Origin of the sequence: Helicobacter saguini, assembly GCF_000762875.2 — a bacterium.
GTDB classification, from domain to species: Bacteria; Campylobacterota; Campylobacteria; order Campylobacterales; family Helicobacteraceae; genus Helicobacter_A; species Helicobacter_A saguini.
In genome coordinates this window covers 173,015-230,685 of record NZ_JRMP02000002.1, presented here as the reverse complement: position 1 = coordinate 230,685, position 57,671 = coordinate 173,015, and the positions used below count along the sequence as shown (strand labels likewise).

The window sequence follows — 57,671 nt, the reverse complement described above, 5'->3', positions numbered from 1 at the left end:
TGATTGCGAACGTGACTACTATATGAGCGCAGAAGAAGCGGCAAAATACGGGCTAATTGATAGCATTATGAAACGTTCTAGTGAAGTGAAGAAATAAGGGGATAAATTTATATAATATATTTTGAATTGTGTAATTTTTACATATTTCATATAAAAAATGTTTAGAATCTAAACGCTTTTAAAAAAATTCTTAAAATTGTTGTGTTTTAAGATTCTAATAATGTAAAGCGTTGTATAATTGCGTTTATTAATCTAATATTTTTTGATAATATTAGATTCTATAAAATTGCGTAAAAATGTGAAAGAATGATTTGTGAATGTTTCATTTTGAAACATACAAACTTACAAGGAGAACAAAATGTCAGATGTGATAATGCCCGAAAACACACCTGTATGGGTAAATGAGAGTAGGTGTAAAGCGTGTGATATATGCGTGTCGCGATGCCCTTCAGGCGTCTTGGCGATGAATTTGGACCCGCACAAAGTGCTAGGCAAAATCGTCAAAGTGATGTATCCGCAAAGCTGCATAGGCTGCATGGAGTGCGAGTTGCACTGCCCTGATTTCGCCATTGTGGTCGCGGATAGAAAGAAATTTAAGTTTGCAAAATCGAGCAAAGAGGCGCAAGAGCGCGCTGAAAAAATCAAAGCAAATAAATTTATGGCACTGCAGGAGGCGTAAATGCGAGAGGTTATAACAGGTGGAAATGAGTTGGTCGCGATGGGCGCGATTGACGCTGGATGTAGATTCTATGGGGGCTATCCTATCACGCCTAGCTCGGACGTGATGCATGAGATGGCGCATTTACTGCCACACCACGGCGGTAATTTTATACAAATGGAAGATGAGATTAGCGGTATTTCTGTGGCTTTGGGCGCGTCAATGAGTGGTGTTAAGGCTATGACGGGGAGTTCAGGTCCTGGAATCTCGCTTAAAGCGGAGCAAATAGGCTTAGGCTACATGGCGGAAATCCCGCTAGTGATTGTAAATGTAATGCGTTTAGGACCTTCAACTGGTATGCCAACACGCGTAGGGCAGGGCGATATAGCTTTCGCTCGTTACCCAACTCATGGCGATTATAAATCCATTGCTTTAGCACCGGGGACTTTGGAGGAGGCTTATACTGAATCTGTTCGTGCATTTAACCTGGCTGAAGAGTTTATGCAGCCTGTATTCTTGCTACTTGATGAGACCTTAGGACACATGTATGGCAGGACGGAAATCCCCGATTTAGAGGAGATTCAACGCACAAATAAGCATAGAAAAGAGTTTAAAGGCGACCCAAAAGACTACAAACCTTATGGCGTAGGACCAAATGAACCAGCCGTGCTAAATCCCTTTTTCAAAGGCTATCGATACCATATCACAGGTTTGCACCACGGGGCTATCGGCTTTCCAACGGAAAATGCGGTGGAAGGTCAGGCGTTGATTGATAGGCTATTTAATAAGGTGGAATCAAGGGCTGATTATCTAAGTAAAAATGAGGAATTGTATTTAGATGACGCGGAAATCGCTATCATTGCGTATGGTAGCACGACTTTGAGTGTGAAAGAGGCACTCCATGAACTGAAAAAAAGTGGCGAGGTAAAGGCAGGATTGTTTCGTCCGGTAACACTTTGGCCAAGCCCAGAGAAAGAAATCGCAGAAATAGGAAAGCGATTTAAAAAGATTCTAGTAGTCGAGCTAAATAAGGGGCAGTATAGGGATGAAATCGAGCGGATTTTAGGTCGCAAGGTCGAGTTTTTCGGTCGGGCAAATGGTCGCACAATCACGCCACATGAAATAGTCGCAAGGCTTAAGGAGATGAAGTAGATTCTAAGTTTTTGGAATTATATATGATGGGAAATATTCTTACTGGCGGCATTGCGTGTGGCAAAAGCACTGTCGCTAATTTACTGAAATTGGAAGGCTTTGGAGTTATTGATGCTGATAGTATTTCGCATAAGATTTTAGATGAAAATTCTTTATTGATTGCTAGTCATTTTGGTGACTCTATCTTGCAAGATTCTAAAATTAATAGGGCGGCCTTAGGTAAGATTATTTTTAATGATAGTAATCAAAAAGAGCTATTAGAATCTATATTGCATCCATTAATTTACGAAAGAATTTCTAAAGAATGTAGCATTTTGGAATCTAAAAATAAGCCGTATTTTATAGATATTCCTTTATATTTTGAAAGTAAATACAATTATAAAGCAAGATTTGTAGTTTGTGTTTATGCTAGTAAAGAAATTCAACTTCAACGACTTATGATTAGAAATAATCTTAGCAAAGATGAAGCATTAAAGCGTGTAGAATCACAAATTGACATTGAGTTAAAAAGACAAAAAAGTGACTTTGTGATAGAAAATGTAAGTGACTTAAAAACCTTGCAAAAAAATGTAGAATCTTTTTTAAAAGAATTTTATAAAGCATATCAATTAAATTTTAAATAACAATATTATGTATATAATACAAATAATATTAGAAATAAATCATTATGTATTTATTATTTTAGATTCTATATTTTGATAGTTTTTTGTTAGAATCTTGCTTTTAGTTTATAAAATTTAAGGGAAAAATATGGATAGCAAGAAAGATTCTAAAGAAATTGATTATAAAGATACATTGATTTTGCCAAAGACTGCTTTTCCTATGAAGGCGAATTTGCCGCAAAATGAGCCTTTGCGTTATGCTAAATGGCGTGAATTTGCTTATAAAATTATGTCTGTATACACAATAAAGATTCTAATCACGCAAATTATACGCAAGATTTAAAACATATAGAATCTAATCACGCACCACGTAACGATTCTAAACATTCATAGAATCTAGATTCTAATAAAGATTCTAAAAACCCGCCCTATAAGCAAATCCTTAAGGGAGAGAGAATAGATTGCTACGAATTTGCTATGGTAACATCTCGCAATGACGTTGTTATAGAATCTAATCTGCTAAATTCTAAAAAATCTAAAGATTTTAAAAATTTACAAAATCTAGATTCCAAACATTTGCACAAAATACAGAATCTAAGATAGATTCTATAACACAATAGATTATCACATAATAATTATAGAATCTAAACTCCTAAAAGTTGATAGTATATCCAAAGCCCAAGGAAAGATTTTTAAATGTAAAAGATTCTGCACTATAAGTAGTAGCTAAAATGTGAGATTTGCTATATTCTGCTAGTGTTGGGTCTTTTAGTGGTATTAGCCATTGCATAAGCATTTCTAGCCTGTGTCTTGCTGCGATATGAAAATTTACACCTAGATTTACACCGATATTAAAGCCCCAAGGCAGATTATACACGCTATCATAATAATTAGCCGCACCTAGCGCAACGCCGATAATAACGCCAAAACCACTACTAGGCTTAGTAAAATTAAAAGGTAAATCAAATAAAATATCTCCATTTAATGTAATATTTGTCTGCCCTAGCTTGTGCGTATCATCATTTAATGAAGCCCTCATATACTTAAACGCCACATAAGTGCGAGTCCCTATCACAGGCATAAAAAATCTTTGATACCCAGCCCTTAAGCCAAAGCCATTCATATTTCCTTTTACATTATAAGAAGTGCCAAGATTCCCTTTCAGTGTAGAATCTACATCGAGCATAACATACTCAATACCTAGCAGTGCCCCCGTTTTTTTCGCTCCATAAGCCAAAAGTGCATCGCTATATTTATGCGTATCATCATAATTTTTCGGAGCATATCTTTGTGGATATGAATATTCTTGTGGATACATCGCGTGTATTCTTGTGCTTATCCGCTTGTAATAAATGCTAAAAAACATAAACTTCTCTTAAATTTCCCCATTTTTTTCATTTTCTCTCCTTTAAATTCTAAATAAGGCAAATGATACAAAAAAAAAAAAAAAAGCTAAGTCAAGAGTTTTATTAAAAAATGTGTATATATTTTTATGTAGTGTTTAGATTTGAAACATTTTAGATTCTATATTCTTAGATTCTATATTTTGATAGTTTTTTGTTAGAATCTTGCTTTTTATGATTTTTAATTTTGATAAGGGGCGAGTATGGATTCTAAAAATTCTCAAAAAGATGGACAAATTGATTATAAAGATACATTGATTTTGCCAAAGACTGCTTTTCCTATGAAGGCGAATTTGCCGCAAAATGAACCTTTGCGTTATGCTAAATGGCGTGAGTTTGCTTATAAAATTATGTCTTCGCCACGCAAAAATCACAAAAATATAGAATCTAATCAATTTAACCTGCATGATGGACCGCCGTATGCCAACGGACATTTGCATGTAGGACATGCCCTAAATAAGATTTTGAAAGATTTTATTGTGAAACTTAATTTTTTCAATGGAAAGCAGGTCTTTTTTACGCCCGGCTGGGACTGCCATGGACTTCCTATCGAGCAGCAAGTAAGCAATGCCTTTGAAGAAAAAAAAATAAAACCTACCAAAATAGAGACGCGAGAAGCTTGTCGCGAACACGCTAAAAAGTTTGTAGAGATTCAAAAAAGCGAGTTTGAATCAATGGGCATAATCGCTGATTTTGATAATCCATATTTGACGATGAAGTATCGCTTTGAAGCCGACATTTTTAAGGCACTCACAAAAATCGCTGAAAATGGACTTTTGACACAAAGAAGCAAGCCTATTTTTTGGAGCTGGGCTGCTAAAAGCGCACTAGCCGAAGCCGAAGTTGAATATAAGGATAAAAAATCAGATTCTATATTTGTGAAATTTCCTTTGAGTGAGAGCACGATAAAAGCCCTAAATATCAAGACTTCAAAGCCTTTTGCAATTATTTGGACGACAACGCCTTGGACCCTGCCTAGCAATGTGGCGATTGCTTTTAAGCCTGATGAGACTTATGTGCTGTGCGAGAGTGGCGGCATCGTGGCTGAAAAGCTGTATGAAAAAATGCTAGAAAAAGGTATTATAAGTGGTAAGATTTTACAGAAATTCAATTCAAAAGATTTTGAGAATCTAACCGCGATAAATCCTTTGAATAATCGTGAATCTAAGCTAATTTTGGCTGATTATGTAAGCCTTGAAGATGGCTCTGGCTCCGTGCATAATGCCCCAGGGCATGGCGAGGATGACTACTTTGCGTGTTTGCGTTATAATTTGCCTGTGATTATGCCTGTGGATGATGGTGGGTGCTATGATTCTAGCGTTTTGCGGCTAGGACTTCTCCCGGCAAATGTGGCAGATGAGTTTGTTGGGATGCACATTTTCAAAGCGCAAAAACGCATTTTAGAGATGTTAAAAGAAAGTGGTGCGTTGCTAAAACACGAAGAGATAACGCACTCATATCCGCATTGTTGGCGGACAAATAAGCCTGTGATTTTCCGCGCGACTAAGCAGTGGTTTATTTTGATGGATAAGCCCTTTTTTGATGGGAAAACTTTGCGTGAAATCGCCCTAAGCGAGATTGAAAAAACGCGTTTTTACCCCGCAAATGGCATAAATCGCATTAAGGCAATGGTTGAAAATCGCCCTGACTGGTGCATTTCTCGCCAAAGGGAATGGGGTGTGCCGATTGCATTTTTTATTGATAAAAATAGCGGTGAGCCTTTGCTTGATTCTATCGTTACATCGCATATTGCGGATTTGTTTGAGAAAAATGGGTGTGATATTTGGTGGTCTCTGAGCGTGGCGGAGTTGTTGCCGCAATCTTACAAGGGGAAAGCGGAAAATTACACAAAAAATATGCACATTTTGGATGTGTGGTTTGATAGTGGTAGCACGTGGTTTGCGGTGTTAAAAGATTCTATAGAATCTCAAAATTACCTAGATTCTAATAACGAATATAACGCCGGGACTTACCCTGCAAATGTGTATTTAGAAGGTAGCGACCAGCATCGTGGCTGGTTTCAAAGCTCCTTGCTTGTAAGTTGCGCGATTAATAAAAAAGCGCCCTTTAAAACTATCATAACGCATGGCTTTACGATTGACGAAAAAAGCGAAAAAATGAGCAAAAGTAAGGGAAATGTCCTTGCCCCAAGCAGCATTATTAGTCAGCAAGGAAGCGAGATTTTGCGGCTTTGGGTCGCACTAAGTGATTATCAAAATGATGTGAAAATTAGTCAAAATATCTTAAAACAAGTGAGCGAAAACTATCTTAAACTGCGTAATACACTGCGTTTCTTACTTGCAAATACAAGTGGTTTGAAAACTTTGGAATTTTGCCATTTAAGTGAAATTGATAAATGGGTCTTGCATGAGTTTGTGGCAATGGAGCGCGAAGTGCGTGAGCTATTTAGTGCGTATGATTTTAGCAAGGGCTTTCAGTTGCTAAATGGCTTTATTACCGCGACTTTGAGCGGGATTTACCTTGATATTTGCAAGGATAGCTTGTATTGTGACGCTCTTTCATCGCCTAAACGCGTGGCGATTCAAAGCACTTTTGGGCTAATTGCTAATCATTTGTTGCATATTTTAGCACCGTTTCTTACTTATACAATCGATGAGGCGCTAGAATATGCGGAAAATTGCGTAAAAAATAACGCTTTAAATGTGTTTGAGTTAGAGCGTTTGCCTTTGCCAAAAGAAGTTATAGAATCTAAAAGGGAGGATTTTAGTAAGATTCTAAATTTACGAAGTTTATTTAATGAAAATATCGATAAATTGAAGAAAGAAAAAATCATAAAATCAAGCCTTGAGTTAGAAATTGTGATAGAATCTAATCTTAAAGATTCTAAAACCGCTAGTTCCCCCACCATTGCGAAGGATAGCCATATTCAAAGCCCCCCTCCCTTGCGGAGGGGGGTTGGGGGGTGGGTAAATTCCATCGCTACCGCCTTTAATATAGAATCTAAACATTTCACAAAGCTAGTAGAAGACTTTTTAATGGTAAGCTCTTGTCTTATAGAATCTAACGCCCTAGATTCTAAAGACGCCAAAAAAGATTCCGTAATCTTAGATTCTAAAAACGTAGATTCTAATTTAGATTCCAACCAAAAAGGCGAAATATTATTTAGCATAGAATCTAATGGCTTTACTTTCCACGCATTAAAAAGCAAAAAAGAAAAATGCCCGCGCTGCTGGCAATACAAGCTAGATTCTAAAGATTCTAAAAACACAGAATCTAAAGATTCCAAACTAGATTCTAAACACACAGAATCTAAAGATTCTAAAATAGATTCTAAAAACGCAGAATCTAACCAACTATGCCCCCGCTGCCTTGAAGTTATAAAACAACATTCACATTAGTTGAAATAAGATTCTAAAATCTTTTCAATTTTCAAAGAGAATCTTAAAATTCGAAAATTATGTCCTAAACAAGTCCAAAATGTGAACTTTAAAGGGCAGCTTGAGTAGGATTTGATTTATGTGATATAAAAAAGTGGCTTTTATGTGGATATTGCCAATCACTGAGAGTGGCGAATTAGAGATGCTAAAGGGCATTGATTTTAGCAAATACAGCTTTGGTGTAATAACAATGGAGCATAATAATGTGGAAAGTGTAAAGCTAGAAATCATTTCGCTTTTGCAACATAATGGATATAGAATCTTATTTCAAAATAGCTTTGATATTATGTTTGTGCGTGATGAGCGGATAAGCTTGGTAGGTGTGGTTTAGATTTATGACAATCTTTGTAAGATTAGGTATGCTTTGCTAATGCTCATATTATTAGATTTTATAGAATCTTTTTTTTATTAAATTTATCGTATTTATAGCGAAGTGAATCAATGCTTACCAGCTTATCATTTTTATAAATATAGAAATAATCCCAGCCGTTGTGATTTACCTTGTTTAAATGCTTTGCAGCCATTTTATGAATGCTTAAAGTTTCATCTTTATCAACGACTTTGTTAGAATCTATCTCGCTTAATTCGCAAATATAGCGTCCATTTTTATCATAAAATTTCTGCTTAGATTCTATCAACTTAGAATCTAAAAGCATTTTTAGGCTTACTTTTGGCGGCTTAGATTCTAAAGTGCCATCGATAATATCTAATTTCATAGAATCTAAATTCACAGAATCTAGCCTCTTTTGTGCCGCTTTAATGTAGCTAATCTCACGCTCAATACCTAAGAAATGCCGCCCAAGACGCTTTGCTACTGCCCCAGTCGTGCCTGTGCCAAAAAAGGGGTCAAGGACTAAATCGCCCTTTTTGCTAGTCGCAAGTATCACTTTTTCAAGTAAGCTTTCAGGCTTTTGGGTTGGATGAATTTTATCACCTTTAGAATCTTTTAAGCGTTCATTGCCGATACATATACTAAGATTCCACACGCTTTTTTCCTGCTTCCCGCCATTTAGAAATTTCATCGTTTTGTAGTTAAAAGTGTATTTGCTTTCACGCGATTTAGCACACCAAAGCAGGCTTTCATGGGCATTGCAAAGCCGCGTCCCTTTAAAATTTGGCACAGGATTAGGCTTAGCCCAAATCACATCATTTATTATCCAAAAGCCCAGATTCTGCATAATGTAGCCCAGCCGAAAGATATTTTGAAAGCTACCGATAACCCAAATACTGCCGTTTTTCTTTAAAATGCGCCGACACTCAACTAGCCACGCCGTGCAAAATGCGTCATAATCTTTCAAATCGGCGAATTTATCCCAAGATTCTGTAACGCCCTTAAATGCACTGCCCTCCACGCGCAATAATTCGCCATCTGTTTGCATAAAATACGGCGGGTCCGCAAAGATTAAATCAATACTAGAATCTGGCAAAGTTTTTAGAATCTCCACGCACTCGCCTTGTAAAATAGTATCTTTATATACTTTCATTGTTTGTGCCTTTTTTTTCGAATATCAAATCTAACTATATAATAATTTTGCATATTATAGAATCTAGATTCTAATTGATACTTTGTGGTTAATTTATTTTGATTTAGGGTTTTTTTAATATTTTCTTTTCTTATTTAATAAGCATAAAAGTATTGTAAATATTTATGTTATGCAAAGTTAGATTCTAACTTTTCGTATTGTTATAGAATCTAAATAGATAGATTATCCCTAATAATTTTCCTGCAAATAAAATAAAAAACAAGGGCGAAAAATACGGGCGGTATAATAGAAACGAGAGCCAAATGCCACACAAGGTCAGTTGGCTCACTAAGCCACATATAAAAGCTATCAGGCAGGTTGATAGCCACTAGCGAAGTGATGATGCTAAGGGCGATTTTCAGGGCGAAATAATACATAATGCCCCACACGAACACATAAGTTTTTTTTCTATGCACGAGCGTGGCAATCATAAAAATATACATAATCTCAGCGAGCAAACAGCTAAGCCAAAAGCACACAAGATAGCTATACATCGCCGTGCTGCTGGCAACTCCTATCACTTCATAAGTCTCAACAACCGAAATTAGCACACGCCCACCAGTCGCAACATCAAGGAAAACCAGCTCAAGAAAAAAAACAAGTGCCCACAGCACGAAAATAAGCGTCTTACCAAGCAGCATCGCATCAAGGCTAATGGGCAAAGAGTGCGTAAGATAGGCAGTTCGCCCAAAAATGCCCTGATAAAAACTAATGGCAATACTCAAAAAATAGCTAACAAGAAAAATCAAAAAAGAAAAAAAAATGAGCGCACCTATCGTGGTTTTGATAGCGGTTTGCGTGTTTTCATTCATCATAAAACAAAGCGAAATAAATAGAGTTAAAACCGCAGTGATAATCACCAAGATTCTAGACATTGAAAACTCGTATTTGCAGATTTTCGCGCCATCTTTTAGCGATTGAATAAAGCCGCTTTTGTAACCAAAATTATCTTGTGAAATATTAGATTCCATAACTTTCCTTTAAAAATATTCTAAATATCGTATTTTTTAGAATCTTCTTTAGATTCTATATTTTGAGCCGAATTTATAGAATCTTGCAAGTTACTATTATTAGAATTTTGAGTGTTTTTAATACTAGATTCTGTAATATTAGAATCTTGAGAGTTAGATTCTATATTTTCTTGCAAATTCTTAGAATCTTGCGAAATTTTCACTGAATCTTGCAGGGTAGATTCCATAACTTTAGAATCTTGCAAGTTATTATTTTCATAACTTTTTGTATTATTTCCACTAGATTCTATAATATCTTTAGAATCTAAAAGTGGCTTAATATCTTTCCCACCAGCATAATATCTAAAGCTATCTTCAAGGCTAGGAAAGCCCGTCAGTAACGCAGTTTTACTACCATAAGCCATCGCCTTTTTATTCAAAAATAACGCAGTATCTAAAATCGGCTCGACACTAGAAATCAAATGCGTAGCAATGATGCTTGCCCCATGCGTGCAGTGCGCACGAATAATGCGAAAAATCTCATCGCGGCTAATCACATCAGCCCCAGCCAAAGGCTCATCAAACAAGTAAAGCCTAGCATTTCGCGCCAAAGTTAAAGCTATACCGACCTTTTCGCCCTGCCCCTTTGACATTGTGCCGATTTTTTGCTGTGGAATCACATCAAGTTCTTTCAAAATCTCCAACGCCTTATTTTCGCTAAAATCAGGGAAAAAATCGCTAAAAAATTTAATCATTTGTAGCGCATTCATCGATGGATAAAGGAAGTCCTTATCGGGCAGATACGCCATATTCGCCTTAAAAAACACAAGGTGCTGCCGCTCTCGCAGGTCATAATTTAGAAATTTCACACTGCCAGAATAATCGCGAATCATTGAAGTAAGAATTTTTATCAAAGTCGTTTTGCCCCCACCATTTCGCCCCAAAAGCCCAAAAATCTCGCCCTTTTTGAGATTGAAACTCACATTTTCTAACGCGGTAAAATATGTATTGTAACTTTTTGAAACATTATTCACACGCAAAATTATTTCATTATCATTTGTAGAATCTTGCGATAGATTCAAGCTTTGCTCTGCGTTTTGTGTGCTAAAATTTTGGCTCATTTTTGGCTTTTTCCTTAAAGTTTTCTAAAATTTTAAAATTAATTGTAAAATAATATCAATTTTTATTAAATATTAAGGTTTAATTTTTGGATTTTTAAAAATATTTTTAAGTTAAAATTAAGTCATATTAAAGTAATATTTAAGTTTTAGCTTTGTTTTGTGGGCTGTTTTAAGGTAACTTTAAGGGTTTGAAAATGATTGAAAATGTATTAAATGGCAAAAAAGTTCTAATATTTGTAAGTGGCTCGATTGCTATTTATAAGACTTTGGAAGTGATTAGAATCTTGCGTAAAAATGGCGCATTTGTGCGGATTATTGCCACTAAAAACGCCCTAAAATTTATCAATCCTATAACCTTTGAAGCACTAAGCGGCACGACACTTTTGCATGATGATAATGAAAGTTGGAGTTTAGATTCTATAAATTTTAGTCATATTAAACATTGCGAAACATCTACCTTAAAAAATTCTAAAAATAATAACTTTATAGAATCTAGCTTTAAAGATTCTAATATTCCTAATTTTATAGAATCTAATATTCAAGATTCTATAACTATTCCGCCAAATCATATAAGCTATGCTAAATGGGCTGACATCGCCCTATTTGCGCCCATAACCGCGAATAGTATTAGCAAACTCGCAAACGCAATAGCCGATAATATCTATCTTAGCGCCGCCCTTGCTCTAAGAAACATCCCAAAATTGCTCGCACCAGCGGCAAATACATTTATGTTACATAATAAAATCACACAAGAAAAGTTAGATAAATTGAAAGTTTTAGACTATAAAGTTATAGAATCTAAAAGCGATATTCTAGCCTGTGGAGACATGGGCGATGGAGCGATGGCTAGTATTGATGAAATTATTTTTCATATAAAAAAGGCAATTTATAATTTTTATCCTATTCCTATTTTTGAGAGTTCTAAAATTCCTAACTTTTTTAGTCATATAAATTTATTTGGTCATGTTGAGTGTAGCGAAAAATCTACTTTAAAAAATTCTAAAAATCATAACTTTATAGAATCTAATCCTAAAGATTCTATCCAAAAAAATTCTAATATTAATAATTTTATAGATTATAATATTCTAAATTCCAAAACTTTATCGCAATTTTATAAAGACAAAAATGTAATAATTACCGCCGGGGGCAGTAGCGAAGACATCGATGATATTCGCTGCATTTCTAATCATTCAAGCGGTCTGCAGGGAGCAAATCTAGCCCTTGCCCTATTTTTTTTAGGAGCAAAAGTTACATTAATCACAAGTAATATTCCTTTTACACTACCTTTAAATATCAAAACTATTTTGGTAAAAACTTCTAAAAATTATAAAGATTCTATAAATGAAGTTCTAGATTCTATAGATTCTAGTCATATTAAGCAATGCAAAATATCCAACATAGAATCTAATAACAAAATCTTTCTTTTTATGGTCGCGGCAATTAGCGATTATATTCCACAAAAAGTAAGCGGAAAAATAAAAAAAGATTCCGTAGGTAGCGAATTAAATCTAACTTTAACACAAAATATTGATATTTTAAAAAGCCTAGATTTGCGAAAAGATTCTAAAAACCTAGTCAAAATCGCCTTTAAGGCCGAGACAGATAACAAAAACGCCCTGCAACACGCACAAAACGCCCTAATCGCCAAAAACTGCCGCGCCATCTGCCTAAACATTATAAATAAAAAAAACAAAGCCTTTGGCGAAGCCACAAACGAAATCTACTTTATCACAAAAAACACAGAATCTAACCCACAAGATTTCAAAAATATAGAATCTAAAACCAACAAAGATTCTAAAGATTTTAATAATCCTAAAACCTTAGATTCCAAACCCCAAACCTTTACCCAAACCAAACTAACAGCCAGCAAATTCACCATTTCAATGCAAATCTTAAGCTTATTACAAATAAGCTTGGAATTTTAACGCAAGGATTTTTTGTGAAAAAAAATATTAATAAAAATAACTTAGATTCTAAAAACCATCCTTCCCTTTTTAAAACCAGGCTGAAAACTTTCTATGAGCATAAACGTGCGAGATACTGCCTGTTTTTTTTTATTTTTTGCCTTATCATTAGCCTTTTTGCGCCCTTTATTGCTAATGAAAAGCCGCTTTTAATTTACAAAGATTCTAAGCTTTATTTTCCCATTTTCAAGGATTATAGCGAAAAGGAGTTTGGCGGCGATTTTGAGACTACGCCAGACTACAAGGATGCCTTTGTGCAGGGCTTGTTTAAGGATGCCCTTGTGATTTATCCACTCATTACCTACGCCCCTGATAGCATTGATTGGGAGATGGGTAAAATCCCGCCAAGCCCGCCAGATAGCCGCCATATTTTAGGCACGGACGACCAGGGTCGCGATGTGGCGTCTCGCTTGCTTTATGGGCTTCGCACGTCGCTACTTTTTGGGATTTTTCTTAGCGTTTTTAGCGTTGTGATTGGCGTGTTTGTGGGCGGTTTGCAGGGCTATTATGGCGGAGCAATCGACCTTTTTGGGCAGCGTGTGATTGAGATTTGGAGTAGCACGCCTACGCTTTTTTTGATTATCATTATATCGAGCTTTATAGTTCCTACTTTTTGGATTATTTTAGGAATCGTGCTGCTTTTTAGCTGGATGGGTATCGTAAATGTCGTGCGTGCCGAGTTTCTACGCACGCGAAATATGGACTATGTCAAGGCGAGTAAGATTTTGGGCTTTAGCGATACGCGAATTATGTTCGTGCATATTTTGCCAAATGCCCTAATTGCCACGATTACATACATTCCATTTATTATGATAAGCAGTATCACTACTTTGGCTAGCCTTGATTTTCTTGGCTTTGGGATGCCGCTAGGTAGCGCTAGTCTAGGAGAGCTTTTGCAGCAGGGTAAGAATAATATTTCAGCCCCGCACCTTGCGTTGATAGGCTTTCTAAGCATTTCTTTAATTCTAACGTCTTTAGTTTTTATCGGTGAAGGTGTGCGCGAAGCCTTTGGGAAAAACCAGCGCCTTTAGAATCTAAATCTTTTTAACGACTTAAACTTCGCGTAAAAGGGAGTTTCAGCGCGAAGTAGAGGAGCGATAAAAGGGCGATGGCACTCCCTACAAGTCCTATGTAACCAAGTCCAAAGTGATTTACCACAAAGCCACCAAGTGCTGCGCCACCGCCGATACCGACATTGAAAATGCCTGAATATATCGACATTGCTATCATGCTGGCTTCTTTTGAGATTTTGATGACTTGCGATTGAAAAACTAGCCCAAAAGTCATAATGCAAAGCCCCCAAAAGCAGCAAAGTAGCACGATTAGCACGCTTGAAAATGAGACAAAATAAATCAAAAATAAGCTTAAAAATAGCCCAAAAAGGCAGCCAAAAGTAAAGATTTTATAGAATCTTTCGTAATATTTTGAGAAAAGCCAGCTTGCCACCACGCCCATAATACCAAAAAGCCCCAAAGTCGATGTAATTGCAAAGCTAGAAAATTTGGATATTTTTTCCAAAAAAGGTTCGATATATGTATATGCGGTGAAATGTGCGGTTATAAAAATCGTAGTTAAAACGCAAATTTGTATAAATCTAGAATCTTTTAGCAAAATAGGCAAGGTTTTCACGCTCACGCCCTTTGCAGCGGGCAATTTTGGGAATACGACCCAGAATAAAACGCCGATAAGAAGCGAGATTACGCCGATTAGCCCGAAGGTGCTTCGCCAGTCAAGATACAGCCCGATACTGCGACCTAGCGGGATGCCTACAATCATTGCTAGTGAGCTGCCTGTAATGATAAAGCCTAACGCCACCGCACTTTTGCCTTTTGGCGCGACTTTGACTGCCATAGGACTTGCAATCGACCAAAATAGCGAGTGCGCGAACGCCACGCCGATTCGCGATAGCATTAGCATGTAGTAGCCTGTGGCGATGGCTGAAAGGAAGTGGGCGAGTGTGAAAAGGGCGATTACGCAAAGCATTAGTTTTTTTAGCTCCGTGCGTGAAAAATATAGCATAAGTGGCAGGCTAGCGACTGCGACAACCCACGCGTATATCGTTAAAAGCAGCCCGACTTTTGCTTCGCTCATATTGAAATCAGCCGCAATCGCGCTAAGTAGCCCGATAGGGACAAATTCGCTAGTGTTAAAAACAAAAGTCCCACAAGCGATACAAAGCACAGGAAGCCATATTTTAAAGCCTTTTTGTTTTTTTATTTGTGGTTTAGATTCTGTGGAATCTTTAGAATCTTTAAAATTAGATTCTATATTTATGGAATCTTTTGCCATTTTTTACCTTTATAAATTCCTAATTTAGCCTAAAATTATACTAATTTATATAGAATCTTAAAACTTAGATTCTATAATTTCGCTAAAAAATAAGGCTTTATTTTGCAAGATTCTATAATTATTTGTGTGGGTTTGCTTTTGAGTTTTACTCTGTTTGCGAGTGTGGTTTATCATTTTGCTATTAAAAATGCGATTAAGGTCTCGCTTTGTGGCGTTTTTATTTTGCTAAGTGTCTTGGTGAGCGTGCATGCGTTTAGGCAGAGTGCGGTAAATGCGCACATTAGCGAGTATGAGAGCGCGTTTAAAAATAAGGAGATTCTAATCTGCAAAGCGGGCGAGCGTGAGTATCGTGTGAGCCGCAGTGGCTTTATTTATTTCCCTGATATTTTGCAATTTATGGGTAAAAATGATAATAAGGGCGTGGATATTGACATTAAAAATTGCTTTAATCATATTGATTTAAAAGAGCTTGAAATGCAGGACTAGCCGCTATTTGAGCGTGTTAAAAAGGGTAAAAAATGAATGAATTTGAGCTAAGTGTTAAGCTATCAATTTTGCCATTTTTGAAAAAATTTGCGAGTTATTTTTCGCGTGAAATTTTTAATGCGGATGTTTCACAGAATCTAGATTCTAAAATATTGTCTCACATCTTAAATATTAATGATATAAAAAAAACAAAAAGTATGATAAATACGCTAGATTCTATGGATAATCTGCCGAGTTTGCCGCGTGTGAAAAATTTGGATAATGATTTAAAACGGCTTAAAAAAGGCTTTTTTTTGCATTTAAAAGATATTGCTGAATTTGTGAAAATTATCCTTTTTTTTAATGAATTTTTATGCTATGGTGAGAATTTAAAAAGTTCTAAAAATGCTAACTTTTTAAAAGAATATTGCTCTTTGATTAAGATTCCAAATGAAGTGTTGAATCTAGCAAATTTATTTGATTTAAAAAATAAAAAGTATTTGAAACACGGGGCTTGTGAGAGTTTAGATAGTTTGGAGCAAATCTTAGAATCTAAATTAAAACAAAAAAATGAAGAGCTATATTTGTGCCTTAAAAGAGAAAATTTGCAAGAATTTTTGGTAGATTCTAACATTCATTTTATTGAAAATGAGAGTGCGATTTTGCTTAGGGCTGGGTTTTCAAATGTGCTGAAAGCAAAGGTTATAGGGCGCTCCCACGCTGGATTTTTTTATGTGATTCCATTAAGTTTAAGCAATTTGCAAGAGCAAATTTATGCCCTGCAGGATAAAATAGAGTTACAAATTTTAGAACTTTCAAAGGATTTTAGTTCAATTTTAAGTCAGCATTTTTTGTTTTTAAAATTCATAAATAATGAGTTTGACTTTTTAGATTCTATCTTTTCTAGGCTAAATTTTGCAAAAGAGCATAATTTTGAGTTTATTTTCCCTAAAAATATAGAATCTAGTGAAACTTTTTTGCCTAAAAGTTCTAAAAATCATAATAAAGATTCTATAATTTTACGCGATTTTATCCACCCGATTTTGCATTCTAGCACAAAAGCCATTCCAACTAACATTGATTTTAATAAAAATTTGCTAATGATAACAGGCGTGAATGCGGGCGGAAAAACGATGCTACTTAAAAGCATTTTGACTGCTAGTTTTTGCACTAAAAAGCTTTTGCCACAGCGGATGAATGCTGCTAAATCAAGCATTCCTTTTTTTAAAAATATCGCCATAATCGCCCAAGACCCGCAAGATAGCAGCAGCGATATTTCGACATTTTCTGGGCGTATTAAGGAGATTTCGCAAATTTTGCATAAAAACGACTTGCTGCTTGGCATTGATGAGATTGAAATCGGCACTGATAGTAGCGAGGCAGCGGCGCTTTACAAGGCAATTTTGGAGTATTTGCTAGATTCTAAGAAGCAAGATTCTAACTATAATGAGAATAAAGATTTTATAGAATCTAAGAATTTTGAGAATAAAAACAAAATTATCGTTACAACGCACCATAAAAATCTGGCGTCATTAATGGCGCAAAACCCCGCTACACAGCTACTTGCAGCCACTTATGACTATAAAAATAGTAAGCCTACTTTTAGCTTTTTTGATGGCATAGGCAAAAGTTATGCTTTTGAGTGTGCTACGCATTATGGAATCCCTAACTTTTTAATACAAAAAGCTAGGGAATTTTATGGTAATGAAGCCAATAAGTTAGAAAATTTGATACAAAATTCAAATGAAATTATTACAAAAAATAGAATTTTACAGCAAGAATTAGAATCTAAAATAAAGCAAAATGAAGAAAAATTTCTGCAATTAGATTCTAAAAAACGTGCCTTAGAATCTCAATATAAAGAGCAAGAAATAGAGCTAAAAAGACGATATAATGAAGCAATAAAAGAGCTAAAAATGCTAGCTAAAAAAGGAAAAAGTTTTGAAAATCCTAACTTTACTCCCTTTGATAATAAGTCGCAAGATTTTACAAAGCAAATCCATAAGACGTTAAATAAGGCGCATAAATTTGTAGATTCTAAGAACTTAGATTCTAAAAATATGGAATCTAAAAGTGCCTTAAAGTGCGGTAGTAGCGTGAAATACAAAGGCAATTTGGCTAAGATTTTGTCGGTAAAAAATGGCGTTTATGATATTGAATTTTTGGAAAATAATATGCGTTTAAAAGGCGTAAGTGAGGGCGATTTGCAGGCATTTAGCGGCATTTTATCGCGCAAAAAAGATTCTAAAAAAGGCATAAATTTAGATATGGAAATTAAGGGAAGTTTAAGCTTAGACTTGCACGGAATGACACAGCAAGAAGCCCTTGAAGCCTTAGAATCTTTTTTTAGCAACGCCCTAGCAGCGCGCTTTAGCGAGGTAGAAATCGTGCATGGCATAGGCTCTGGCGCGCTTAGAAAGTTAGTAGAAAACTACCTAGATAACAGCCCCTTTATCCGCGGCTACCGCGGAAACCTTGCAAAAAAAATTGTATTTTTGGAGTAAATTATCACATAATTCACAAAATCCATTTTCCCTAACTAAACCTTGCAAAAAATTCTAAATATAAATGCTATAATCTACCCACGTTATTAATAAAGGTAAAAAAATGTTTGATGAAATCACATTTGGGAAAATAAAGCGGTTGCCGAAGTATCTTTTTAGCACGATTAATGAAATCAAGCTAGAAATGCGGCAAAAAGGCATTGATGTTATCGATTTTTCAATGGGTAATCCTGATGGGATGCCCCCAAAAGCTGTAATTGACAAGCTGTGTGAGAGTGCAAGGAAGCCTAAAACGCAAGGCTACTCGGTTAGTCGTGGTATCTACAAGCTGCGTGTAGCCTTGGCTGAGTGGTATAAACGTCGCTTTAATGTCACGCTTGACCCGAACTTAGAGGTGTGCGTGAGTATGGGCAGTAAGGAGGGCTTTGTGCATTTAGTCCAAGCTATCACGAACCCAGGCGACCTTGCGATTGTCCCTGAGCCTGCCTATCCTATCCACTACCACGCTTTTATCATTAATGGCGCGAATGTTAGCACTTTTCCGCTTAGCTATACTGAAAACTACGAGCTAAACGAGGATGTTTTTTTTGAATCGTTGCAAAAGTCGCTTTATGAGAGCTTTCCAAAGCCTAAGTTTGTCGTGGTGAATTTCCCGCATAACCCAACGAGTGTGATTGTCAATAAGGGCTTTTATGAGCGGCTTGTCGCCTTGGCAAAAAAGGAAAGATTCTATATCATTAGCGATATTGCGTATGCGGAGCTGTATTTTGGCGATTTTAGGACGCCAAGCATTTTTGAGGTAAAGGGCGCAAAGGATGTCGCGGTTGAGACTTACACGCTTAGTAAGAGCTATAATATGGCGGGCTGGCGTATCGGCTTTGTGAGTGGTAATCGGCGCATTATCGAGGCACTCCAAAAGATAAAGGGCTGGATAGATTATGGAATCTATACGCCGCTGCAGGTGGCTGCTACGATTGCTTTGAATGAATGCGATGCCGCCACAGCCGATATTCGCGCCACTTATGAAAAGCGAATGAAAGTGATGATAGAATCTTTTGGCAAGGCTGGATGGGATATGGTGATGCCAAAGGCTAGTATGTTTATATGGGCTGCTTTACCATCGAAGTGTTCTAAAATGGGAAGTTTGGAGTTTAGTAAAAGGCTATTAGAGGAGGCAAAAGTGGCAGTTAGCCCTGGCGTTGGCTTTGGTATTGCTGGGGAAAATTATGTGCGGATAGCATTAATTGAAAATGAAAAGCGCATCCGCCAAGCTGCCCGAAACATAAAGGAATTTTTGAAAGGTTTGTAGAATCTGTTGTTTTAGATTCTGTGTTTAAAAATCTAGCCTTTTATTCAAATATTTCCATATTTTTACATTTTTTCACATATATATTAAGAAAAATAGTCAATATTTTTCTACAAAGTCTAAGTATTGTTATATAATGTAGATTCTAAAAGATTCTAAAAATATAGAATCTAAAAAGCTAGAGATTCTAAACAATGCTAAAATATAGAATCTAAGATTTAAAGATTCTAAGCAAAGGCAAAATATAGAATCTAAAGCCAAAGATTCTAAACAACAAAGATTCTAAGAAAATATAGAATCTAAAATCGTAGAATCTAAACAAAACAAAGGTGACAAAATGTTCAATCTTAGCAATTTAAAAATTAGGGTGAAAATGGTGCTATTTAGCCTGTTGCCGCTGATTACGACTATTGTGTTAAGCTCAATTTTGATAGCAAATCGTTATAGCAATCTTAAGGAATCAAACATCCTTGATAATGGCATTAAGCTTTCAACGCAAATTAGCCTTGTGATACACGAGCTGCAAAAGGAGCGTGGGACATCTGCTGGCTATATCGGTTCTAAAGGCACTAAATTTGGCGATAATTTGCAAAATGTAAGACGCGATACTGATAAGCAAATAGCCGAGTTAAAGGCATTTCTAAACACATTTGATAAAGATTCTATGCCTTTAATCGTGCAAAATGCGATGAATACGGCACTGCAAGATATTGACAAGCTAAGCGACATCCGCAGTCGCATTAGTAGCCTAAATATTTCAGTCCAAGATACGATTGCATATTATACTAGCACGATTGCTACTAGCATTGAAGTGGTCATTGACATTGCAAAAGTTAGCACAAATGATGATATTACGCGTTCGCTCATTGCATATATCAACTTTTTAAATGCTAAAGAGCGCGCCGGGCAAGAGAGAGCCGTGCTAAATAATACCTTTAGTGCGAATCATTTCGCAGAGGGAATGTTCCTTAAATTCATTTCACTTATGGTCGCCCAAAATGTGTATATTGAGAGTTTCAAGCGATATAGCATAGAGCAGGATGCGAGTGCGTATGATGAGATTACTAAAGATTCTAGCTTTAGTGAAGTGGATAGAATGCGTAAAGTAGCCCTTGATAACGCGACTGCTGGGGGGTATAATATTGAGCCAACTTACTGGTTTGACACGATTACAAAAAAGATAAATTTGATGAAAGATGTAGAAGATAAACTCGCCACAAAGCTAAATGATAGAATCTTGGATATAAATGCCACGTCGCGATTTTACTTTTGGACTGCGTTGATTGCTGTAACCTGTGCGATTATCTTAACGATGGTGATAGGATATATTATCGCGGCAAATATTGCCAAACGTATTAGGGCTATGCAGGCGTATTTTGTTACATTAAGTAACACTAAGGATATGAGCGATACATCCGCCTTGACTCGTTATAAAGCCGAAGATGAAATCGGCACGATTACCACAACAATAAATAACTTTTTAGAATCTATAAAGGACGTTTTCAGTTCGCTAAATACGCAAATAAAACAAAACGTGCAAATCTCAAATAACCTAATAAAATCCGCAAACGAAGTCCTGCACCATACGCAAGAAGGCAGCACCCTATCGCATAATACCGCAAAAGTGGGAACGCAAGTTGAAGCAGCCCTAAGCACAAGTATGGAAAAAACAAACGATACGATGCAAGATATTATAGAATCTAAAGATGAGCTAGATAAGACGCTAGATTCTATAACGCATTTTGCTGAATCTGTCGCAAGGGATGCGGGACTACAAAGCGAGCTATCAAGCAATGTTTCATCACTAAATGAAAATGCGCAAAATATTAAGGGAATCTTAACAACCATCGCTGATATTGCGTCACAAACAAATCTACTAGCCTTAAATGCGGCAATAGAAGCGGCAAGAGCGGGCGAACATGGTCGTGGCTTTGCCGTGGTCGCTGATGAAGTGCGAAAATTAGCCGAGCGAACGCAAAAGGCATTAAGCGAAATTGACGCGACTATCCAGCTAATAACGCAAAGCATAAATGAAATAAGCGAACGAATTATGCAAAGCACGGAGAATTTCAACAATTTCGCCGAAGAGAGCCAAAAAATACAAGAGACAATACAGGCTGTGGCAGGTAAGATTAGCATTGTAGGCGACTTGGCAAAAGATACGATGAATAGTAGCGAAGTATTAAGCGAAGATACCAAAACGCTTTTAGGCAATAATAAAATCCTAGATAAAAACCTACAAGACATCGCAAAAGAAATGGATAACATATCAAATGAAGCCAAAACCCTAGATTCCAAAGCAACGCAAATCGAAGCGAAAATCAATGAGTTTAAATTTTAAGGTTTTAGAATCTGCAAAATTAAACTCAATATATTCACACAATCATCCCATATTTGTAATAAGCGGCGCACGCCCCTTCGCTGCTAACCATACAACTACCCATAGGCTTGCTTGGCGTGCAGGCTTTGCCAAAAACCTTGCAATCTTTTGGCTCTGCTAATCCTTTTAGAATCTCGCCACAAAGGCAGTTCTTGCTCTCTTTAGATTCTATCTTTGGAATCTTAAATACTTTCTCTGCGTCAAACCCGCTAAATTCATCACGCAAACGCAAACTAGAATGCTTAATCTCGCCTAGCCCTCGCCACACAAAGCTAGGCGCGATTTCAAAATATTTTGCCACCATTTCTTGTGCCTTAAGATTGCCATCAAAATTTACCACACGCGAGTATTGATTCTCCACACAGGCGCGATTTTCAAGGCGTTGCGTGATGATTTTTAAAATGCTCTCAAGCATATCCACAGGCTCAAATCCGCTCACCACGATAGGAATTTGATAGTCACGCGCCAGCGGCTCATAGATTTTAGAACCGCTAATCACGCTTACGTGAGAAGGCGCAATTAGCGCATTGACCTTAGCGCGTTTATCATCCAAAATGGCGCGAACAGGCGGGGGGACTAGCACATGATTTATATGCAAGAAAAGATTAGTGATATTAGAATCTATTGCGCGCTGCAAAAGTGCCGCGCTCATGGGCGTTGTCGTCTCAAAGCCTATGGCAAAATACACGATTTTTTTGTGCGGATTTTCCCTTGCAATCGCAAGGCAATCAAAGGGCGAATAAATAAAACGCACATCAGCACCACGCGCCCTCGCATCCGCAAGGCTGCCCTTTTGCCCAGGCACCTTTATCATATCACCAAGCGTTACAAGTATCGTATCTGACATCATTGAAAGCTCGTAAGCCTCGCTAATACGCCCCTTTGGCATAATGCAAACAGGGCAGCCAGGACCATGGATAAAGTGCAGGTTTTTAGAATCTATTAGCCCTTTTAGCCCAAATTTCATAAGCGTATGCGTGTGTCCGCCACAAACCTCCATCATAAAAATAGGCTCTTTTAGCTCATTTGCAAGGGCGTTTATTTTTTTGCTTAGGGCTTGTATGCTATTTTTGTCGCGATATGGATTGATAAAATCGTTGATGTTTCCCATTTTGTGCTTCTTTGTGGTTTTGTAAGATTCTATAATATTTTTGCAATTTATGATTATCTTATGTTAATCTACTCAACTTTCATCTGCAAGTTTATAAGGGCTTGGTGGGGGAGTTTTTCCTTGAATTTTTCTACATCAAAGCGGATGCCTTGCGTTGCTGCTTCTTGAATAAGAGCTACTGCCTCGTGCATATTGTAAGGATTCCCACCCTCATAAGGCTCAAATACACGATTTGCAATAGCCAAAGCATACGAATTTTTTTTCACATGGTCACTTGCCGCGTGCGGAGCGGTAATATATGCCAAAGATTCTATCAAATCCTCATCAAACTTCCAATAATTAAACAAAAAGCCAGAAAAACTAAGATGGTCTGTGCCAAAAAATTCATTCTCAACAAAGCTAATATTTTTATAATTATTTTGCTTAATAAGCTCCAAAAATTCCTTATCCTTTTTTTGCTGGATAAGCATACTCGAAAATAAAATCATCCCAAGCCGCATAAGCATCGCACACGGCACAAGCTCCTGACTTAGCTTTTTATCCTCCTCGCCTAGCCACTCGGTAATAAAATTGACCTCTTCGCTAGATTTCCGCAGGAATGTCGGCGTATCAAGCCCATAAGGCGCGACATTCACATTTAGCTTGCCCTTTAGCGAATTTGCAATGGCGATATTTTTGATATTTGTCACGCCAAGCAGGGCAACGACCTGATTTATCGTGGAAATCTCGCGGGAGAAACCATAATAAGGAGAGTTTGCCAAACGCAGTAAATCCGCCGTCAAAAGCGGGTCTTGCGAGATGATATTAACCACTTCTTGTATCCGCACCTCGCTACCTGCGCCATCGATGTAGCTGCGAAGTTTAATCACGGTCTCAGGCAATGGCGGCAGATTCTCAATGGTCTTATCCAAAAGCTCATTCATCATGGTCAATCCCTCTTAAGTTCTAATATTTTTAAATCTTTTATTATAACATAAAATTACGCGCGTTTTGCAATTACAAATCGTAATGATATATTTAAAAAATTAATGTTACGAAAACAAATTTATTTTTTTTATTTTGTAATATTCGCGTTGTGGTAAATAAGCGTTTCTTTCAACAAATTTTCCAAGTTTATTTCCTTGCCAAAGAGTTTCTCATAAATGATAAAATTTGCTAGTACACGTTGCCCATAAAGACGCGATTCCTCATTTGGCACTAGCTCCATACTAAGCCATGGCTCATAATCGCGATTTTTTAAAAAAAGCTCGTTTTTATCTAGCAATCTTTTCAAAAATCCGGGACCGCCATTGTATGAATACGCCACAAATAGCGGATGTTTAAATTGCCGCTTTAGCACATTTAAAAAATGCCGCCCCATCTCTAGCGAAGTTTTCGGGTCAAAAAGGTCGTTATACTCAATATCGCTTCGCCCCATTTCTTTAGCAAAAGGCTTCACATTTGCTGGCATAATCTGCATGATTCCTAGTGCGAAAGAGCGCGAAATCAAAGTCGGTATAAAGTAGCTCTCCTGGCGCGCTATCGCAAATGTGAAGCTTTGCTCCTCCACACTATTCCACTTTATTAGCCCCTCATAAGGCGTAATGTAATAATTAGTCGCATATTTATCAATCTTTTGCATCAAATACGCAAGATGCGGCATCGTGTCTTTATACGAAAAGTAAGGCACGACTTTGGCAAGCTTTATAGGGTCGCTAGAATTTATCATCGTATTTGAAATATTTTGCCACACATAAGGGTCTTTTGTATCAAAGGGCGGATTATCAAGTGCAAGGCTAGGAAGCGTGCTAATTATCGTGTATCCCGGGCTTTTCCCCGTTTTTTGAGACGCAAAAATGCTAAAAATATTCGCATTTTTACTCTTTAGCAAAGCGTCCAAATACTTAGAATCTTTGCTTAGCATATACTGCCAAAAAGTCGCCCTATCAATAAAAAAGCCCAAACTTGTCGCCTTTTTAGCCCTTTCAAAATAATTCATCGCTTTTGTTTTATCGCCAAAACGCAACTCATTAATGCCAAGCAAAAATAGCGTATTATGCGGAGCTTCCTTAATATCCGCCTTTAAAAGTAGGGTTTTTATATTTTTCAAATTGCTACTTAAAATGGCGTTATTTAGCAAAATATAGAATCCATTTGTTTTATACTCGCTCAAACGTTTAAAATCTTCGGCTGGATTCTGTGTTGTGATTTTATGCTTTTCATCGCTACTTAGGGCGTGATAAACCATATTAAACACGATTGAGTTTTCTTTAAAAAGGGCGGTGGTGCGGTTTGCATTTTGCAAAATCTCAATGGCGCGCGCGGTATCCTTGTGGGTGTTTTTTATTTTTTTAAGCACTGAATCAGTTGTTGCTTTATCCAGCGTTTTAAAAGCAGCCAAGTGATTTTTTACCGAGATTATAAGGCAGCTATCTTCGGCTTTCAAAGCCGTTTTTACCGCCATTTTAGCACACTCCATATCACGCGGTAGCTTCTCAGTCTTGCCAAGATTATTTAGCACTTTTCGCAAATACGGATTTTTGGCATTTAGCATTTTATAAACTTCGTTAATTTGCTTGCTATCTAGCTTATTTTCACTCAAATACTGCCAGATGTAAAAGTCGCGAACGATGCCCTTTGGCTTATCTTTTATGTAGTAATTGAAAAAGTCACGTCCTTTTAGATCCTGCACGTTAGTTGGCTTTGGCATAGATTTAAAGCTTTGGGGCTCTTGTTTAGAATCTGTTTTGTTAGAATCTAGATTCTGTGATGTGGTTTTGGAAATTGTGTTTTTAGAGTTTGTATTTTGTGAATTTTGTGTGTTTTTAGAATCTTGCGTGTTTTTAGGATTTGTATTCTTAGAATCTTGCACGTTTTTAGAATCTTGCGTGTTTTTAGGATTTTGTATTTTAGAATCTATGGCGTTTTTAGAATTTGCGTTTTTAGAATCTATTGTATTTTTAGAATCTAGATTCCATGAATTTGTATTTTTATTAGAATTTATAGAATCTAGATTCTGTGTCTGTTTTGATTTTTCTAACTTTATGCCACTTTTAGTATTAGATTCTATAATATTATCTTCATTCTTACTTTCACGCAAGGCAGCATCCAAATCACTCTTACGCGTAACATTTGAGCTACCAAAATCAATAATACTATCCGCAAAAACCCCCCCAACCACGCAAAAAACCAACACAAAAAATTTCATTTTTCTCCTTTGACAAAAGCGTATTATATCTAAAATGATTTTAAGATGTTAAAAGCATTGATAAATAAATAGATTGAAAATAAAAAAAATATCACGCCACACACTTTATCTATGATAAAAAAGATTCTATCATTTATGAATTTGCGAAAAAACGCACATAAAATAATCACGCCTAAAAACCCGCTAGCAAGGGAAAAAAATAGCACGATAAGGCTTAGTAAAATATCGCCACCTTGCATATATGGGGCGATTATGACGCTAAAAAATAATATTGCTTTTGGATTTGAGATATTGACTATAAATCCGCGAATATAAAAATTAGGATTATTGATATTTTTAGAATTTAAAATGCTAGATTCTATAGTTTTTTTAGAATCTAAATTTTGCATAGAATCTAAAGTTACAGATTCTATAACTTTTTCTTGTTTTGACTTTGCTAAAAGAATAGAAATATAAAGCAAATAAGCCCCACCAACAAGGCTTAAAATAACCTGCATAATTTCCCCGCTAAAAATAAAACTAAGCCCAAAATAAATCACACTTAAAAATATAAGCCACCCTGTGGCAATCCCAGCCAACGCTTTTAACCCAGCCAAAACCCCACTTTTTAACGTGCTATTTATCACAAGCAAAATATCAGGTCCAGGCGTCACCGCCCCAACAAAAGCCACCAAAAACAAATACGTAAAATCCACCTTACAAACCTTATTGAAAACATTTTTTGGAATTTTATATTGCAGTATTATAACTTTTATATACTATTTAAAGCAAAGGGAAAATACTTTATCTTAAGGAGTAAGCACGCTTTAATGCTTACCCTATTTTATTAGCAATTTTGTAACTTGCAAAATGCAAAAAATTAAGATTTTAATACATTCTTGTCGCAAATATACAAATAATTGCTATAATAACAAAGTATTTGAACATTTTCATAGCCTCCTTTCTGTGAGACTATTCCCTTTTGTGAAGCCGCTTTACTCCACAAAAGGGTCGCGATTGCCTCACAATCGCAATTATAACACAAATCTTACAAAAAATACTAAAATTTAGAATCTAGATTCTATAAAAATTCTAAAAAATATAATTTTTACCATTACACAAAATACGCAAAAAAGATTCTATAAAACACAATTTTTCAATATAATAAAGCCTTTGAAATAAAGGAGAGAAAATGAATGCAAAAGATTCTAACACGTTAATATTTACCCCCCCCCCCCCGTTAGAGCAAGATTCTAAAAATATAGAATCTAATTTTAAAGTTTCTATCAATCCCACGCATTTACAAGACACGCAAAAAGCCCAAGAAATCACCATAATCACAGCCTTTTATGAGCTAACACATGAGTTTAAAGGGCGTAGCAGTCAAAAATATATCGATTATTTCGCCTTTAATGCGGCTCTTAAAAACACTTTTATAATCTATTGTGAAAACGCAAAAATTGCCGAGCAAATAAAGCAAATTAGGGCTAAAAAAGCCCCAGATTCTATAACAATTATCATTCAAAAAAGCCTAGATTCTATTGCGCCAAATGAATATGCAAAAATTGCTAACATTTTCCACGCTCAAAATAGCCTTAAAGATTCTAAAAATCATAATAATATAGAATCTAAAGTTATAGAATCTAGTATTTTAGAATCTAATACAAACAAAGATTCTAACGCAAACATAGAATCTAAACGCAATAAAATCCCCCTTAACGCCCTTTATAGCTATCTAATGTATTGCAAAAGCTGCTTTATTCTAGATTCTATCACTAATCCACTTAGCAAAAATCACATTACACGCAATCTTCTTTGGTTTGACTTTGGATTTAATCACGGCGGAGATGGCACTTTTTATAAGGCAAATGAGTTTAATTTCACGCTCACACCGCAAGATGTCCTACAAGATTCTAAGATGAATATTTTTGCAAATGGTATAATCGATGGGTATAATCCACATATTTTAATCGGTGGGCTGCTTTATGGCAACACTGCGGCGTGGCGGCACTTTAACGCACAAATGACAAAGGTTTATAATGAATGTTTGTCGCACGCTATTTTTCCAGATGACCAGGGGCTACAAATGTCGTTGTATAGGGAGTTTCCACAGGATTTTAATGTCCTTTGGGATACGACTTGGTTTGATGCACTTTTTTATTTTATGCCAGAATCTATTCGCAAAAATATTAGCACACGCAAATTCACAATCGTTAAAAAGACCCTAAACCAAAAGCAGATTCTAAAATATATGCAAGATACGCACATTAGCGGCAGTGCCTTAAGAAAACTCATCCGCCGATTTAAACGTAGCACCCAAAAACGCTATTACGAGATTAAAATTTTGTTTGAAAAAATATTTCAAAAAAGATTCTAATAAATCTAGTATTGTAATATAAAAATTTGTATTTTTGTGTTACTAAAGGCTTTTGTTATAAGGCTTTGGATAAGTTTAGATTCAAAGATTTTGCCTTGTAAGATTAGGGCGCTCTTAGAATCTTTGTTAGATTCTATGTTGTTAGAATTTTGTAAGTTTTTAGAATCTAAAGTTATAGATTCTGTAATATTTTTGGAATCTAAATTGCTATTTTTAGAATCTGCGGTGTTTTGCGTGCTAGATTCTATATTCGCATTTTGCATTGAATCTAAAATGCCTTGCAAGGTCTCGCAAAGGGCGTTAAAAGTGTCGCACATTATGCTATAGCACACGCCAAAGCTATCAAGCCCGCCGATAGTGTAAGCCATAGCTAAACTAAGGCTTTTGTTTGTGTCGATATTTATGGAATCTGCGCCCTTAAACTTGCTACTTAGCTCGCTAATATATGGAAACTTAAAGTGGTGTGCGTGGCGGAAAAACTGCTCTAAAATCGCAGGGTTAAAAAGCATTTTAGATTCTATAAAGTTAGAATTTTCGCAAGTTTTAGAATCTTGCAAGTTAGAATCTGTATTCTTAGAATCTATTGAATCTTGAGACTTAGATTCTATAAAATTGGTATTTTTAGAATTTTCATTATTAGAATCTTTGGAATTTTCTAACTTATATTCTATAAAGTTAGGATTTTTAGAATCTTTCAACATAGATTCTAACCCCACGACATTATCACACAAAATCACATAAAACAAGCAGAAAATATCAAATAAATTTGAACTAATCTTAGAATCTTCGCTTAGATTCTGCAAAAAACTATAATTATTTGCTAACACACGTTTGTAGTTTTCATATAACTTTTTGCCTTGTTTATTCTTAGATTCATAATTTTTTAGGACTAATTTTGGATTGATTTCAAAGGAGAAATTTGATAATTTTGTAATAGAATCTCCTGCTTGTCGAAGAATTAAACTTTTAGATTCACTAAAATCAAGCAAAATGCTATTTTCCACATTATGCAAATCCACAAAAGATAAATAATCTTTAGAATCTAAAATACTAGATTCTATAACTTTTATCCCATTAATATTATGAAAATCGCCACCAAAATCACAAGATGCCTTGCCTGTGCTAAGCACCTTAGAATCTTCAAAATCCTTACTCCAAATCGAGCCTGAAATTGTCGTCTTAAACTCCCTAATATGCGGGATTCTATCATTTCGCCCCAAAAACGCCGTATTCAAAATAAAAAAACTATCATTGCTTAGCGGCTTTTCAATATTGCCAAAATTATCCCAAAAGTTCGGCTCACTGCACCCGATACAGCCATGCCCGCCTTGCACAGGCCAGCTAGTTTTTGCGTTAAATTTCACTTTCGGGCAGTTATTATAGGTATATGGACCCTTGCAGCCCACTTTATAAAGGCAGTAGCCCTTTGCCAAATTCTTGTCATCAAAGCTTTCCACAAAATCGCCGCTCATAAAAAAACTCTTGCGTTCGCACAAATCATGCACGCTCTTATTATACGCCCACAGCGGACGTTTCAGGCTATCAAGACGCGGCGCACACTCAAACAAAAAATAATACATCAAAGTCGCCATCACATTTTTATCACTCGGCGGACAGCCCGGAATATTGACAATCTCGCGATTAAAAAGCTCGGTTAGGGCGTGTCCGTTCGTAGGATTTGGGTAAGCGGTTTGAATGCCCCCAAAGCTAGAGCAAGTGCCTACTGCAAAGACAATCTCCGCATTTTTAATCAAATGGCTAACCTCCTCAAAGCCATTGCGATTTCCCAAAGTGATGTAGTTTGCGGCGTAGTCCATCGGCACGCTGCCTTCAACTAGCAGGACATACTTTTCGCTTTTAGCGGCAGATTCAAGGTCTAGCACCGCGCCATGACCGCTTGGCGCCATCACTAAATCGTGATAGACAATCTTAAAAAGGTCAAAAATCAGCACCTCAAAGCTAGGAGATTCCGTGCGTAAAAAGCTCTCACTGCAGCCTGTGCATTCTTGCAAATGCAGCCAAATCACTTTCATATCCGCCATTTTTTCTAGGATTTCGATGCAGGATTCTAGGATGTCTTTTTGTGTGGTTGTGTTGTTGGGATTTATAGAATCTATTTTGGCGGTTGCGTTGCTTGTAGATTCTATTGCGTGGTTATCGGCGTTTTGGGCGTTTGTTTTTATAGAATCTGTATTTGGAATCTTGTCGTTTGTGTTGGTATTTTTGGCGTTTGGAATCTTGTCGGTTTTGTTTATGGAATCTATGTTTGGAGTTTTCTCGCTCGTGTTTATAGAATCTATTTTTGTATTTTCAATGTTTTGAAGCGTAATTGTCCCGCTTGTAGGCACGCCGATTAAACTTAAATTTTGCTTAATCCATTGTATAGAATCTTGGCTTGACAAATCGCTAAATTTGGGCTTATCTCTTAGCATTTGCAGCCGCAGGGCAATCTTTTCAGCCACACTAATATTAGAATCTCGCATAATATTTTTGATAGAATCTGTATTAATCTCACTAACAATCATCACCATCCCCTTTCATTACGCACTAATAATAAGAAAGTATAGCTAATTTCTAACATTTTTGGGTAAAATGTTATTTATTTTAAAGTAATAAAATTATAAAAATAAGATTTTAATTATATTTATTAGTGAATAAAATTAGTCAATATTTTGTTAGAATTTTGTAAATTTTGTTAGTCCAAAAATGATATTTTTGCAAGGGAAAAATATGCACGATAAAAAATACAAAAAAGCGGTGATTTTGCTAAATATGGGCGGTCCAAATAGCCTAAATGAAGTGGAATCTTTTTTAAAAAATATGTTTGCTGACCCTTGCATTTTGAGTGTGAAAAATGGCGTTATGCGTGGGGTTATAGGCTCTATGATTGTTAATTCTCGTGCAAATAAAAGTAAAAAAATCTATGAAAAGCTAGGTGGTTCTAGCCCTTTAACGCCAAAGACTTTTTCTCTAACTCAAAAGCTGCAAAGCCGCAATAGTGAAGTTTTCTACACTTATGCTATGCGATATGTCCCGCCATTTGCAACTGACGTGCTTCGTGATATTATGGATAAAGGGATTAAGGAAATCTGCCTTTTTAGCATGTATCCGCAGTATAGTAGCACGACTACTTTTTCGTCATTTAAGGATGCCGCGGACGCGCTTAAAGCCCTAAAATACACGCCAAAAGTGCAGATAATTGATAGATATTCCCATCATAGCGGCTTTATAAATATCATAATAAGCGAGATTCTAAGAAAAATGCAAGGCTTTAAGGCGAGTGAATTTATATTGATTTTATCAGCACATTCAATCCCGCTTAGCCGCGTAAAAAAGGGCGACCCATACCAGAGTGAATGTGAGAAAACGCGCGAATTGATTGTCACTGCTTTACGTGACAAAGGCGTGGTTTTTAAAGATGTGATTTTAAGCTATCAAAGCAAGGTTGGTCCTGTAAAATGGCTAGGTCCAAACACAGATTCTATAATCCGCGCGAATGCAGATTCTAACATTATCGTGTATCCTTTGAGTTTTACCATTGATAATAGTGAGACGCTTTTTGAGCTTGATATGCTTTATCGCGACTTGCACCTTGAGTATGAAACAACGCATGGCAAACGCGAATTTATCGTATGTCAATGCCCAAATGACAGCGACCTCTTCATTGAGTTTATTGAATCTTTGCATGTAGGGTAGGGTTATAGTGTTTTGACAAATACAAACATATTCTATTTTACACGCAGTGTTTGCAAAGATTCTATCTCCTTAGCCGTGTAGCCAGCCTTAAGACGCGCTAGTGTGTTTGGCACTTTGCCGATTAGATTAAACTCGCTGAAATTCGCCAAAATAGTAGCGATGTCACGCGTATCATTTTCGCATTCTTGCGCGTATTTTAGCCACTTTACGCCCTTACTTACGTGCTTTATTTCATCATTTAAAATGGTTTCTAGCGTGTTTAGAATCTGCGGCTTTAGAGCGTGATTTATGTGCGCGATTTTGCGTGCCACAAAGGGATTGCTATCTAGCCCTAACGCCTCCAAGCCCTTATGCACGAGTGCCATCCTATCAATCAAAGTCGTTGATTTTTGCATCGCATTAAACAAATTATCATGCACAGCAAACTCGCCATAATGCGAAGAAAGCTCGTGTAGCAGGGACTCTAAAAGGCTAAAATGAGCCACCTCCTCACACGCCAAAATCGCAAAATCTAGGTAATATTCACGCGGCAAATGCCGAAAACGATACGCTGCATCAAGCCCTAAATCAATCGCACTATACTCGATGTGAGCGATACTATGGAGCAGTTTTGCGAGACTTTTATCGCTATTTGGCTCTTTTATCCGCGTGATACGCGTAGGGTGGATAACCTTGCAAAATGCCGTGTAGCTGGGCTTTTTAAGCGTTTTAATCTCACTATCGTGGTTAAATGAGAAATTATCAAAATCGCTTAGAATCTTCTTTGTCAAAAGCTTTTTAGATTCTATATCTTGCGAAGTTAGCGCATTAAAAACGGCGGTGAAAAATTCCATTTATTTTCCTTTAGATTCTATAATTTTCGTTATTTTTTAGAATCTTTTATTACAAATTTCATAATAATTATAGCTAAAAATGCTAATATTAGAAACACAATAGATTCTAAAATTACCCCTTGCAAATCTATCAAAATAAAGCCTTTAAAAACGAATTATGCTATAATTATACCGATAAATAAAGGAGAAAGAATGCCAAATGAAACCACGCAAAATAGCACTATTACGACAGATTCTAACAATAATTTATATAAAAATATCACTTCAATCGTTAAAAAAAGCTTTATAGAAATAGTGCAGGGTAGTATTAATCAAACGCCAAAAGACTCCGAGCACCACATAAAACGTGGCTACACAACGCAAATTGACATCACTTTTAATAATGAAAAAACTATTAAATTTTTGTTTGTTTTTAATAAGGAATTTTTGAAAATAATGTGCGTTGAGTTTTTGTTTGAAAATAAGCCGAGTTTGGGCTCTATGATTGATATGTCAAAGGAACTCGCAAACCTTACCATAGGGCATGCAAAGGTGCTAGCACAAGAAGAAAATATCCATTTTAAGATTTCCACGCCTTATTTTTCCAACCTTAAAAAGTGTAAAAATTATAATCTTTCATTTATTTTGTCAAGCAGTGGGTATTGTAATATCGCTATGTTTGACTGAAAATTGTTACATTATGTGAATCTAGATTCAAAAAATAAAATTAAGTGTGGAAAAATTTAACATTTTGTTGTTTTAAAAGATTAAAATTAATACTTATTTATCTTTGAATATGGGAAGATTTAAGGAGTGTGGTTATGAAGGACATTATGGGTTTTGGCGTGGCGGGGAATTTTGCTAATCATTTGGAGCAAGCAGGTGAGAGTGGCGACTTTGCCGATGTGGCAAGTGACGAAGAGGGCGCGCCAAAGGGCATTTTCCCTTTTTATATCCCGCAAAATAGCGACTATTTGGGCAGATTCTGTATTGATAGGCAAAGAATTATGCTGCCACAGGACAAGAGTTTGCATGTGCAAGCCGAGCCTGAAATCGCGCTTTTGTGTAATGTCGAGTATGAAAATGGGCTTGTGAAAACCCTGCAACCTACGCATTTTATGGCGTTTGATGATACTTCGGTGCGAAATGATTCTAATGCTAGTAAGATTAGTCAAAAAAAGAATTTTTCGCACGCTTCAAAGGGCTATGGCAAGCAAATTGAGCTTGATAAGTTTGAAAAAGGGGGGATTTGCGATGATTTTTCGCTTACTTCGTTTCTACTTTTTGATGGCGAGATACATCAATATGGTGATAATGCAAAGTTAGTAAATTACAGCTTTTTTTACCAAAAACTTATGAAATGGATAATTAAGAAATTTAATACGCAGGAGGATTTTGCAGTTTTGGAGAATTTGCGCGAGCTGATAGCTAAGGCAGGTTTTCCGCGTCAGTTTTTGATTGCAATCGGGGCTACTAGCTATACGCATTTTGCTGAAACGCGTTTCTTGCGTCCGGGTGATGAAGTCTGCATTGTGGCGTATAATCATAAAATTTATGATAATAAAAAAATAAAAGAGCTTATAAGTGCGGGTGTTACAGGACTAAAACACGCTTCAATTGTAAGGCAAATGGTGGAGTAGGGCGTTTTTTAATTTTTTATATAAAATTACATTTAAAATTAGGATAAAAAATGAGTAGAAAACTACTAACATTAGGCTATATTTACGAGATGATGGGCAAGAGTGGCGAGGCAATTATGTGCTTTGAGCAGGTCTTAGAAAAAGATTCTAAAAAGCTTGATGCAAGCGTGCTAAAAGAAGCTAGAATCGGCATTAAAGCAAATCAAATGATGGTAAAACATCGCAAAAATCGTGAGCTAATCACGCGAAATATGAATATGCGAAGTGTCGAGCAAAAATTAGAAATTTTTAGCGAAAATCCACGAAAATTAATAGGATGGTTTAGCAAATGGAATTAAAAGATGTCGTGCTGCAGACGCTAAATGAGATTGAAAATAGTGTCGATGAGAAGGGCTCAAAGGATATAAATATCGGGATAAATACAGGCGAGGTCGAGTTCTTGCAAAGCTTTAAGGAGCGCATTTTCGTGCTGTTTGAGGGCTTGAAAAATAATGATTTGTGGATTGATAATTTGAGTGCGGATGATTTATTGAAAGATAGCAAGGAAGTGCAGGCAAGTGCTAAGTTAGACTTGATTTTGGGCTTTTTGCAATTTCAACTAGCCCTAATTGACTCACGCCTTGAGGCACTTGATAAACGGAATGGATAAATAATACCATAGACTTTAAAGGTCAATACAATGCAAAAAGTTTTTATTTTTTTTATTTTATCATTAGCTTTTTTAACGCAGAATCTGCACGCTTTGGAGCTTGAAAAGGCGATTGAACTTGCGTTAAAAAACAGCTATCAGCTTGAAAGTAGAGAGCATTTGGTAGAATCTAGCAAGTTTGCAAGAGCCGCAAATCACACGCTTTTTATGCCGAGTGTTACTTTTGGTTACACTTACAACTATCGCGCCCCGGCAAATCGCACTGCCTTTTCGTCAAATACGCTAAATATCACCGGTCAAATGAACCTTTTTAATGGTATGCAGGACTTTTACACCTACAAAAAATCGGGCGTGAATGTTGCCATAAATGAGAACAATTTGGAGCAAAATAAAAACGACATCGTCCTAAACACCAAGCTTACCTACATCAAAATCCTGCAAAATAAACAGGCATTAAAAATTGCAAATGAGTCCATAAAACTGCTTGAGAGCCAGCTAAAACAGGCGACTCAGTTTTATATTCACGGCATTAGCGATAAGAGTGCGGCTTTGAGTGTGGAGGTAAATTTAGCAAATGCTAAGATTGAGCTAACGCGCGTGCAGGTTGATTTGGCGTATAATATTGACATTTTGCAAAAGCTTAGTGGTGTAACTATTGATTCTAATGAGTTACAAGATATAGAAGTAAAAGAAGAGATAAGTTATGAAAAAGATAAGTTACTAGATTCTATATATTCTAACAATCCGCAGGTGAAAGCTATAACTTTATCGCTAAAAAGTAACGAATATGATAACAAAATCGCACAAGGAAGATTCTATTCGCAGCTAAATCTAAACGCGTCAAAATACTGGTATCTAACGGGCGCAAGCACCGCTGTAGTCAATTCTACGCTGCAGTCTCAAGTGCGTCTTGATGTCGCGTGGAATCTCATAGATAGCTACTCATCGTTTTTTAATATGCAAAGTAGGCGCGCAAACGCACTCGCCCTAAATTCGCAAATGAGCGACTTAAAAAAGGATATAAATAACGAGGTTTCTAACCTGCTAAATAGCCTAAATGTCGCAAAAGAGCAGCTAAACTATGCCAAACTCGCACTAACGCAGGCTGAGGAAAATTACCGCATTGTTAGCAATCGCTATCAGCAAAATATTGCGAATTATATTGAGCTTTTGAATGCGGAACTGCTGCTTACAAATGCCCGCAGTGCGCTTGTTAATGCGCGATATGACATCGCTACAAATGTCGCCCGCATTCAATATTTAGAAAATCTTAGGTTTTAGATTCTATAACTTTATGTAATCTAAGATTAGATAAGATGCTCTTAAGAATGTATGAGTTTGGTTTTATTAACAGATATAGAACTTATAGAATCTAGATTCTAAAATTTCTATTTTTATGTAATCCTTAGAATCTATTTTTGCTTTTTTTATTGCTTAAGCAAATTTACTTCAGTTATGAGCGGAGATATATCATAGTTTTTTATTTTTTCTTGCATAGTTTGCAAATAAGATTCTATATTTTTAGAATCTAAAATGTGCGTTTGGTTGGCGATTGCTTTTAATTGCATAAGATTCATATTGACATTATAGTGCCTTGAATCTTTGTAGTTTGCGATATTATCAGCATAGTCTAAATCATCAAAGCCATAGATTCTAACATTTTGCAAATTCTCACATTCGCTAACAACATATCTAATATTTTGCTGCCAAGATTTTAAAAATACATCTCCTTTTAGCTTATAATAAAGCCTAGAAGTCGTAGGAATAAGAAGGTAAAACTGCGTTTGTGGGTTATTTTTCATAATATTTAGCACATATTTATCGACTAATTTTTTGCCTATCTTTTTAGATTCTATGATATTTATTTTTTCTTTTGGTTTTTTTAATTCCTTTATATTTTCAGGGTTTTGTAAATAATTTTTAATGCTGCCAAAATATTTTTTATAATCATTCATCCAAAAATTCATAGAATCTGCGTAAATATCATATTTTTTACCTACACATTTAAAATCTAGATTCCAACTTAATGCACAAGTTATAAAATGCGGATTAAAATAGATTCTAATATTTTTTATAGAATCATCAATATACAAAAAATCAAAACTATCAATAACATTTTCATCGCTAAATCCAAACCAATCAAGCGAATAAATTACATTATTTATAACTTTTTCTTTTAGTAAATATTTTAATACAACTGCTCTTTCATTAAAGCTAGAGCCACTCATTGATAAATTTACCCAAAGATTTTTTTGTGAATTATTAGAATCTAAATTTTGTGTTTTGTTAGAATCTTTATGATGATTTTTAGAATCTCGTTTTAAATTAGATTCTATATTTCCTAACTTTTTAGGGATAAAGTTATGATTTACCCCCCCCCCCCGTATGTGTTATATGCTAGTATTTCATTTGCATCTTTTGGCAGAGTATTTTCTAGCATTGATGTGCCTAAAATGACGCTATTAAAGTCATAGTTTTTTATTATTCCGCGATTTTGCACGCGCATATCGCTTAAAAAAGTTGTTTCTCTAAAAAATGGCTTGTGGAAAACTTGCAGTGGGTCATAAATATATAGCAATAATATTAGCAATAATAAATTTACACAAGGGACCAAAATGCCTAAAATTACAAACTTTTTATAGCTTAATTTCATTTTTACTCTCACTAGATTCTAAACCACTTGCGTGTTTGGTGGTTTTAGGGCGAAGATTAGTAGCGAGGGAATTACAAATATGCTAATAATTGTAGAGATTAGAATGCCCCCGGCAATTACAGCGCCTAAACCTCGATAGATTTCACTACCTGCGCCACTTGAAAAAATCAAAGGAGCTAGGGCTAGGATGCTAGTTAGCATACTCATATAAATGGGGCGGATACGCGAAGTAGTCGCATTAAAGACGCTATCATACACATTCATTTTATATTCACGCAGATTAATTAAACTTTGATACACAATCAAAATCGCGTTATTGACAACGCTTCCAACCAAAATGATAAAGCCTAGCATAGTCAGCACATCCAAATTTTGATGCGCAATAAAAGTATCCACAAACGCCAAGCCTAAAAAGCCACCAGTCAGTGCAAAAGGAATGGTAAAAATGATAATAATAGGATAAAAAAAGTTCGCATATAACGCGGTTAAAAGCAAATATGTGATAATTAAGGCAAGTAAAAACCCACCGCTTAAATGCTTTGCTAGTTTATGCAGCTTATTTGCGTTTCCACTAATGGCGATTTTATTTTCCCCTAGCGTGTTTAGCTCCTGCATTTTTGGCACAATCACATTATTTATCGTAGCAATCACTTCTTGCAAACTCATAGAATCTTGCGGATTTATATAAAATAAAATGTTTCTATCCTGCTCGTAATGGCGAATCTGCGATAAGCCTATATCCTGGCGAATATCAGCTAGACTTGAGAGTGGCACGATTTGCCCGCTTGGTGCATAGATTTGGCTATACAACACATCTTCAGGGCTTTGCGTTGTATTATCACTACTTAGCATTAAGTCGATTATTTTCCCATCTGCGTTTCTAAAATCGCCAACTTTCTTACCACCGATAATAACATCCACGATATTGCCAAAGCTTTTGACATTTAGCCCATTTACCGCTAAGGAACGCATATCTGGGTAAAGATTTATCTCTCTATTATTTACATCTAAAGACGGAAACGCACGAATGCGCGCTCCCTTAAGATTTTCTTTTGCTAGTTCCATAAATGAGTTTGCTGATATTAGCATAGAATCTAGGTCCGCGCCTATGATATTTACTTCCACATTTTCGCTTATTCCGCTACTTGAGAAAATGCCCTGTTCTACGACACTCCCGCTAATATTTGGCACAGAATCAATGCTAGCTTGCATTAGTTTCATTAGCTCTTTTACTCGCTTTGGGTCGGCACTAATTTCATAAAAATAAATGCTAGTAGTTCCGCCAGATATGTAAAAGTCGCGGATGGCTGGGTATTCTTTATCACCTTTAAAGCCGTTGGCTAGCATATATGGTGCGTTGTAGTCGTATATTGCGTTTATGATGTTTGAGCGTTCTTCATAGCTTAAGCCATTTGGGGCTTGGATGTAGGCGACTAGGAAGTTTTGACTGCCCTTTGGCAAGTAGTCTAGCTTTGGGATAAAGGGCAGCGTGATAAGTAAGCTAACCACGACAAAGCCTAAAACGCATAAGATTCTATTTTTAGCGGATTTTAAGCAGATAGTTAGAATCTTAACGATTTTATTATAAAAATATACGCCGATATTTATAAATGTGGTATCTACTAAAATTTTAAACTTTTTTAGATAAAACTTAGTGAATCTAGTATATCGTTTTATTTTTGGTATTAGATTTTGTAATTTTTTATTATTTGTGATTTTAGATTCTATGGTTTGTTTTATATTGTGAAATTTTGTCGTCATTGTGTTAAAAAGGGAATTTATTTTGTGGGTTATAGAATCTTTAGAATCTTCATTATTAATAGGGTGGTCTGCGGTATTCTCATCGATAGGGCGGTGGGTGGCATTCTCATTAATAGGGTGGTGGGCGGGCGATAGGTTGTTAGAATCTTTGACATTGTTAGAATCTAGATTCTGTAAATTATTAGATTCTTCTTTAGAATCTAGATTCTCTAAATTCTTAGAATCTATTTTAGAATCTTGCAAATTAGATTCCATAGAATCTTTAGAATCTTTTCTCCTAGCCAAAAATTTAGCCAAAGAATAATATAGCGATGGCACGACCAAAAGACAAATAATTAAAGCAATCGATAAAGCCGAGCTAGACGCCAAAGCAATATCGCTAAAAAGCTGCCCTATTTCATCCTTAAGCCCGATAATAGGGATAAAAATGCCAATGGTAGTAATCGTGCTAGCAAAGAGCGCACCCAGCACTTCCTTTGTCCCATCAATGCAAGATTCAAACATTCGCTTACCCATAGAGTGATGGCGATGGATATTCTCCACGACTACAATGCTAGAATCTATTATCATACTTACCGCAAAACTCACCCCAGCAAGTAAAATCACATTCAAAGTGCGCCCCATCCCTTGCAATAAAATAAAAGAGCTTAAAATCGAAATAGGGATAATCACACTCACCACAAACACACTTGAAAAGTTACGCAAAAACGCATACAAAACAATCGCCGCAAGTAAGATTCCCAAAATTATATCATGCTTTACAAGAGCAATCGCATCTTGTATAAACCCAGCAGAATCGCGCCCCCAGTCAATATGCAAATGATGTTCTTTCAGTTGTTTCGCATTCAATTCATTAGTAAGATTCCGCACTTTATCGATTAGCTCAAGCACATTTGCTTCAGCCGTAGGGCGAATTTGCAGCGAAATCGTCTCATCATTATTATGGATATTAGGCACTTTTGGCAGCTCATAAGTGTTTATCACATTTGCAATGTCGCGTAAATACACCACTTGGCTATTATCCGTTTTTACAATCGTGTTATACACATCTTCGCTACTCTCATATAGCCCGATAGTTCGCACTCTATACGCCCTTTGCCCATAGTCAAGGCTACCAGCGGAGACATTTACATTGTGTGCTTGCATAGCAGAAATCACATCATCAAGTGTAATATTGTAGAAAGCTAGTTGCTTTGTGTTTAATATCACTTCGACTTGCTTTGCCACACCACCCAAAATATCGACCATTCCTACGCCATCGATTCGTTCATAAAGTTTCACAATATCTTCATAAAGGTAAGTGTAGCTCCATCGCACAGATTGTTTAGAATCTGATTTGACAAAAAGATACACCACAGGCGCGATTGTCTCACCAGTGGAGCGTATCACAGGATTATCAATATTGCTAGGATAGCCACGCACTTCGCTAAGTTTAGAGCTAGTATCTAGCATTGCCTTTTTCATATCAGTGCCTACTTCAAACTCTAAGGAGACAACGCCCACGCCCTCGCGACTGCTTGAAGTCATAGAAATTAGATTTGGTAGATTTTTTAGGAATTTTTCTTGACGTTGCACGATTTCTTTTTCTACTTCATAAGGCGTAGCCCCAGCCCAAGTCGTATTTATACTAATCGTAGGACGCGAAATATTAGGCGTAAGCGAGTAAGGCATCTGCATAATCGCCAAATACCCAAAAAGCAGCAAAAATATCACGCCAACAAAGACCACAACGGGATTTTTCACACTATATTCAATTAATTTCACGTTCTAAAACCTTTTAAATCTAACATTATAATGAAAATTATAGAATCTAATTTTAATATTATCAATAAATTATTAGCAGATTCTAATGATTTAACACCTTATCTAGAAATTCTTTTAGGCGGGGGTTTGGTGGCTGGTTGGTTGCGGTTGTATTAGGTGCAACAGAAGGGCTAGAATCCGTTGTGTCAAATGCAACAACATGGTTAGAATCCGCTATATTAGATACAACAGCAGGGCTAGAATCTACTACATTAAATGAAGCAGTAGAGCTAGAATCTGCTGTATTAGATGCAACAGCAGAGTTAGTAGAATGCGTGTTAAAGGCGATAGCAGGGGTAGAATCTACCAAAATCTCGCCCTTTTCCATAAAGATAATGCGGCTAGCGACATTTTTGGCAAAGCCCATTTCATGCGTTACGACCACCATTGTCATACCTTCTTTTGCCAAATCTTTCATTAGATTCAGCACTTCGCCAACCATTTCAGGGTCTAGCGCACTTGTAGGCTCATCAAAAAGTATCACTTTTGGATTCATACAAAGGCTACGCGCTATAGCAATGCGTTGCTTTTGCCCACCACTTAGACGGCTAGGCTTTACGCTTTCTTTATCGCTTAAACCAACTTTTTTTAACAATTCACGCGCCCTAGCCACTGCAGCATCGCGACTTAGTAGTCCCGTTTTTATCGGCGCTAAGGTAAGATTCTCTAATACATTTTTATTATTAAACAAATTAAAATGCTGGAAAACCATACTAACTTTCGCACGCACTTTATTAATATCACAATTACGCGACATAATATCATCTCCATCGATTAGAATCTGCCCGCTGCTAGGCGTCTCAAGGAGATTCAAACAACGCAAAAAAGTGCTTTTCCCACTGCCGCTAGGACCGATGATTGCGACTACTTCGCCTTGCTTTATCTCCAAATTTAGATTCTGCAATACACGCAAATTGCCATAGTTTTTACATAAATTTACAACCTTAATCATGCTTTTTTAGCTCCCATTCTAGCAATTGTGCTAGCCACGAAAACACCTTCACACACGCATAATAAATCACCGCAGCAAAGATTATCGGCGTAGGATTATATAGCAGTGCCTGAAGCGACTTACTTTGCAAGGTCAAGTCATTCACACTTATTAAGCCCACAACTGACGTCTCCTTAAAAAGCACGATAAATTCATTAGCAAGGCTTGGCAGGATATTTTTTATCGCCTGTGGAAATACGACTTCTTGCATGCTCGTGCGGAAATTTAAGCCCATAGCACGCGCGGCTTCTAGCTGCCCTTTATCCACGCTATTAATACCAGCGCGGATAATCTCAGCGATGTAGGCAGATGAGTTTAGCCCAAGCGCGACAAGGGCAGCCAAAAAATTATCACTCAAAGTCGCAAACACCACATACGCGAAAATGAAAAGCTGTATCATAATGGGCGTCCCACGCATAATATCGATGTATTCATCAATGATAAAGGTTAGAATCTTGATATTAAGTAGCCGCAAAAACGCCAACGCAAAGCCCACGACAATGCCGATAGAAACGCCCCCGATAGTAAGGATAAAAGTCGTGCCGATACTCTTAAAGGTCGCGTCCAAATCCCCCTTGCTAATCTCATAAGGAAAGGTAAAATAAAGCCCAAGCCCAACGATAAGGAAAAATACTAGAAGTTTGAAGATGTTTTGCAAAGTTCAAGTCCTTTTGGGTGAGATTCTAAGAAAGAATCTAAAATTTAAAGAAATTTTAGCAGAATAAACAAAATCTTTGACTTCAATTTTTCTAAAGAATCTTTGTGCGACTAAATAAGATTCCATAAATCATATAACCTTATTTTAGAATCTTAGTTTTTACCCCATTTATATATATTTCGTGCCGCTTTAGTTTCTTAATTGTTTTGCCTATGCTCTCATCCCACACAACGCTAGTGTATATCCATTCACCATTTCTTTCACCCTTGTTATTAAAGCCACCAGTAAGCCAAGTTTTAACATGCTCATATTCCATTTCATCAATCTCTATTTCATAAGCTATCTTAAATTTAGATACTTTGCTATCCTTAATCTGTGCGAAATAATAATCAGATTCTATAACACCATCAAATGTACCATTAGCATTAAAGTGAGTTAGTTTAAATCGTGAATTAAAGCATTCATCAATGCAATGCATTAATTGCGAAAATATAATATTCCCATTATTAACTTCCGCCACAAACGTTCTGCTCTCACCACCATCACAGCAAAAAAACACACCATTGATATGTATTTTCCCATTTAATTTACCATTTTTGATTTCTGCTTTGTATATTTTTTTATTATTATAAGATTGTATCGTGCCATTTGGTTTGCCATTATTATAATCTATTTGTAAGAATAGCATTCCTTGCCAATTATATAATCTTTGCGGTCCATTATTTACCCCAGATACGCAGTTTGCCTCATATTGCAGATTACCATCGCTATTGTAAGCCTTTTTAGTGCAGTTTTGCTCTTTACATTCTAATGATACTTGTAGTCCGTCATCATAAAAAGATAATCCATATAACACATCTTTACCATCAATCTCTAACGTTTCTTGTTTAAAAAATACCTCCCTATTAGTGTGCGTTGTTTCTTTATCATAATCACTTTTCATATTAACATAACTAGTGTATTCAAGCGGATTTATGCTTGATGTTATCATTTTTTGAAAATCGCCATAAACACCTTGTTGCTTTTTACATTCTAGACTATCATTATTGCAAGATATCATGGGTAAATAGCATTCATTTTCGCTTACTTTTGCTACTAAATCCATGCTAAAAAAAATCAAAATACATATTACATAAATTAACTTTAATGTATTTTTCAATTCCATTCCTTTTAGATTCTATGCTTTTATAAACTCACCTTTAAGATTTTAAAGAGCTGTTTTTAGAATCTACTTCCCGGCGCCGTAGGTGATTTTAGCAGTATCGCGCATTTTTCTAAGCTTTTCTTGCAAGATTCCTTGCATTTTTTCTTGTCTTAAAGCCTCGATTAACTGCGGCTTAACCTTATCAAAAGTAAGCGTGGTAGGCGCATCAAGCTTTTTTAAATAAATAATATGATAGCCAAACTGCGTTTTTACCGGGGTCTTGCTATATGTACCAGCAGTCATCCCTTTGACCGCTGCTGCAAACTCAGGCGCGGTCTGTCCTATCGGCAAATTTTCCATTAAGCCACCATTTGCCTTTGAAGCCTCATCTAGCGAAAACTTCTTAGCAAGTTCAGCCACTTTATCCTCTGTCTTTGTCTTTGGCACTTTCGCGATTTCAGCGATGATATTTTTCGCCTGGTCCTCTTTTGCTACCAAAATATGCCGCACGCTCGCATTTTGGCTTACAAACATCTGCTTATTTTGCGGATTGTCATAAAACGCTTTTGCCTCCTGCTCGGTCACATTTATGGTTTTGCCGATGCTCTCACCTTGCTTTTTAAGCCATAGCTGCGATAAAAGCTGCAGATTCGCCATTTTATACTCTTCGCTCTTGTCTAAACCCTCGCGTTTTGCGGCATTTGCCATCAATGCTCCAGCGATTAATTCATCCAAAAGTGCGTCTTTTTGCTGCTGTGGGAGCGCGTCATAATTAAAGCTAGGATTTTGCTGCTTAATGGGTGCAAATACAGAATCTGAAATCTCGGTCCCATCGACATTTACAAGCACTTTCGCACTTAAAATCGAGCTAAAAGCAAACCCAGCGCATAAAAAAATCTTCCCAAAAATAGCCTTTTTAGAATTTCCCATTTTTTCTCCTTTGTTGTTGAAATTTTTGAAATAAAGATTAGATTATATCTTTTGAAAGTTAATTTATGTTAATCATAATCTTATTACAACCAATAGCTTTATTTCTTCTTAAATCTTGCCTTGTCCTCCGCGCTCATGTGTGGATTTAGCATATTTGCTGGTTTAAATATCTCATCTAGTTGCTCCTTAGTCAAAAGCCCACGGGACAAGGCAATATCACGCACAGACTTCCCACTTTGCAAGGCTTCCTTTGCGATAGACGCGGAGTTTTCATAGCCGATATATGGATTTAACGCGGTGACAATCCCTATGCTATTAAACACAAAATCGCTACACACTTTTTCATTAGCCGTAATGCCATCCACGCACTTACTAGCTAGGGTCAAAAGGGCGTTTCGCAGCATATTTATCGAGTTAAAAAGCCCAAAAGCAATCACAGGCTCAAACACATTCAGCTGCAGCTGCCCGCCCTCACTTGCAAAGCTAACGGTCACATCATTGCCGATAACCGCGTAGCACACTTGATTTACCACTTCTGGTATTACTGGATTTACCTTTCCGGGCATAATGGAGCTTCCGGGCTGCATTTTTGGCAAATTTATCTCATTTAAACCAGCGCGCGGACCGCTACTAAGTAGCCGCAAGTCGTTGCAAACTTTAGATAGTTTTACCGCCACGCGTTTTAACACACCGCTAACTTGCACATACGCACCTGTATCCTGCGTAGCCTCGATTAAGTCATCGGCGGTTACAAATGGATGCCCAGTTACCTCGCATAGCTTTTTTTGCACGATTTTAGGGTATCGCGGGTCGGAGTTTATCCCTGTGCCAATCGCCGTGCCGCCCATATTTATCTCAGTGATAAGCTCTCTTGCCTCTTTCACACGCTCAATATCCTCGCCCATCATCACGCTAAATGTGTGAAACTCCTGCCCTAAGGTCATCGGCACGGCATCTTGAAGCTGCGTTCGCCCCATTTTTAGCACATCTTTAAACTCTTTAGCCTTTTTTTCAAAGGACGCCTTTAGCACCTCCATATCTTTTGCAAGGCTAGATAGCTCATCATAAAGTGCTACGTGGATAGCCGTAGGGTAAGAATCATTCGTGCTTTGGGATAGATTTACGTGGTCGTTTGGATGGCAGTATTGATACTCGCCCTTTTTATGCCCTAGAATCTCAAGGGCGATATTTGCGATGACCTCATTTGCATTCATATTTGTGCTTGTGCCTGCGCCCCCTTGTATCATATCGACTACAAATTGCTCTCTAAACTCGCCATTTATGATTCTATCACACGCCTTGCAAATCGCATTTGCGATGTTAGAATCTAGCAAATTTAGCTCATTATTCGCCTCTGCTGCCGCCTTTTTAACCTGCGCAAACGCCTTAATAAAACTAGGATAGCTTTTCAGTGTGCGACCCGTGATATTAAAATTTTGCACCGCACGAAAGGTCTGCACCCCATAATACACGCTATCATCAATCTCTAACTCACCGATAAAATCATGCTCAACTCGCTTTGGCATTCTTACTCCTTTTGTTGCTTTATTTGTGATATTCGCAAGAATTTAAAAGCTATTATTATATACATAATATTGCTTTTTTGATATATTTTTTGTGAAAATAGTTGAAATATTAGGGAAAGTTTTTGAATTTTGGGAAGTTTGTAAAGAAAATAAATGATATATGTTAAAATTTAAAAGTTAATGAAACTTAATAAATTCAGCATATAATTCTTTTTTTTATTGATTTTACTCTTATAAGGATATACATGAAAATTGTTCTTGTAAATAGTTTATTTAAACGCAGCTTAATTTTAATACTTGTTGCTTGTTCTTTGTTTAACATTGTGTTTGCAAAAGTTGGAGCAAAAGATGCTTCTAAAAGCTTTATTCAAGGCTTTTTAGAATCTACGCATACTCAAGATGTGAGATACAACTGCGATGGTGATGATAGAAAGGCTACGTGTAGTATACCTAGCATTGATATTAATGGCTTGAAATTTAAGGATGTGAAAGTTACGAGTGTAATAGATTCTAAAAATGCTAACTTTGTCTTTAGTGCAAATATAGCAAGTTTTCCAACTAACGATGTAGATTTAAAAGATTTTGCTATTAAAAAGGTAAATTGCAAAACAGATTCTAAACTTCAAGGGACTAGCATTTCTAGTAAAACAAATTGCGTTGTGAATGCTGATGCTTATACGCTAAAAGTTGATTTATTGGCAGATATTATATCAAATACGTTTTTGAACAAAGAGATAGGTGACATATTAGATTCTAATAAAGATAAGAATGCCACAAGTAATTATAAAATTTTAGCTAAAGAGAGTGCGATACATTTATATGGTCCTAAGCTTGGAGATAAAATATATACATATATGAAAAAAACTACGCCAGAGCTTACAAAAGAGCAGTTTAACACACAAGTAAATGTAGCTGTAACTTCTTTACCCATGATGTTAGCACAAAATGGAAATGCAACTCCTGATACGTTAGCAAATATCTCAAGTCTTTCAATAGCACTAGGCTCGGTAATCACAGGTAAAAAACAAGGTGTAAGTTTAACATTAAGACGTAAAAATACTACGCCTGTAGAATTTGATACATTCATAAAGAATTTGGGTGATTTAAATGGTTTAACACAGATTCTAAAAGATTATGATGTGATTGTTAGCACAAGGTAATTTTTAGAATCTATATATAATAATAATAATTTTATCCTATAAATTACCATAACTACAATAAGATTCTATGTTTTTAATAAACGCATGAATTTTTCAAAAAACCTATTGACACATTTTTTTTTTTTTTGTAGCATTAGTATTTTAAGATTCTGCAAAAAGGAAAAATATGAAAAATCATGCAATTTTAGAGAGAAATTCAGGTATGGAGAGAGAAGAAAGAGAATTTATACTAGAAATAATAGAAAAATATAAACCAAAGAAAATATTAAGCGTAGGTATCGCAAGTGGTGCTAATGAAGCTATAATACTTGATTATTTAGAGAAACATAATTTGCTAGATTCTATAAAATTAATTAGTGCGGATTATTCTGTGCTAAATTTTTATGGTGGAGAGGCAAAAACAGGTTTTTTAGTAAAAGAATGTGTGCCGCACTTAGAGAAATATTGGGAGTTTTATGTTCCCGGACTCGTAGCTAATCATTTAGAAAAAATCGGTAAAGGTATTGATTTATGTATTATTGACACGATGCACTATGCACCGGGTGAAGCACTTGATTTCTTAATGATTTTGCCTTTTTTATCTAAAAATGCAGTGCTTGTATTGCATGATTTAATCACGCATCATTTTGATAATCGTAGGGTTGATTGGTGCTATAATGCTGAGTTTCGCGATATGAATATTTGTTCGGTTTTATTTAATACTTGGAATGGCAAGAAGTTTTATCCTAAACCATATTTATACGCCAAGTTAACAACATTTGATTTAAGCTACAAAGATATGATGCAAAACATTGGTGCTTGTGTGCTAAGTGATAATCAGCTAGAAGATTCTAACCTTGAAAGCTACTTTAGAATCTTAAATCTGCCGTGGTATTATATGCCAAGTGATACGGACTTAAAAGTAGCTAGTGCACATTTTAAAAAATACTATGGTGAAAAATATGCAACATATTTTCACGAAATAGTAGAAATACAAAAAGGCTGGGTAAAAAATTATCAAAATCGTGGTAGTGCAGAAGAAATGATAAAAATCAAAAATAGAATCTCATATAAAATAGATAGAGCATTAAGCAAGGTGTATAAAAAAAGCGGAGCTAGAGCAATGCTAAAAAGCATATCTAAAGGCTTTAAAAAAACTAAAAATTAGGATAGATTCTAAAATTTATGTATTTTAGCTACATTTTTGTAAAAAACTATCCATTTTTATAAATAAAGTTTTACAAGATTTTAACATTTACAAATTATTACTATAATAACGAAATTATAGAATCTAGATTCTATAACTGGTAGCGTAGCTCAGTTGGTAGAGCACTACCTTGACATGGTAGGGGTCGCTGGTTCGAGTCCAGTCGCAACCACCACTGGTATACTTTAACACTAATGCAACTTCAATATTTTAAGATTCATAGACATTTAATGCAAATTGTTTGTAAGATAGACTTTCTATTAAGCCATTTTATCTTATTAAAATGGCATTAATGAGATTGAGTAAGGTTTTTGAAAGTTTATGTTGTCCTTAGATTTTAGAATAAAAACTTATAGCTAATTTGTGCTTTAAGTGGTGAATATATGCTAAATTCATCAGTTATTCTATTATCTAGATTCCATCCTGTGATAGGTAGTTTTACACCTACATCAATTCTGCTGTGCTCTAAAACCTTAAATGTTAGTCCCAAGCGAGCAAATAATGGCAAATTATTGCTATTTATTTGCACTACATTCAAGTCATACATAAGTCTTTGGTAACCAATACCAATACCTGCATATAACCCCAAGCCAAAAGCATCACTGTTTACAAAGTTAATTAAAGCATCGACATTAAAGTCTACATCAAAAGCATGGAATCTACTGACATCCAACATCTGTGAATAATCAAATTGCAAATATCCCCTAACACCAAAAAATCCTAAGCCAAGTTCATAACCAGCATTAGCACCTACGCTCCAACCGCTATTGTTTGTTCTGCCATCATAAAGTGGTGCATTAAACTTACCACCACTAGCATAACCAGCAGCCACATCATAGCCACCTTGCACACCTACAAACACTCCAGCTTGAGCAAATGCTATACTGAGTGCTCCTATCGCTAATAACTTTTTCATAAAAAGCTCCTTACAATAAAATAAAATGCAATAAGTTACTTACCGCACGCGACTTTTAAGTCAGCACAAATTTAATGCAATATTTATTCCTTTGTTAAATATTTCTCACACATAAAATCTTACACACAAGCCTTCTTTTTTATTTTGGCGGGAGAAAAATTCCACCTTTGTATTGTGGATTTTGGCGATTTCTTTTACGATAAAAAGTCCTAAGCCAAGTGAATGCTCGTTTTTTTTCGCGCCCTCTCCTTGATAAAATTTTTTGGTTAAAAGCCCTAGTTCTTGCTTATCCACGCCATTTCCATCATCGATTACTTCAAAATATTGCGGCTTTATTCGCACAATCACAAGGCTTTTTGCATATTTCAATGCGTTATAAATTAGATTATTTAGCACCTGTTCAATTAAGATTCTATCCGCAAATACTTCACGATTTTCCCCCTCCAAAATCACTCTTTTATCCACATACACGCTTTTTAAAAGATAGTTTTTAAAGCCTTCAATCACCTCTTCACAAAGATTTTTAAGATAGAAATTCTCCATTTTTACCGCAATAACGCTATGCTCTAAACTCTGGCTCAAAGTAAGTTTATTCAAAAGTGCATTAATTTTTTTGCTATACATAAGGATTCTATTTAGCAGTTTATCGCGCATTGTAGAATCTAGGTTTGGCTGGATTAAAATCGTCTCAATACTTGCCTGAATTACGCTTAATGGATTTTTTATTTCATGCGAAATAGTTGATAAAAGCTGCACATTTTGCATATTTTTTTCATGCAGTTTTTTTGTGCGTTTTTGGATTCTATTTTGCTGCTTTTGCATCGCTTCACTTAGGGCTTTTAACTCGCTTGTGTAAGGGTTATTTTCCTTTTCTAGAATCTTAAAATTTATATCATCAAAGTTTTTTCGCGTTAGAGCATTTAGGGCGACTTTTGTGGAGTTTATCGTGTTTAGCTTCCAAGTTTTGCCACTTTTATTTTTCTTTTTTGACAAGGCAATAAGTGTTAGCACAAGCCCCAAAGTATTCGCCACAATGGCTAACTCATCGCGTTCAAACAATATAAAAAGTATCGCAATGATAAACAAACAGCAAGAAATCAGCGTAGAAATCAGCATAATTTGTAACCTTCGTTGCGTATGGATTTGATTGTGATTTCTTTGCTCTCTTTTTCTAGTTTTTTGCGTAGGCGTTTGATGGCGACATTTACGCTATTTTCTTGATGGCTACTTTTTTTATCCCACGCATGCTCTAGTAAAAAATCGCGGCTTAATGCCTTGCCTGCATTCTCCATAAAACACTGGATAATTCGCGTCTCCAAAGGGCTTAGCTGGATATTCACATCTTCTATGGAAAGCTCCTTATTATTGATTTCAAGGCTTATATTTTTGTATTTTATCACACTTTTGTTAGAATCTTTTTTGTAACGCCGTAGCACCGCTTGGATTCTAGCGACAAGTTCTTCAAAATTAAAGGGCTTAGTGACATAATCATCGGCATAATGCAGCCCTTTAACCCTATCAGTAGGCAAGTTACGCGCACTCACAATGATAACAGGCACATTATACCCGCTATCCTTTAGCTCTTTTATAAAATCAAGCCCATCCTCGCCCACAAGATTCCTATCAACAAGGATTAAAGCCACATGCTCTTTTTGCAAAAATCGCTTTGCCATACTCGTATTAAGACAGCCGATAACCTCGTATCCGCTGGAGTTTAAGGCAGAGTTTAAATTTAGCTCGATTAGCTCTAGCAAGTCCTCTTCATCATCGATACAAAGAATTAGTTCGTTCATTTTTCACTCCTTTTTGTTTTGTAATTTTGCTCATTTTTGTCTCTTTTTTGTCTTGTCGTTTCGGCATTTTTGTCTCCTTTTTATTCTCTTATTTTGCTATTTTTAAGCTGCGTTTGTCCTTTTGTTATTTTAAGTCGCATTTTATAGAATCTAAAAGCGTTTTATAACATAAAAATTACGATTTATAACATATTTATGAAAAACTTTGTTAAAAAAATTGTTAAGGTTTTGTTAAATGGTATAATTGCAGAATCTAGATTCAATAAAAAAACAAAAATTATTTAATAAATATTGTAGAATATACATTTTAAAAATTATAGAATCTAAGAGTGAAATTTAAGGAAGAAAAATGAATGCGGTTTTGAAAAGTTTGAAAATAGGAAAATATACCATTAAATACCCGATATTTCAGGGCGGTATGGGCGTTGGCATTAGCTGGGATGAGCTGGCTGGTAATGTGAGTAAAGAGGGTGCGCTTGGCATTATTTCAGCCGTTGGCACGGGCTATTACAAAAATATGCAGTTTGTGGATAAGATTCTAAGTAGCAAGCCATTTGAAGCGATAAATTTTTATAGCAAAAATGCGCTAAATGAGATTGTCAAAAATGCACGTAAAATCTGTGGGACTAAGCCGCTTGGCGTGAATATTTTGTATGCGATAAATGACTATGCAAGGGTCATTAAAGATGCGTGTGAAGCGGGGGCGAATATGATTATCACAGGCGCTGGTCTGCCGACAAATATGCCTGAATTTACTAAAAATTTCCCTGAAGTCGCGCTGATACCGATAATCTCGTCTGCTAAGGCGTTAAAAATCATCTGCAAACGATGGAGTGAGCGATATAAACGTGTGCCTGATGCTGTGGTAGTCGAGGGTCCCTTAAGCGGTGGTCATCAGGGCTTTAAATATGAGGATTGTTTTAAAGAAGAATATCAGCTAGAAAATATCGTCCCGCAGGTAAAAGAGGAGGCGCGCGCGTGGGGGGATATGCCTATTATTGCGGCTGGTGGGATTTGGGATTATAATGATATAACAAATATTATGAGTTTGGGTGCTTCTGGGGTGCAAATGGGGACGCGATTTTTAGCGACTAAAGAGTGCGATGCTAAGGCGTATCAGGAGATTTTGCCACATATAAAAGAAGAGGATATTGAGCTAGTCAAATCGCCTGTTGGCTATCCGGCTAGGGCTTTGAAAATGGGCGTTTTATCGCGGATAAAAGAGGGAAATGCGCCAAAGGTGCAGTGCGTTAGTAATTGTGTAAGCCCTTGTGGGCGTGGGAAAGAGGCTAAAAAGGTGGGCTATTGTATCGCAGATAGCCTTGGCAAAGGGCATTTGGGTGACTTGCGTGATGGGCTATATTTTAGTGGGGCAAATGGCTGGCGTGTGGATAAGATTCTAAGTGTAAAAGAGCTAATTGATGAGCTAACAAGGCGAAATGAAGTTATAGAATCTAATATAGAAATGGAGAAAAAGTTGCAGTTTTCGTAATTTAGATTCTATGATTTTGCAAGATTCTATAATTACGCAAAAAGGTTCGCAAAAGGTTCGCAAAGGTTTCGCAAAAAAGGAGCAAAAATGAAAAAGGCGATAAACATTAGCATTGATAAAGATGTGCTTAATATACTTGATAATGCGGCAAAAGAGATTGATATGTCACGCTCAAAGCTCATTGAATACGCTATCTTGGCGTATCAGGACAAAATGGATGAAATGATAGCGGATAAAAGGCTAGATGATATTGCAAGTGGCAAGGCAAGGCTTATTAGCTTTGAGGAGTTCAAGGCGAGGCTTGGTTGGAAATGAAATATACATTGCAAATTGATGAAAATGAGCTAGATTTTGTCGCGTCACTCAATCAAAAAGACCAAGATTTGATACACGCAAAGCTTGATTTGCTAGAATGTGGAAATTTCTTAGGCGATAAAGCCCTAAAAGGCAAACACAAGGGCAAATTTCGCAAACGCGCCGGCAATTATAGAATAATCTACACACGCCAAGATAGCCTTTTAATAGTCGTTGTAATCAACATAAACAATCGCAAAGATGTGTATAAATAATGCTTTTATAGAATCTACTTTTGAATTATTAAATTATTAGAATTTTTTTACATTAGACATTAATATAAATAATTGTGTTGTAATCATATTTATCATAACAAACTCAATAATATCATGATGACTTGAATGTTTAAGTATTAAAACACTCCAAAAATATTCACACTTACAGGCTACAATTTAGATTCTATAAATCAAATAAGGATAATCATGCAAGAAAATTCAGTATGGAATGATGGATATTACACAAGTGTAGATGTGTATGATGGGTATATAGCGGAGTTATCTCCATTAAATATTGATTTGAATCTTAGCATTGCTGGATTTAGCTTAGATTCTAATGAGAAAATAGGCGAGATTAAGCAATATAGATATTTAGAGCTAGGATATGGTCGTGGCACAAGTCTTAATATCCACGCTGCTACTAGCAACGCTACATTTATAGGCACTGATTTTGCACCTTCACATTCTTTACTTGCTAGTAGCTTTGCTAGTGCTAGTAAAGCAGATATTACTATTTATAATGATAGCTTTGCTGAGTTAGAATCTAGGCTAGATTCTATGTATGGGGCATATCCTAAAGAAGATGATAAGTTTGATTATATCGTATTTCATGGAATCTGGTCTTGGATAAATGATGAAAATAGAGATGTGCTAGTGCGTATAGCTAAAAAATATGCTAAATGTAATAGAGGCGGCATTGTGTATAATAGCTATAATTGTCTGCACGGCTGGGCTGCTAAAATGCCAGCACGTGAAGTCTTTAAGATATATAATGAATATGCTACTGATTCTAGCTTTAATAAAATTGATGAGTGTATTAACTTTTTTGATGAGCTTTTGAAATGCAATCCTATGTTTTCTAGGATAAATAATCAAATGGATAGATTTATACGAGATATAAAGGCTATCCCGCCACAGCAAAAGGCGTATATAGCACACGAATATTTAAATGAAGACTGGGATATGTTTTATTTTAGAGATGTCGTTAAGATGATGGATAGGGCTAAGTGTAAGTGTCTTTGCTCTGGGAGAGTGATTGAGCATTTTGATGATTTTCATATATCGCCTGAGGGCATAAATTTCTTAAATAACATTAAAAATAAGATATTTAGAGAGCAAATGAAAGATTATTTTACAAATAAGCAATTTAGGATAGATTTATACGCAAAGGCTATTAGGAATATCACACTGCAAGAAGCAAGGGGTAAACTTTTAAACACTAGCTTTATTTTAATTAGCCCTACTTCTAGCTTTGATTTTAAGTTTGATACCGCACGTGGAGTGGCTGAAGTATCAAAAGAGAAATATGAAAAAATATTAGATGTGCTAAGTAGCGATAGTTTTAAGGCAAAAACTCTGCAAGATATAATGGATAGCACTAAGCTAGATTTTTCCGCTGCAATTAGTTCTTTAATGGTATTAATACACAAAGGTATAGCAAGTGTAGCTCAAGATATAAATGATAGAATCTTAACTCAATGCAAGGGCTTTAATGATTATTTATTTAAGCAGCAAGCCTTGCAGTTATCTTCACTATATGTCGCATCTCCTGTAATCGCACGAGGCTTAACAATCATTGATACAGAGCAGCTTTTTATTAAGGCGTATAATGAATTAGTGCGAAAAGATTCTAAATATGTGAAAAATTTGGGTGGCGAGGCACTTGATTTGTATAACAGGCTTTTAGAATCTAGTGATGATTCTAAATTATTGCAATCTTATATCACATCTTACACATTCCAAACATTTCGGCCACAAAATAGACGCCATGTAAAAGATGGCAAGATTCTAAACACGGATAAAGAAAATAAAGATGAGATAGGACGCATCGCTTCATTTTTTATAAAAGAAAAGTTAGAATTATATAAGGCACTTAAGATTGCGGGGGGGGGTAATTTCATAAATTGCATATTTTATAATCCTATAAATCTTTTCTGTTTATATTATCGAACATACAAATACAGATTAGATTCTATAGAATCTATTTCATAACAACTTTCCTAGATAGCGACAAAACCAGTCCTATCGCAATGCACGAAGCAATAAGGCTACTACCTCCATAGCTTAAAAACGGCACTGCCATTCCTTTAATGGGAATAATTCCTGTTTCACCAAAGCAATTAATAATAAAGCTAAATCCTAGCAAACTAACCACCCCAACGCAAAATAAATAATAAAAATTAAGCCGCAGCCTAAAGGCAATCTTAAAGATTCTAAAAAGCATCGCAAGGAAAATAAAAGTGCAAACCACAATGCCAAGCAGCCCCGCCTCCTCGCTAATCCCAGCCAAGACCATATCGGTATGCACCTCGCCTAAATAGCCAAGTTTTACCACGCTTTCACCCAAGCCACTACCAAAAATGCCGCCGTGATAAAAGGCATAAGTGGCGTTTTGCACCTGCCCACCGACATCGGCGACATCGCCTAAAAGCGTAAAATTTGGCGAATATGAGTGGATGATGCTTTCGATATTTACCCACCATTCACGCACGCGCTTAATTCTATGCGGGCTAATTACGATTAAAATCGTGCCTAAAATGCTAAAGATTCCAAGTGCGATGGTAAATAGCGAGAAACGCCCGCCAGCACACATTAGCATTGTGATTAGCACGAGTGCCAGAAGGATTATTTGCCCTAAGTCGTTTTGGAGTGTGGAGATGATGATTGCGATTAATAAAAAAACAAAAAGGTGCGGTATGACGATATAAAGCTGCTCTGCAAAGCTTAGTTTGTCCTGCCTTTTAAATTTTCTACTAAAGCTCCACGCTACAAAAATAATGTAGCCGATTTTAAAAAATTCTAAGGGCGCAAGGGAAAATTTGGGAAGTCTAAGCCAACGCTTTGCCCCACCAGCACTTGTAGCATAGCTATCAGGCAAAAAGGGTAAGATAATGATAATGAATAGCGAAATAGAAAGAATAATAAGCCCAAAAGTCAGTAAATATTTATCGACATTAAAGTAGGAGAGCCCCCACATAATGAAAATGCCAAGAATTGCGGCAAATAGCTCACGATATAGAAAGTGAAACTCGCCATAATTGTAGTAAGTCACAGCGTAAGAAGAGAGCGAATAGCTCGCACACACCGCGAAACTAAGCAAAAGTGTAACTAGAAAAAATAATTTTGTATCGCTCAAATTCACACCTTTTTTAGGTTTTAAATTTAGAATCTAGATTCTATCAAAAAGCCTGAATTATAGCAAAATATGCTTAACTTGATTTAGAAAATCCACAATTGTATTTAGACTATATGACATCTTTCATTAATCCTTTTCATATTTCTTTAAAAACTCATCCTTATAAGGTTCTATTTTTCTTTTGATAGATTCTATATCATAGTTTTGTATAGAATCTTGCATTTTATTAAAGTAAGCATCCATATTTTGCACGTTTATAATGTGCGTTGATTTAAAGATAGAATCTAGCTGTAATGCGTTAATATCGACATTATAGTGAATAGTATCCATATAGTTTCTAATATCATCTGCATAATCTAAATCATCAAATCCATAAAATTTCGCATTATCACACTCACGCAATTCCCATATAAGCCATTTATAATTTAGCACTAATTGCAAAAAATACTTAGCTCCTACCATATAGTAAAAAAGCCGTGAATATGTAGGGATGATAAAGCTAAATCTTATGTGTGGATTTTCTTTTACAAAGTTTATGATATTAGATTCTAAATAATCTTTATCGATAGCTATAGAATCTAATGTATTATTTGGATAAATGATGGGGATATAGAATCTGGAATCTTTTTTAGGATTATTAGAGTGTGTTACCCCCCCCCCCCCGTATATCAGCACTAACAAATCTTAAATCCATGTTTATAGAATCTAATTTAGCAAAATCTACTTTTGGCATTATAAAAGGCTCTATGCCTTTGCTAATTTTTATTAAATCCTGCCTTAAACCATG

General features: G+C 36.1%; 52 protein-coding genes, 1 tRNA gene and 2 pseudogenes (2 of these 55 running past the window's edge). 28 read left to right on the top strand and 27 right to left on the bottom strand.

Annotated features, from left to right (window positions below; translation table 11 throughout):
• The 6 genes from clpP to LS64_RS13540 form a co-directional block, all read left to right on the top strand.
• A protein-coding gene (gene clpP, locus LS64_RS02170) for an ATP-dependent Clp endopeptidase proteolytic subunit ClpP (RefSeq protein ID WP_034571280.1) crosses the window boundary here: on the top strand, positions 1 to 97 show its 3' portion. The gene continues 500 nt to the left of window position 1, outside the view; the window shows 97 of its 597 coding nt (coding positions 501-597); its start codon lies off the left edge, out of view; its stop codon occupies positions 95 to 97.
• A gap of 261 nt (positions 98 to 358) precedes the next feature.
• A complete protein-coding gene (locus tag LS64_RS02165; RefSeq protein WP_034571277.1) occupies positions 359 to 679 on the top strand; it encodes a 4Fe-4S dicluster domain-containing protein in 321 nt (106 codons plus the stop codon).
• Positions 680 to 1,810, top strand: coding sequence for a 2-oxoglutarate synthase subunit alpha (locus tag LS64_RS02160; RefSeq protein WP_034571274.1), 1,131 nt, complete (start codon positions 680 to 682; stop codon positions 1,808 to 1,810). It begins immediately after the preceding gene.
• A 23-nt stretch (positions 1,811 to 1,833) separates the two neighbouring features.
• Complete coding sequence (coaE, locus tag LS64_RS02155) at positions 1,834 to 2,433, top strand: dephospho-CoA kinase (RefSeq protein WP_034571271.1); 600 nt, start codon at positions 1,834 to 1,836, stop codon at positions 2,431 to 2,433.
• Positions 2,434 to 2,560: 127 nt separating this feature from the next.
• Entirely contained in the window at positions 2,561 to 2,755 is a 195-nt protein-coding gene (locus LS64_RS02150; RefSeq protein WP_118949271.1) for a hypothetical protein, read from the top strand.
• 134 nt (positions 2,756 to 2,889) lie between these two features.
• Positions 2,890 to 3,015, top strand: a complete 126-nt coding sequence (locus LS64_RS13540) for a hypothetical protein (protein ID WP_272916605.1) — start codon at positions 2,890 to 2,892, stop codon at positions 3,013 to 3,015.
• Positions 3,016 to 3,064: 49 nt separating this feature from the next.
• Here the strand turns inward: LS64_RS13540 and LS64_RS02145 are convergent, their stop codons facing one another.
• The gene (locus tag LS64_RS02145) at positions 3,065 to 3,778 is read right to left on the bottom strand and encodes an outer membrane beta-barrel protein (protein WP_034569996.1); all 714 of its coding nucleotides are present in this window, start codon (positions 3,776 to 3,778) and stop codon (positions 3,065 to 3,067) included.
• A 135-nt stretch (positions 3,779 to 3,913) separates the two neighbouring features.
• Positions 3,914 to 4,039: a hypothetical protein gene (locus LS64_RS13535; RefSeq protein ID WP_272916606.1), complete on the bottom strand. Its 126-nt coding sequence runs from the start codon at positions 4,037 to 4,039 to the stop codon at positions 3,914 to 3,916.
• A gap of 12 nt (positions 4,040 to 4,051) precedes the next feature.
• On the opposite strand from LS64_RS13535, the pseudogene ileS reads away from it, so the two are divergent.
• Together ileS and LS64_RS02135 are read left to right on the top strand one after the other, a co-directional pair.
• Positions 4,052 to 6,889, top strand: a pseudogene (ileS, locus tag LS64_RS02140) (isoleucine--tRNA ligase); the annotation flags it as partial.
• Between the two features lie 427 nt (positions 6,890 to 7,316).
• The gene (locus LS64_RS02135; protein WP_034573108.1) at positions 7,317 to 7,544 is read left to right on the top strand and encodes a hypothetical protein; all 228 of its coding nucleotides are present in this window, start codon (positions 7,317 to 7,319) and stop codon (positions 7,542 to 7,544) included.
• A 58-nt stretch (positions 7,545 to 7,602) separates the two neighbouring features.
• Here LS64_RS02135 and LS64_RS02130 read toward each other — a convergent pair whose 3' ends face one another.
• The 3 genes from LS64_RS02130 to LS64_RS02120 all read right to left on the bottom strand — a co-directional run bounded on the left by LS64_RS02130 (position 7,603) and on the right by LS64_RS02120 (position 10,807).
• Entirely contained in the window at positions 7,603 to 8,697 is a 1,095-nt protein-coding gene (locus LS64_RS02130) for a DNA-methyltransferase (protein ID WP_034573109.1), read from the bottom strand.
• Between the two features lie 209 nt (positions 8,698 to 8,906).
• Positions 8,907 to 9,707, bottom strand: coding sequence for a hypothetical protein (locus LS64_RS02125; RefSeq protein ID WP_034573110.1), 801 nt, complete (start codon positions 9,705 to 9,707; stop codon positions 8,907 to 8,909).
• Between the two features lie 20 nt (positions 9,708 to 9,727).
• Positions 9,728 to 10,807 carry an ABC transporter ATP-binding protein gene (locus LS64_RS02120; RefSeq protein ID WP_064773731.1) on the bottom strand — a complete coding sequence of 360 codons (1,080 nt, stop codon included), beginning with the start codon at positions 10,805 to 10,807 and terminating at the stop codon, positions 9,728 to 9,730.
• 194 nt (positions 10,808 to 11,001) lie between these two features.
• Between LS64_RS02120 and LS64_RS02115 the strand changes: the two genes are divergently transcribed.
• Positions 11,002 to 12,732: a phosphopantothenoylcysteine decarboxylase domain-containing protein gene (locus LS64_RS02115; RefSeq protein WP_052062624.1), complete on the top strand. Its 1,731-nt coding sequence runs from the start codon at positions 11,002 to 11,004 to the stop codon at positions 12,730 to 12,732.
• 26 nt (positions 12,733 to 12,758) lie between these two features.
• Positions 12,759 to 13,802: an ABC transporter permease gene (locus LS64_RS02110; RefSeq protein ID WP_118949461.1), complete on the top strand. Its 1,044-nt coding sequence runs from the start codon at positions 12,759 to 12,761 to the stop codon at positions 13,800 to 13,802.
• Positions 13,803 to 13,815: 13 nt separating this feature from the next.
• Here LS64_RS02110 and LS64_RS02105 read toward each other — a convergent pair whose 3' ends face one another.
• On the bottom strand, positions 13,816 to 15,060 hold the full coding sequence (locus tag LS64_RS02105; protein WP_081948323.1) for a sugar transporter: 1,245 nt from the start codon (positions 15,058 to 15,060) through the stop codon (positions 13,816 to 13,818).
• 102 nt (positions 15,061 to 15,162) lie between these two features.
• Here LS64_RS02105 and LS64_RS02100 point away from each other — a divergent pair, with 102 nt between their 5' ends.
• From LS64_RS02100 to LS64_RS02090, 3 genes are all read left to right on the top strand, one after another.
• Positions 15,163 to 15,546, top strand: a complete 384-nt coding sequence (locus LS64_RS02100) for a hypothetical protein (RefSeq protein WP_034571983.1) — start codon at positions 15,163 to 15,165, stop codon at positions 15,544 to 15,546.
• Between the two features lie 32 nt (positions 15,547 to 15,578).
• Positions 15,579 to 18,029, top strand: coding sequence for a Smr/MutS family protein (locus LS64_RS02095; RefSeq protein WP_052062488.1), 2,451 nt, complete (start codon positions 15,579 to 15,581; stop codon positions 18,027 to 18,029).
• Between the two features lie 103 nt (positions 18,030 to 18,132).
• Positions 18,133 to 19,338, top strand: coding sequence for an LL-diaminopimelate aminotransferase (locus LS64_RS02090; protein ID WP_034571980.1), 1,206 nt, complete (start codon positions 18,133 to 18,135; stop codon positions 19,336 to 19,338).
• 126 nt (positions 19,339 to 19,464) lie between these two features.
• On the opposite strand, the gene LS64_RS13530 is transcribed toward LS64_RS02090, so the two are convergent.
• Positions 19,465 to 19,596 carry a hypothetical protein gene (locus tag LS64_RS13530; RefSeq protein ID WP_272916607.1) on the bottom strand — a complete coding sequence of 44 codons (132 nt, stop codon included), beginning with the start codon at positions 19,594 to 19,596 and terminating at the stop codon, positions 19,465 to 19,467.
• A 76-nt stretch (positions 19,597 to 19,672) separates the two neighbouring features.
• Here LS64_RS13530 and LS64_RS02085 point away from each other — a divergent pair, with 76 nt between their 5' ends.
• Complete coding sequence (locus LS64_RS02085; protein ID WP_034571977.1) at positions 19,673 to 21,676, top strand: methyl-accepting chemotaxis protein; 2,004 nt, start codon at positions 19,673 to 19,675, stop codon at positions 21,674 to 21,676.
• 34 nt (positions 21,677 to 21,710) lie between these two features.
• Here LS64_RS02085 and hypD read toward each other — a convergent pair whose 3' ends face one another.
• From hypD to LS64_RS02065, 4 genes are all read right to left on the bottom strand, one after another.
• Entirely contained in the window at positions 21,711 to 22,826 is a 1,116-nt protein-coding gene (hypD, locus tag LS64_RS02080; RefSeq protein ID WP_118949269.1) for a hydrogenase formation protein HypD, read from the bottom strand.
• A gap of 68 nt (positions 22,827 to 22,894) precedes the next feature.
• Entirely contained in the window at positions 22,895 to 23,752 is an 858-nt protein-coding gene (gene cheP, locus LS64_RS02075) for a cheVAW transcriptional regulator CheP (protein ID WP_081948395.1), read from the bottom strand.
• A gap of 128 nt (positions 23,753 to 23,880) precedes the next feature.
• The gene (locus LS64_RS02070; protein WP_237416254.1) at positions 23,881 to 26,013 is read right to left on the bottom strand and encodes a lytic transglycosylase domain-containing protein; all 2,133 of its coding nucleotides are present in this window, start codon (positions 26,011 to 26,013) and stop codon (positions 23,881 to 23,883) included.
• Between the two features lie 29 nt (positions 26,014 to 26,042).
• Positions 26,043 to 26,708 carry a LysE family translocator gene (locus LS64_RS02065; RefSeq protein ID WP_034573671.1) on the bottom strand — a complete coding sequence of 222 codons (666 nt, stop codon included), beginning with the start codon at positions 26,706 to 26,708 and terminating at the stop codon, positions 26,043 to 26,045.
• 476 nt (positions 26,709 to 27,184) lie between these two features.
• Between LS64_RS02065 and LS64_RS02060 the strand changes: the two genes are divergently transcribed.
• Positions 27,185 to 28,369 (top strand): WlaTC/HtrL family glycosyltransferase, encoded by a 1,185-nt coding sequence (locus LS64_RS02060; protein WP_118988380.1) that lies wholly within the window; start codon positions 27,185 to 27,187, stop codon positions 28,367 to 28,369.
• A gap of 5 nt (positions 28,370 to 28,374) precedes the next feature.
• Here the strand turns inward: LS64_RS02060 and LS64_RS02055 are convergent, their stop codons facing one another.
• The gene (locus LS64_RS02055) at positions 28,375 to 30,894 is read right to left on the bottom strand and encodes a hydrogenase small subunit (protein ID WP_237416253.1); all 2,520 of its coding nucleotides are present in this window, start codon (positions 30,892 to 30,894) and stop codon (positions 28,375 to 28,377) included.
• A 205-nt stretch (positions 30,895 to 31,099) separates the two neighbouring features.
• Between LS64_RS02055 and hemH the strand changes: the two genes are divergently transcribed.
• Positions 31,100 to 32,065, top strand: coding sequence for a ferrochelatase (hemH, locus tag LS64_RS02050; RefSeq protein ID WP_237416252.1), 966 nt, complete (start codon positions 31,100 to 31,102; stop codon positions 32,063 to 32,065).
• A 32-nt stretch (positions 32,066 to 32,097) separates the two neighbouring features.
• Here the strand turns inward: hemH and LS64_RS02045 are convergent, their stop codons facing one another.
• Positions 32,098 to 32,898, bottom strand: a complete 801-nt coding sequence (locus LS64_RS02045) for a ferritin-like domain-containing protein (protein ID WP_034572081.1) — start codon at positions 32,896 to 32,898, stop codon at positions 32,098 to 32,100.
• A 192-nt stretch (positions 32,899 to 33,090) separates the two neighbouring features.
• On the opposite strand from LS64_RS02045, the gene LS64_RS02040 reads away from it, so the two are divergent.
• The 5 genes from LS64_RS02040 to LS64_RS02020 all read left to right on the top strand — a co-directional run bounded on the left by LS64_RS02040 (position 33,091) and on the right by LS64_RS02020 (position 36,447).
• A complete protein-coding gene (locus tag LS64_RS02040; RefSeq protein WP_202391511.1) occupies positions 33,091 to 33,564 on the top strand; it encodes a chemotaxis protein CheX in 474 nt (157 codons plus the stop codon).
• A 134-nt stretch (positions 33,565 to 33,698) separates the two neighbouring features.
• Positions 33,699 to 34,517 carry a DUF5718 family protein gene (locus LS64_RS02035; protein ID WP_034572080.1) on the top strand — a complete coding sequence of 273 codons (819 nt, stop codon included), beginning with the start codon at positions 33,699 to 33,701 and terminating at the stop codon, positions 34,515 to 34,517.
• A gap of 50 nt (positions 34,518 to 34,567) precedes the next feature.
• Positions 34,568 to 34,855 (top strand): tetratricopeptide repeat protein, encoded by a 288-nt coding sequence (locus LS64_RS02030; RefSeq protein WP_034572078.1) that lies wholly within the window; start codon positions 34,568 to 34,570, stop codon positions 34,853 to 34,855.
• Positions 34,846 to 35,166, top strand: coding sequence for a CiaD-like domain-containing protein (locus tag LS64_RS02025; RefSeq protein ID WP_034572076.1), 321 nt, complete (start codon positions 34,846 to 34,848; stop codon positions 35,164 to 35,166). The genes LS64_RS02030 and LS64_RS02025 overlap by 10 nt, the downstream gene beginning before the upstream one ends.
• A gap of 30 nt (positions 35,167 to 35,196) precedes the next feature.
• Positions 35,197 to 36,447: a TolC family protein gene (locus LS64_RS02020; RefSeq protein WP_034572074.1), complete on the top strand. Its 1,251-nt coding sequence runs from the start codon at positions 35,197 to 35,199 to the stop codon at positions 36,445 to 36,447.
• A 146-nt stretch (positions 36,448 to 36,593) separates the two neighbouring features.
• On the opposite strand, the gene LS64_RS02015 is transcribed toward LS64_RS02020, so the two are convergent.
• The 8 genes and pseudogenes from LS64_RS02015 to aspA all read right to left on the bottom strand — a co-directional run bounded on the left by LS64_RS02015 (position 36,594) and on the right by aspA (position 46,632).
• On the bottom strand, positions 36,594 to 37,394 hold the full coding sequence (locus tag LS64_RS02015; protein ID WP_034572072.1) for a hypothetical protein: 801 nt from the start codon (positions 37,392 to 37,394) through the stop codon (positions 36,594 to 36,596).
• A 140-nt stretch (positions 37,395 to 37,534) separates the two neighbouring features.
• A complete protein-coding gene (locus tag LS64_RS02010) occupies positions 37,535 to 37,819 on the bottom strand; it encodes a hypothetical protein (RefSeq protein ID WP_118988381.1) in 285 nt (94 codons plus the stop codon).
• 18 nt (positions 37,820 to 37,837) lie between these two features.
• On the bottom strand, positions 37,838 to 41,344 hold the full coding sequence (locus LS64_RS02005; RefSeq protein ID WP_052062395.1) for an efflux RND transporter permease subunit: 3,507 nt from the start codon (positions 41,342 to 41,344) through the stop codon (positions 37,838 to 37,840).
• A gap of 319 nt (positions 41,345 to 41,663) precedes the next feature.
• A pseudogene (locus LS64_RS02000) lies at positions 41,664 to 42,335 on the bottom strand (amino acid ABC transporter ATP-binding protein); the annotation flags it as partial.
• Positions 42,328 to 43,032 (bottom strand): amino acid ABC transporter permease, encoded by a 705-nt coding sequence (locus LS64_RS01995; RefSeq protein ID WP_034571015.1) that lies wholly within the window; start codon positions 43,030 to 43,032, stop codon positions 42,328 to 42,330. The pseudogene LS64_RS02000 and the gene LS64_RS01995, both read right to left, overlap by 8 nt.
• A 139-nt stretch (positions 43,033 to 43,171) precedes the next feature.
• Positions 43,172 to 44,191: a toxin-antitoxin system YwqK family antitoxin gene (locus tag LS64_RS01990; protein WP_034571012.1), complete on the bottom strand. Its 1,020-nt coding sequence runs from the start codon at positions 44,189 to 44,191 to the stop codon at positions 43,172 to 43,174.
• Between the two features lie 69 nt (positions 44,192 to 44,260).
• On the bottom strand, positions 44,261 to 45,106 hold the full coding sequence (locus LS64_RS01985; protein WP_052062394.1) for a peptidylprolyl isomerase: 846 nt from the start codon (positions 45,104 to 45,106) through the stop codon (positions 44,261 to 44,263).
• A gap of 98 nt (positions 45,107 to 45,204) precedes the next feature.
• Complete coding sequence (aspA, locus tag LS64_RS01980; protein ID WP_034571009.1) at positions 45,205 to 46,632, bottom strand: aspartate ammonia-lyase; 1,428 nt, start codon at positions 46,630 to 46,632, stop codon at positions 45,205 to 45,207.
• Positions 46,633 to 46,877: 245 nt separating this feature from the next.
• Between aspA and LS64_RS01975 the strand changes: the two genes are divergently transcribed.
• The 3 genes from LS64_RS01975 (at position 46,878) to LS64_RS01965 (ending at position 49,153) form a co-directional block, all read left to right on the top strand.
• The gene (locus tag LS64_RS01975) at positions 46,878 to 47,792 is read left to right on the top strand and encodes a hypothetical protein (RefSeq protein ID WP_034571007.1); all 915 of its coding nucleotides are present in this window, start codon (positions 46,878 to 46,880) and stop codon (positions 47,790 to 47,792) included.
• Between the two features lie 166 nt (positions 47,793 to 47,958).
• Positions 47,959 to 48,939 carry a class I SAM-dependent methyltransferase gene (locus tag LS64_RS01970; protein ID WP_064773701.1) on the top strand — a complete coding sequence of 327 codons (981 nt, stop codon included), beginning with the start codon at positions 47,959 to 47,961 and terminating at the stop codon, positions 48,937 to 48,939.
• Positions 48,940 to 49,077: 138 nt separating this feature from the next.
• Positions 49,078 to 49,153: transfer RNA gene (locus LS64_RS01965), tRNA-Val, on the top strand.
• A 162-nt stretch (positions 49,154 to 49,315) separates the two neighbouring features.
• Here the strand turns inward: LS64_RS01965 and LS64_RS01960 are convergent.
• The 3 genes from LS64_RS01960 to LS64_RS01950 all read right to left on the bottom strand — a co-directional run bounded on the left by LS64_RS01960 (position 49,316) and on the right by LS64_RS01950 (position 51,687).
• Complete coding sequence (locus LS64_RS01960; RefSeq protein WP_034571004.1) at positions 49,316 to 49,894, bottom strand: outer membrane beta-barrel protein; 579 nt, start codon at positions 49,892 to 49,894, stop codon at positions 49,316 to 49,318.
• A gap of 105 nt (positions 49,895 to 49,999) precedes the next feature.
• Positions 50,000 to 51,010: a sensor histidine kinase gene (locus LS64_RS01955; RefSeq protein ID WP_034571001.1), complete on the bottom strand. Its 1,011-nt coding sequence runs from the start codon at positions 51,008 to 51,010 to the stop codon at positions 50,000 to 50,002.
• Entirely contained in the window at positions 51,004 to 51,687 is a 684-nt protein-coding gene (locus tag LS64_RS01950) for a response regulator transcription factor (protein ID WP_034570999.1), read from the bottom strand. The genes LS64_RS01955 and LS64_RS01950 overlap by 7 nt, the downstream gene beginning before the upstream one ends.
• 349 nt (positions 51,688 to 52,036) lie before the next feature.
• On the opposite strand from LS64_RS01950, the gene LS64_RS01945 reads away from it, so the two are divergent.
• The 4 genes from LS64_RS01945 to LS64_RS01930 all read left to right on the top strand — a co-directional run bounded on the left by LS64_RS01945 (position 52,037) and on the right by LS64_RS01930 (position 55,740).
• A complete protein-coding gene (locus LS64_RS01945) occupies positions 52,037 to 53,179 on the top strand; it encodes a nitronate monooxygenase (RefSeq protein WP_052062393.1) in 1,143 nt (380 codons plus the stop codon).
• 87 nt (positions 53,180 to 53,266) lie between these two features.
• Entirely contained in the window at positions 53,267 to 53,494 is a 228-nt protein-coding gene (locus tag LS64_RS01940) for a ribbon-helix-helix domain-containing protein (RefSeq protein WP_034570996.1), read from the top strand.
• Positions 53,491 to 53,748, top strand: a complete 258-nt coding sequence (locus tag LS64_RS01935; RefSeq protein ID WP_034570993.1) for a type II toxin-antitoxin system RelE family toxin — start codon at positions 53,491 to 53,493, stop codon at positions 53,746 to 53,748. Before LS64_RS01940 ends, LS64_RS01935 begins: the two co-directional genes overlap by 4 nt.
• A 207-nt stretch (positions 53,749 to 53,955) precedes the next feature.
• Entirely contained in the window at positions 53,956 to 55,740 is a 1,785-nt protein-coding gene (locus LS64_RS01930; protein ID WP_034570990.1) for a class I SAM-dependent methyltransferase, read from the top strand.
• Here LS64_RS01930 and LS64_RS01925 read toward each other — a convergent pair.
• The 3 genes from LS64_RS01925 to LS64_RS01915 all read right to left on the bottom strand — a co-directional run.
• Positions 55,730 to 56,890 (bottom strand): FtsW/RodA/SpoVE family cell cycle protein, encoded by a 1,161-nt coding sequence (locus LS64_RS01925; protein ID WP_419879985.1) that lies wholly within the window; start codon positions 56,888 to 56,890, stop codon positions 55,730 to 55,732. The two genes, LS64_RS01930 and LS64_RS01925, sit on opposite strands and share 11 nt — an antisense overlap.
• A 120-nt stretch (positions 56,891 to 57,010) precedes the next feature.
• On the bottom strand, positions 57,011 to 57,565 hold the full coding sequence (locus LS64_RS01920; RefSeq protein WP_118949261.1) for a hypothetical protein: 555 nt from the start codon (positions 57,563 to 57,565) through the stop codon (positions 57,011 to 57,013).
• Positions 57,522 to 57,671, bottom strand: partial view of a hypothetical protein gene (locus LS64_RS01915; RefSeq protein WP_118949260.1) — the 3' portion only. Its footprint extends 654 nt past the window's final position; the window shows 150 of its 804 coding nt (coding positions 655-804); its start codon lies off the right edge, out of view; the stop codon is at positions 57,522 to 57,524. The genes LS64_RS01920 and LS64_RS01915 overlap by 44 nt, the downstream gene beginning before the upstream one ends.

Excerpts from the sequence above, each read along its gene's own strand:
- LS64_RS02010 (WP_118988381.1), bottom strand. The coding sequence starts at position 37,819 with ATGAAATTAAGCTATAAAAAGTTTGTAATTTTAGGCATTTTGGTCCCT.
- LS64_RS01935 (WP_034570993.1), top strand. The coding sequence starts at position 53,491 with ATGAAATATACATTGCAAATTGATGAAAATGAGCTAGATTTTGTCGCG.
- LS64_RS02030 (WP_034572078.1), top strand. The coding sequence starts at position 34,568 with ATGAGTAGAAAACTACTAACATTAGGCTATATTTACGAGATGATGGGC.
- LS64_RS01950 (WP_034570999.1), bottom strand. The coding sequence starts at position 51,687 with ATGAACGAACTAATTCTTTGTATCGATGATGAAGAGGACTTGCTAGAG.
- LS64_RS02115 (WP_052062624.1), top strand. The coding sequence starts at position 11,002 with ATGATTGAAAATGTATTAAATGGCAAAAAAGTTCTAATATTTGTAAGT.
- LS64_RS01985 (WP_052062394.1), bottom strand. The coding sequence starts at position 45,106 with ATGGGAAATTCTAAAAAGGCTATTTTTGGGAAGATTTTTTTATGCGCT.
- LS64_RS02020 (WP_034572074.1), top strand. The coding sequence starts at position 35,197 with ATGCAAAAAGTTTTTATTTTTTTTATTTTATCATTAGCTTTTTTAACG.
- LS64_RS02035 (WP_034572080.1), top strand. The coding sequence starts at position 33,699 with ATGAAGGACATTATGGGTTTTGGCGTGGCGGGGAATTTTGCTAATCAT.
- LS64_RS01955 (WP_034571001.1), bottom strand. The coding sequence starts at position 51,010 with ATGCTGATTTCTACGCTGATTTCTTGCTGTTTGTTTATCATTGCGATA.
- LS64_RS02105 (WP_081948323.1), bottom strand. The coding sequence starts at position 15,060 with ATGGCAAAAGATTCCATAAATATAGAATCTAATTTTAAAGATTCTAAA.
- LS64_RS02165 (WP_034571277.1), top strand. The coding sequence starts at position 359 with ATGTCAGATGTGATAATGCCCGAAAACACACCTGTATGGGTAAATGAG.
- LS64_RS02085 (WP_034571977.1), top strand. The coding sequence starts at position 19,673 with ATGTTCAATCTTAGCAATTTAAAAATTAGGGTGAAAATGGTGCTATTT.
- LS64_RS02130 (WP_034573109.1), bottom strand. The coding sequence starts at position 8,697 with ATGAAAGTATATAAAGATACTATTTTACAAGGCGAGTGCGTGGAGATT.
- LS64_RS01945 (WP_052062393.1), top strand. The coding sequence starts at position 52,037 with ATGAATGCGGTTTTGAAAAGTTTGAAAATAGGAAAATATACCATTAAA.
- LS64_RS02060 (WP_118988380.1), top strand. The coding sequence starts at position 27,185 with ATGAATGCAAAAGATTCTAACACGTTAATATTTACCCCCCCCCCCCCG.
- LS64_RS02150 (WP_118949271.1), top strand. The coding sequence starts at position 2,561 with ATGGATAGCAAGAAAGATTCTAAAGAAATTGATTATAAAGATACATTG.
- aspA (WP_034571009.1), bottom strand. The coding sequence starts at position 46,632 with ATGCCAAAGCGAGTTGAGCATGATTTTATCGGTGAGTTAGAGATTGAT.
- LS64_RS01975 (WP_034571007.1), top strand. The coding sequence starts at position 46,878 with ATGAAAATTGTTCTTGTAAATAGTTTATTTAAACGCAGCTTAATTTTA.
- coaE (WP_034571271.1), top strand. The coding sequence starts at position 1,834 with ATGATGGGAAATATTCTTACTGGCGGCATTGCGTGTGGCAAAAGCACT.
- LS64_RS02070 (WP_237416254.1), bottom strand. The coding sequence starts at position 26,013 with ATGAAATTTTTTGTGTTGGTTTTTTGCGTGGTTGGGGGGGTTTTTGCG.
- hypD (WP_118949269.1), bottom strand. The coding sequence starts at position 22,826 with ATGGGAAACATCAACGATTTTATCAATCCATATCGCGACAAAAATAGC.
- LS64_RS02055 (WP_237416253.1), bottom strand. The coding sequence starts at position 30,894 with ATGATTGTTAGTGAGATTAATACAGATTCTATCAAAAATATTATGCGA.
- LS64_RS02040 (WP_202391511.1), top strand. The coding sequence starts at position 33,091 with ATGCCAAATGAAACCACGCAAAATAGCACTATTACGACAGATTCTAAC.
- LS64_RS02160 (WP_034571274.1), top strand. The coding sequence starts at position 680 with ATGCGAGAGGTTATAACAGGTGGAAATGAGTTGGTCGCGATGGGCGCG.
- LS64_RS01970 (WP_064773701.1), top strand. The coding sequence starts at position 47,959 with ATGAAAAATCATGCAATTTTAGAGAGAAATTCAGGTATGGAGAGAGAA.
- LS64_RS02120 (WP_064773731.1), bottom strand. The coding sequence starts at position 10,807 with ATGAGCCAAAATTTTAGCACACAAAACGCAGAGCAAAGCTTGAATCTA.
- LS64_RS02090 (WP_034571980.1), top strand. The coding sequence starts at position 18,133 with ATGTTTGATGAAATCACATTTGGGAAAATAAAGCGGTTGCCGAAGTAT.
- LS64_RS02015 (WP_034572072.1), bottom strand. The coding sequence starts at position 37,394 with ATGAGTGGCTCTAGCTTTAATGAAAGAGCAGTTGTATTAAAATATTTA.
- hemH (WP_237416252.1), top strand. The coding sequence starts at position 31,100 with ATGCACGATAAAAAATACAAAAAAGCGGTGATTTTGCTAAATATGGGC.
- LS64_RS02095 (WP_052062488.1), top strand. The coding sequence starts at position 15,579 with ATGAATGAATTTGAGCTAAGTGTTAAGCTATCAATTTTGCCATTTTTG.
- LS64_RS01940 (WP_034570996.1), top strand. The coding sequence starts at position 53,267 with ATGAAAAAGGCGATAAACATTAGCATTGATAAAGATGTGCTTAATATA.
- LS64_RS01960 (WP_034571004.1), bottom strand. The coding sequence starts at position 49,894 with ATGAAAAAGTTATTAGCGATAGGAGCACTCAGTATAGCATTTGCTCAA.
- LS64_RS02145 (WP_034569996.1), bottom strand. The coding sequence starts at position 3,778 with ATGTTTTTTAGCATTTATTACAAGCGGATAAGCACAAGAATACACGCG.
- LS64_RS02135 (WP_034573108.1), top strand. The coding sequence starts at position 7,317 with ATGTGGATATTGCCAATCACTGAGAGTGGCGAATTAGAGATGCTAAAG.
- LS64_RS13540 (WP_272916605.1), top strand. The coding sequence starts at position 2,890 with ATGGTAACATCTCGCAATGACGTTGTTATAGAATCTAATCTGCTAAAT.
- cheP (WP_081948395.1), bottom strand. The coding sequence starts at position 23,752 with ATGATGAATGAGCTTTTGGATAAGACCATTGAGAATCTGCCGCCATTG.
- LS64_RS02125 (WP_034573110.1), bottom strand. The coding sequence starts at position 9,707 with ATGGAATCTAATATTTCACAAGATAATTTTGGTTACAAAAGCGGCTTT.
- LS64_RS01930 (WP_034570990.1), top strand. The coding sequence starts at position 53,956 with ATGCAAGAAAATTCAGTATGGAATGATGGATATTACACAAGTGTAGAT.
- LS64_RS02045 (WP_034572081.1), bottom strand. The coding sequence starts at position 32,898 with ATGGAATTTTTCACCGCCGTTTTTAATGCGCTAACTTCGCAAGATATA.
- LS64_RS02025 (WP_034572076.1), top strand. The coding sequence starts at position 34,846 with ATGGAATTAAAAGATGTCGTGCTGCAGACGCTAAATGAGATTGAAAAT.